45 protein-coding genes and 1 tRNA gene (2 of these 46 cut by a window edge) are annotated in these 57,671 nt (G+C 62.4%); 27 read left to right on the top strand and 19 right to left on the bottom strand.

Annotated features, from left to right (window positions below):
* Positions 1 to 400, bottom strand: partial view of a pyridoxamine 5'-phosphate oxidase family protein gene (locus tag ACU5AZ_RS11125; RefSeq protein ID WP_446822447.1) — the 5' portion only. 254 nt of this gene lie to the left of the window's left edge; only the first 400 of its 654 coding nucleotides appear in the window; the start codon lies at positions 398 to 400; its stop codon lies off the left edge, out of view.
* A 97-nt stretch (positions 401 to 497) separates the two neighbouring features.
* Between ACU5AZ_RS11125 and pdxR the strand changes: the two genes are divergently transcribed.
* Complete coding sequence (gene pdxR, locus ACU5AZ_RS11120) at positions 498 to 1,895, top strand: MocR-like pyridoxine biosynthesis transcription factor PdxR (protein ID WP_446822446.1); 1,398 nt, start codon at positions 498 to 500, stop codon at positions 1,893 to 1,895.
* Positions 1,896 to 1,902: 7 nt separating this feature from the next.
* Here pdxR and soxR read toward each other — a convergent pair whose 3' ends face one another.
* Positions 1,903 to 2,358: a redox-sensitive transcriptional activator SoxR gene (gene soxR / locus ACU5AZ_RS11115; protein ID WP_446822445.1), complete on the bottom strand. Its 456-nt coding sequence runs from the start codon at positions 2,356 to 2,358 to the stop codon at positions 1,903 to 1,905.
* Positions 2,359 to 2,435: 77 nt separating this feature from the next.
* On the opposite strand from soxR, the gene ACU5AZ_RS11110 reads away from it, so the two are divergent.
* The 3 genes from ACU5AZ_RS11110 (at position 2,436) to ACU5AZ_RS11100 (ending at position 4,711) form a co-directional block, all read left to right on the top strand.
* Positions 2,436 to 3,014, top strand: a complete 579-nt coding sequence (locus ACU5AZ_RS11110; protein WP_446822444.1) for an NADPH-dependent FMN reductase — start codon at positions 2,436 to 2,438, stop codon at positions 3,012 to 3,014.
* Between the two features lie 192 nt (positions 3,015 to 3,206).
* The gene (locus ACU5AZ_RS11105) at positions 3,207 to 3,983 is read left to right on the top strand and encodes a pyrroline-5-carboxylate reductase (protein WP_446822443.1); all 777 of its coding nucleotides are present in this window, start codon (positions 3,207 to 3,209) and stop codon (positions 3,981 to 3,983) included.
* An 89-nt stretch (positions 3,984 to 4,072) separates the two neighbouring features.
* Entirely contained in the window at positions 4,073 to 4,711 is a 639-nt protein-coding gene (locus tag ACU5AZ_RS11100; protein WP_446822442.1) for a LysE family translocator, read from the top strand.
* Here the strand turns inward: ACU5AZ_RS11100 and ispG are convergent, their stop codons facing one another.
* From ispG to ACU5AZ_RS11075, 5 genes are all read right to left on the bottom strand, one after another.
* Entirely contained in the window at positions 4,712 to 5,965 is a 1,254-nt protein-coding gene (gene ispG, locus ACU5AZ_RS11095; protein WP_446822441.1) for a flavodoxin-dependent (E)-4-hydroxy-3-methylbut-2-enyl-diphosphate synthase, read from the bottom strand.
* A gap of 73 nt (positions 5,966 to 6,038) precedes the next feature.
* Positions 6,039 to 7,214: an MFS transporter gene (locus ACU5AZ_RS11090; RefSeq protein ID WP_446822440.1), complete on the bottom strand. Its 1,176-nt coding sequence runs from the start codon at positions 7,212 to 7,214 to the stop codon at positions 6,039 to 6,041.
* 3 nt (positions 7,215 to 7,217) lie between these two features.
* Positions 7,218 to 8,012 carry a DeoR/GlpR family DNA-binding transcription regulator gene (locus tag ACU5AZ_RS11085; RefSeq protein WP_446822439.1) on the bottom strand — a complete coding sequence of 265 codons (795 nt, stop codon included), beginning with the start codon at positions 8,010 to 8,012 and terminating at the stop codon, positions 7,218 to 7,220.
* Positions 8,013 to 8,174: 162 nt separating this feature from the next.
* A complete protein-coding gene (gene pyc, locus ACU5AZ_RS11080; RefSeq protein WP_446822438.1) occupies positions 8,175 to 11,636 on the bottom strand; it encodes a pyruvate carboxylase in 3,462 nt (1,153 codons plus the stop codon).
* A gap of 124 nt (positions 11,637 to 11,760) precedes the next feature.
* Positions 11,761 to 12,501, bottom strand: coding sequence for a helix-turn-helix transcriptional regulator (locus ACU5AZ_RS11075; RefSeq protein WP_446822437.1), 741 nt, complete (start codon positions 12,499 to 12,501; stop codon positions 11,761 to 11,763).
* Between the two features lie 297 nt (positions 12,502 to 12,798).
* Here ACU5AZ_RS11075 and ACU5AZ_RS11070 point away from each other — a divergent pair, with 297 nt between their 5' ends.
* On the top strand, positions 12,799 to 14,571 hold the full coding sequence (locus ACU5AZ_RS11070; RefSeq protein ID WP_446822436.1) for a glucan ABC transporter ATP-binding protein/ permease: 1,773 nt from the start codon (positions 12,799 to 12,801) through the stop codon (positions 14,569 to 14,571).
* 123 nt (positions 14,572 to 14,694) lie between these two features.
* Here the strand turns inward: ACU5AZ_RS11070 and ACU5AZ_RS11065 are convergent, their stop codons facing one another.
* The 4 genes from ACU5AZ_RS11065 to ACU5AZ_RS11050 all read right to left on the bottom strand — a co-directional run bounded on the left by ACU5AZ_RS11065 (position 14,695) and on the right by ACU5AZ_RS11050 (position 25,901).
* Entirely contained in the window at positions 14,695 to 15,903 is a 1,209-nt protein-coding gene (locus tag ACU5AZ_RS11065) for an OpgC family protein (RefSeq protein ID WP_446822435.1), read from the bottom strand.
* A 79-nt stretch (positions 15,904 to 15,982) separates the two neighbouring features.
* Positions 15,983 to 24,484, bottom strand: coding sequence for a GH36-type glycosyl hydrolase domain-containing protein (locus ACU5AZ_RS11060; protein WP_446822434.1), 8,502 nt, complete (start codon positions 24,482 to 24,484; stop codon positions 15,983 to 15,985).
* Between the two features lie 311 nt (positions 24,485 to 24,795).
* Positions 24,796 to 25,494, bottom strand: a complete 699-nt coding sequence (locus ACU5AZ_RS11055; RefSeq protein WP_446822433.1) for a helix-turn-helix domain-containing protein — start codon at positions 25,492 to 25,494, stop codon at positions 24,796 to 24,798.
* Positions 25,495 to 25,607: 113 nt separating this feature from the next.
* Positions 25,608 to 25,901: a hypothetical protein gene (locus ACU5AZ_RS11050; RefSeq protein ID WP_446822432.1), complete on the bottom strand. Its 294-nt coding sequence runs from the start codon at positions 25,899 to 25,901 to the stop codon at positions 25,608 to 25,610.
* Positions 25,902 to 25,951: 50 nt separating this feature from the next.
* Here ACU5AZ_RS11050 and ACU5AZ_RS11045 point away from each other — a divergent pair, with 50 nt between their 5' ends.
* Entirely contained in the window at positions 25,952 to 27,619 is a 1,668-nt protein-coding gene (locus ACU5AZ_RS11045; RefSeq protein WP_446822431.1) for a GMC family oxidoreductase, read from the top strand.
* Between the two features lie 22 nt (positions 27,620 to 27,641).
* On the opposite strand, the gene ACU5AZ_RS11040 is transcribed toward ACU5AZ_RS11045, so the two are convergent.
* Complete coding sequence (locus ACU5AZ_RS11040; RefSeq protein ID WP_446822430.1) at positions 27,642 to 29,486, bottom strand: ABC transporter ATP-binding protein; 1,845 nt, start codon at positions 29,484 to 29,486, stop codon at positions 27,642 to 27,644.
* 45 nt (positions 29,487 to 29,531) lie between these two features.
* Positions 29,532 to 30,695 carry a M20 aminoacylase family protein gene (locus ACU5AZ_RS11035; RefSeq protein WP_446822429.1) on the bottom strand — a complete coding sequence of 388 codons (1,164 nt, stop codon included), beginning with the start codon at positions 30,693 to 30,695 and terminating at the stop codon, positions 29,532 to 29,534.
* Between the two features lie 309 nt (positions 30,696 to 31,004).
* Between ACU5AZ_RS11035 and ACU5AZ_RS11030 the strand changes: the two genes are divergently transcribed.
* The 3 genes from ACU5AZ_RS11030 to ACU5AZ_RS11020 all read left to right on the top strand — a co-directional run bounded on the left by ACU5AZ_RS11030 (position 31,005) and on the right by ACU5AZ_RS11020 (position 34,704).
* Entirely contained in the window at positions 31,005 to 32,711 is a 1,707-nt protein-coding gene (locus tag ACU5AZ_RS11030; RefSeq protein WP_446822428.1) for a peptide ABC transporter substrate-binding protein, read from the top strand.
* A 78-nt stretch (positions 32,712 to 32,789) separates the two neighbouring features.
* A complete protein-coding gene (locus ACU5AZ_RS11025; RefSeq protein ID WP_446822427.1) occupies positions 32,790 to 33,800 on the top strand; it encodes an ABC transporter permease in 1,011 nt (336 codons plus the stop codon).
* Positions 33,793 to 34,704, top strand: a complete 912-nt coding sequence (locus ACU5AZ_RS11020) for an ABC transporter permease (protein WP_446822426.1) — start codon at positions 33,793 to 33,795, stop codon at positions 34,702 to 34,704. The genes ACU5AZ_RS11025 and ACU5AZ_RS11020 overlap by 8 nt, the downstream gene beginning before the upstream one ends.
* A 90-nt stretch (positions 34,705 to 34,794) precedes the next feature.
* On the opposite strand, the gene ACU5AZ_RS11015 is transcribed toward ACU5AZ_RS11020, so the two are convergent.
* The 3 genes from ACU5AZ_RS11015 to ACU5AZ_RS11005 form a co-directional block, all read right to left on the bottom strand.
* Entirely contained in the window at positions 34,795 to 36,510 is a 1,716-nt protein-coding gene (locus tag ACU5AZ_RS11015) for a thiamine pyrophosphate-dependent enzyme (RefSeq protein ID WP_446822425.1), read from the bottom strand.
* Positions 36,511 to 36,519: 9 nt separating this feature from the next.
* Complete coding sequence (locus tag ACU5AZ_RS11010; RefSeq protein WP_446822424.1) at positions 36,520 to 38,169, bottom strand: FMN-binding glutamate synthase family protein; 1,650 nt, start codon at positions 38,167 to 38,169, stop codon at positions 36,520 to 36,522.
* Between the two features lie 224 nt (positions 38,170 to 38,393).
* Positions 38,394 to 40,016, bottom strand: a complete 1,623-nt coding sequence (locus tag ACU5AZ_RS11005; protein WP_446822423.1) for an ABC-F family ATP-binding cassette domain-containing protein — start codon at positions 40,014 to 40,016, stop codon at positions 38,394 to 38,396.
* A gap of 166 nt (positions 40,017 to 40,182) precedes the next feature.
* On the opposite strand from ACU5AZ_RS11005, the gene ACU5AZ_RS11000 reads away from it, so the two are divergent.
* On the top strand, positions 40,183 to 40,701 hold the full coding sequence (locus ACU5AZ_RS11000; protein ID WP_446822422.1) for a hypothetical protein: 519 nt from the start codon (positions 40,183 to 40,185) through the stop codon (positions 40,699 to 40,701).
* A gap of 21 nt (positions 40,702 to 40,722) precedes the next feature.
* Here ACU5AZ_RS11000 and ACU5AZ_RS10995 read toward each other — a convergent pair whose 3' ends face one another.
* Positions 40,723 to 42,270, bottom strand: coding sequence for a trimethylamine methyltransferase family protein (locus tag ACU5AZ_RS10995; RefSeq protein ID WP_446822421.1), 1,548 nt, complete (start codon positions 42,268 to 42,270; stop codon positions 40,723 to 40,725).
* Between the two features lie 90 nt (positions 42,271 to 42,360).
* On the opposite strand from ACU5AZ_RS10995, the gene ACU5AZ_RS10990 reads away from it, so the two are divergent.
* Together ACU5AZ_RS10990 and ACU5AZ_RS10985 are read left to right on the top strand one after the other, a co-directional pair.
* Positions 42,361 to 43,290 (top strand): LysR substrate-binding domain-containing protein, encoded by a 930-nt coding sequence (locus ACU5AZ_RS10990; protein WP_446822420.1) that lies wholly within the window; start codon positions 42,361 to 42,363, stop codon positions 43,288 to 43,290.
* Between the two features lie 191 nt (positions 43,291 to 43,481).
* On the top strand, positions 43,482 to 44,414 hold the full coding sequence (locus tag ACU5AZ_RS10985) for a GGDEF domain-containing protein (protein WP_446822419.1): 933 nt from the start codon (positions 43,482 to 43,484) through the stop codon (positions 44,412 to 44,414).
* A 16-nt stretch (positions 44,415 to 44,430) separates the two neighbouring features.
* Here the strand turns inward: ACU5AZ_RS10985 and ACU5AZ_RS10980 are convergent, their stop codons facing one another.
* On the bottom strand, positions 44,431 to 44,793 hold the full coding sequence (locus ACU5AZ_RS10980; RefSeq protein WP_446825987.1) for a hypothetical protein: 363 nt from the start codon (positions 44,791 to 44,793) through the stop codon (positions 44,431 to 44,433).
* Positions 44,794 to 45,044: 251 nt separating this feature from the next.
* Between ACU5AZ_RS10980 and ACU5AZ_RS10975 the strand changes: the two genes are divergently transcribed.
* Together ACU5AZ_RS10975 and ACU5AZ_RS10970 are read left to right on the top strand one after the other, a co-directional pair.
* Positions 45,045 to 46,271, top strand: coding sequence for a PAN domain-containing protein (locus ACU5AZ_RS10975; RefSeq protein ID WP_446822418.1), 1,227 nt, complete (start codon positions 45,045 to 45,047; stop codon positions 46,269 to 46,271).
* Positions 46,272 to 46,302: 31 nt separating this feature from the next.
* Positions 46,303 to 46,512: a hypothetical protein gene (locus ACU5AZ_RS10970; RefSeq protein ID WP_446822417.1), complete on the top strand. Its 210-nt coding sequence runs from the start codon at positions 46,303 to 46,305 to the stop codon at positions 46,510 to 46,512.
* Between the two features lie 112 nt (positions 46,513 to 46,624).
* Here ACU5AZ_RS10970 and ACU5AZ_RS10965 read toward each other — a convergent pair.
* Positions 46,625 to 46,714, bottom strand: a tRNA-Ser gene (locus ACU5AZ_RS10965).
* Between the two features lie 308 nt (positions 46,715 to 47,022).
* On the opposite strand from ACU5AZ_RS10965, the gene rplU reads away from it, so the two are divergent.
* The 13 genes from rplU to ACU5AZ_RS10900 all read left to right on the top strand — a co-directional run.
* The gene (gene rplU / locus ACU5AZ_RS10960; protein WP_446822416.1) at positions 47,023 to 47,340 is read left to right on the top strand and encodes a 50S ribosomal protein L21; all 318 of its coding nucleotides are present in this window, start codon (positions 47,023 to 47,025) and stop codon (positions 47,338 to 47,340) included.
* Positions 47,341 to 47,375: 35 nt separating this feature from the next.
* Complete coding sequence (gene rpmA, locus ACU5AZ_RS10955) at positions 47,376 to 47,648, top strand: 50S ribosomal protein L27 (protein WP_446822415.1); 273 nt, start codon at positions 47,376 to 47,378, stop codon at positions 47,646 to 47,648.
* A gap of 129 nt (positions 47,649 to 47,777) precedes the next feature.
* Positions 47,778 to 48,416, top strand: coding sequence for a GNAT family N-acetyltransferase (locus tag ACU5AZ_RS10950; RefSeq protein WP_446822414.1), 639 nt, complete (start codon positions 47,778 to 47,780; stop codon positions 48,414 to 48,416).
* Positions 48,413 to 48,988, top strand: a complete 576-nt coding sequence (locus tag ACU5AZ_RS10945; RefSeq protein WP_446822413.1) for a GNAT family N-acetyltransferase — start codon at positions 48,413 to 48,415, stop codon at positions 48,986 to 48,988. The genes ACU5AZ_RS10950 and ACU5AZ_RS10945 overlap by 4 nt, the downstream gene beginning before the upstream one ends.
* Before the next feature lie 164 nt (positions 48,989 to 49,152).
* Positions 49,153 to 50,223, top strand: coding sequence for a GTPase ObgE (obgE, locus tag ACU5AZ_RS10940; protein WP_446822412.1), 1,071 nt, complete (start codon positions 49,153 to 49,155; stop codon positions 50,221 to 50,223).
* Position 50,224: 1 nt separating this feature from the next.
* The gene (gene proB, locus ACU5AZ_RS10935; RefSeq protein WP_446822411.1) at positions 50,225 to 51,394 is read left to right on the top strand and encodes a glutamate 5-kinase; all 1,170 of its coding nucleotides are present in this window, start codon (positions 50,225 to 50,227) and stop codon (positions 51,392 to 51,394) included.
* The gene (locus ACU5AZ_RS10930) at positions 51,387 to 52,661 is read left to right on the top strand and encodes a glutamate-5-semialdehyde dehydrogenase (protein WP_446822410.1); all 1,275 of its coding nucleotides are present in this window, start codon (positions 51,387 to 51,389) and stop codon (positions 52,659 to 52,661) included. Before proB ends, ACU5AZ_RS10930 begins: the two co-directional genes overlap by 8 nt.
* 66 nt (positions 52,662 to 52,727) lie before the next feature.
* Entirely contained in the window at positions 52,728 to 53,324 is a 597-nt protein-coding gene (locus tag ACU5AZ_RS10925) for a nicotinate-nucleotide adenylyltransferase (RefSeq protein WP_446822409.1), read from the top strand.
* Between the two features lie 172 nt (positions 53,325 to 53,496).
* Entirely contained in the window at positions 53,497 to 53,910 is a 414-nt protein-coding gene (gene rsfS, locus ACU5AZ_RS10920) for a ribosome silencing factor (RefSeq protein WP_446825986.1), read from the top strand.
* 111 nt (positions 53,911 to 54,021) lie between these two features.
* The gene (gene rlmH / locus ACU5AZ_RS10915) at positions 54,022 to 54,504 is read left to right on the top strand and encodes a 23S rRNA (pseudouridine(1915)-N(3))-methyltransferase RlmH (RefSeq protein WP_446822408.1); all 483 of its coding nucleotides are present in this window, start codon (positions 54,022 to 54,024) and stop codon (positions 54,502 to 54,504) included.
* 110 nt (positions 54,505 to 54,614) lie between these two features.
* A complete protein-coding gene (locus tag ACU5AZ_RS10910) occupies positions 54,615 to 56,054 on the top strand; it encodes a murein hydrolase activator EnvC family protein (RefSeq protein WP_446822407.1) in 1,440 nt (479 codons plus the stop codon).
* Positions 56,044 to 57,381, top strand: a complete 1,338-nt coding sequence (locus ACU5AZ_RS10905) for a S41 family peptidase (RefSeq protein ID WP_446822406.1) — start codon at positions 56,044 to 56,046, stop codon at positions 57,379 to 57,381. Before ACU5AZ_RS10910 ends, ACU5AZ_RS10905 begins: the two co-directional genes overlap by 11 nt.
* Before the next feature lie 70 nt (positions 57,382 to 57,451).
* A protein-coding gene (locus tag ACU5AZ_RS10900; protein ID WP_446822405.1) for a divergent polysaccharide deacetylase family protein crosses the window boundary here: on the top strand, positions 57,452 to 57,671 show its beginning. It continues 986 nt past the right edge of the window; the window shows 220 of its 1,206 coding nt (coding positions 1–220); the start codon lies at positions 57,452 to 57,454; its stop codon lies off the right edge, out of view.

The raw sequence follows: 57,671 nt of genomic DNA, 5'->3' as shown, positions 1-57,671 counted from the left end.
GGAAATAGGCCTCGATCATGTTGCGGAACTTGATGAGCTTGACCTCGGGATCGTCGATCTTCGTCGCCTTGCCGTAAATCATCACCGAACGGAAATTGACCGAATGGTGCATTGCCGAGCGCGCCATCACCATGCCGTCGAGCATCGAGACCGTCAGGCACACATCCGCGCCCGCCGAAAGACGGCCCGCGCGGCTGGCGCTGGAGGAATGCCAGTAGACATGGTTTCCTTCGCGCCATTGCAGATTCGGCGTCACCGCCGGCCGGCCATCCAGTATGTAGCCGACGTGACAGAGCGGCATCGCATCGAGGATCCCGTTGACCGTTTCCCGGTCGAAATGTCCCCTCTCATGCATCCGCCGCAGCCGCGTCCGTTCCGTCTTGTCCATCACATCGCTCATAGGCCAACTCCTTTGCTGGCTCGGAGATAGGACAGTTTTGGTTTGTGAAAAATATCCAATAATGTAGAAATTGAACAAACCAATTTTGGATACTTCATTGTTATCGCTCAGTCTCGACCGCCACGCGGCCCAGCCGCTCTTTCAGCAGATATACGCGCAGCTGCGCGACCGCATCGTTGCCGGCGACCTGAAGCCCGAAAGCCGTCTGCCGCCGAGCCGGGCCCTGGCCGTCGAGCTGGGCGTCTCCCGATCGACCACCATCGCGGCCTATGAGCAGCTTTCGGCCGAGGGCTACATCACCGGTCGGCAGGGTTCCGGCTACTATCCGAGCCGGCTTGCGGAAGCAGACCTGCCAAAAGGTCCGGCGCAGAGGTCCGATCCGATCCATACCGGCAAGACAGGGCGCGCCCTCCCCCTTTACCCCGGCCTGCCCGACATGCGGCTTTTCCCCTTCCGGCAATGGAGCCGGGCGATTGCCCGCGTGGCACGAACCGAGCCGGAAGCCATGGTCATGAACGATGACCTGTTCGGCGACCGGCGCCTGAGGCGGGCGATCGCCGCCCATATCCACGACTGGCGCGGCGTTTCGGCTACCGAGGACCAGATCGTGGTGACCGCGGGTTCGGCCGATGCGCTCGAAATCTGCGTCCGCGCGCTGATGCGCAAGGAGGATTGCATCGCGCTGGAAGATCCGGGCTTCGAGCGTCTGCGCCATTTCACCGACAGCCTTGGCACGCGAACCATATGGCTGGACATGGACGCCGACGGTGCCCGGCTTCCGAACCCGTCCGGCGCGCAGCCGCGTCTTGCGGTCCTCACGCCATCCCATCAGTTTCCTCTGGGAGGCATCATGTCCGCCGGCCGAAGGGTGGAATTCCTCAATTGGACGGTCCGCAACGACAGCTTCATTGTCGAGGACGATTATGACAGCGAATTCCGCTATGCCGGCCGGCCGATCCCCGCGCTGGCAAGCGTCGACACCTCCGGCCATGTTCTTTATGTCGGCAGCTTCTCCAAGGTCTTCACCGCCGGCCTGAGGCTTGGCTATCTCGTCGTGCCTAAGAACCTGGTCGACACCTTCGCCCGCTGCGTTGCGCATTTCGGCGCCCGTGCCTCGATTTCTGCCCAGCGGCCACTGGCGCATTTCATCGAGGACGGCGAGTTCCTGCGCCACATCCGGCGGATGAGGCGCATCTATGCCGAGCGGCACCAGGCGCTGATCGAAGCGCTGTCGACACACCTGCCGCCGTCCTGCACTTTCGACAATCACCACGCCGGCATGCAGGTAACGGTCCTTTTGCCGAACGGATGCGACGACCGGGCGGTCTGCGAACAAGCGCGCCGGCAGGGCCTGTCGCTCCTGCCGCTGTCGCCGCATTATGCCGGCAGCCTGCCGCGGTCGGGTCTCGTGCTCGGATTTGCGGCCTATACGGCCGATGAAATCACGACGGCTGTCCGTCGCCTCAGCGGCTGCCTGTCCGAATTCGGCCTGTGACCTGCCATCAATCCTCTTCCAGGAGGCGCGGCCCGGATCCCTCCCGTCCGAGTGCATCGTAGGGGTTATGCAACGGACAGCGATCGACGGAGAGACAGCCGCAGCCGATGCAGCCGGACAGCCGGTCCCGAAGCCGGGTGAGACGCGCGATCCGGTCGTTCAGGTCCGCATGCCAGGCGGCCGACAGCTGTTCCCAGTCCTGGCGGTTCGGCGTCCGGCCATCCGGCAGCGTCGAAAAGGCTCCGGCGATTTCCTTGAGCGTGATGCCGGCGCGCTGCGCCACCTTGATGATCGCGATCCGGCGCAAGACGTCGCGGCCGTAGCGCCGATGGTTTCCGGCATTCCGCCAGCTTCGTATCAACCCCTCCGCCTCATAGAAGTGAACCGCCGAGACCGCCACGCCGCTGCGCGCCGCCACCTCTCCGACGGTCAGCTCGCGACGGATTTCGAATTTCTCGCCCATGCGAAATTTCCCTGTTGACCTCAAGTAATGTTGAGGTTGTAGCGTGCCCTCATTATCACAGCAACGGGAAAGAATGCATGCAGGAAGAGAGACTACGAATCGCGGTGATCTACGGCAGCACACGGGAAGGCCGGCTCTGCGACCGCATCGTCCGCTGGGCAGTGGGCGAGATCGAACGGCAGGACCGCTTCACGGTCGACATCATCGATCCGCTGGAGATGACGCTTCCGGCGCGTCACGGAGGCCATAGCGAGGGGCTCTTCGATCTCTGGCTCCGGCTCGATGAAGCCGATGCCTTCCTCATCGTGACGCCGGAATACAACCACTCCTTCACAGCGCCGCTGAAGCAACTGATCGACAGCGGGAAGGATCAATGGCGGGCTAAGCCGGTCGCCTTTGTCTCCTATGGCGGCATTTCCGGAGGCTTGCGCGCGGTCGAACAGCTCCGCCTTGTCTTCGCCGAACTGCATGCGGTGACGATCCGGGATGTCGTCAGCTTCGCAAATCCCTGGGGCCGCTTCAATCAGTCCGGACATCTGTCGGATGGTGCCGGCGAAGCAGGCAAGATGGCCCACCTTCTCGCGCATCTCGACTGGTGGGGATCGGTGCTGCGCGACGCCCGTGCCAAGGCACCCTACGAAGAGATCGCCGCCTGAAGGTTCCCCTACCCCCTATCCGAATTGCCGCCTGCCCCCGTCACATTCTAGCGAGGTGCAGACCCCGAGGCGGCAAGTCCGCTCCCGCCTTTCTCCCCTTGAAAGGCGGGAGCAATTTGCGACGGAGGTGGCATTTTCATACCGTTCTTCCTATGGTCGCCGACGAATGAAATACAAACGAACGGGCGGATAATGACCATCGGAGTTATTGGAACGGGCGCAATAGCGGCGGCCATCGTCGAAGGATTGAGCACGGACAAAAAGACCGCGCCGGAAATTCTCCTGTCACCCCGCAATGCCGAGATCGCGGCTTCACTCGCAGCCCGCTTTGCCAATGTCTCGGTTGCAGCCTCCAATCAGGCCGTGCTCGACGGATCCGACATGGTGCTGATTGCGGTGCGGCCGCAGGTCGCCGTGGACGTGCTCAAAGACCTGACATTCCGTGCCGATCATCATGTCATCAGCCTCATGGCGATCATCGGGCTTGATGAGGTGAAAGCCATGGTCTCGCCCGCCGAAAGGGTGACGCGCGTCATACCCTTGCCGTCGACTGCGCAGCGCATGGGCCCGACGCCCGTCTATCCGCCCGACGCCGATGTGGCCGCGCTGTTCAACACTCTTGGCGTCGCAATCGAGGTGAAAACGGCCGCCGAATTCGACGCGCTGACGGCCGCGACCGCCAGCATGGCCTCCGTCTTCACCTTCGCCGAAACCATTGCGCAGTGGCTGGCCGGCCAAGGCATTGCCTATTCAGAGGCGCGCCGCTTCGTCGCCACCATGATGCGCGGTCTCACCAATACGGCCATGCTGAACGCGGAAGCATGCTTCGCCGAACTGGCCGACGAACACACGACGGCGGGCGGGATCAACGAACAGGTCCTCAAGCACCTGAAAGGGAACGGCGCCTTCGACCAGCTCACGGAAGGACTGGACGCGGTGCTGAAACGCTTCAAGGACGCCGCCGGCTGACGCGGCGAAATTGCAGCGGTGACAAGAGTCGGCTTGCCTGCGCGTCGGGGTCGCAGCAACAATCGGCTACCCCTGCCGATGAGGACCCCATGGACCTGCCGACTATCCTGCCGCATCTCGCGGTCGCCTGGAGCGTTTACTTCCTTGCCGTCATCAGCCCCGGCCCGGCGACGCTCGCCATCGCCGGAACGGCCATGGCCAATGGCCGCAGCCGCGGCATGGCGCTCGCAACGGGCGTCATCACCGGTTCCTTCATCTGGGCGATACTGGCGGCACTCGGCCTATCGGCCCTGCTCACCCAATTCGCCTACGCGCTGACAGGATTGAAGATTGCCGGGGGATGCTACCTGTTGTGGCTCGGCTGGAAGAACCTTCGCTCGGCCGTCAAGGCGGACTACGGGTCCGTCGCAAGGATGAGCCATGAAGACCTGCCCCTGAAGGTCTTCTATCTGCGGGGTCTCGGCATCCACCTGACCAATCCGAAGGCCATCTTCGTCTGGATGTCGCTGGTCTCGCTCGGCCTACCGGCGCACGCACCGTCCGAGGTGGTCTATATCTTCATCGGTGGCGCGATGGTGATCGGCTTCATATCCTTCAACATGCTCGCCGTGCTGTTCTCCACGGAACCCATGGTCCGTGGCTATGCGAAGGCGCGCCGCGTCATCGAAGGGGCTATGGGACTGTTCTTCGGCCTGGCGGGATTGAAGCTTCTGACCAGCCGGATCTGACTATTCCGCCGCCTGCGACCCGGAGCCGAAGCGCTTCTCGATATAGTCGATCACCATCGCCTCGAAATCCTCGGCGATCTTCGGGCCGCGCAGCGTCATCGCCTTCTTGCCGTCGATGAACACCGGTGCCGCAGGACTTTCGCCGGTGCCGGGAAGCGAGATGCCGATATCGGCGTGCTTGGATTCGCCCGGCCCGTTGACGATGCAGCCCATCACCGCGACGTTCAGCGCCTCGACGCCCGGATATTTCTCGCGCCAGACCGGCATGTTCTTGCGGATGTCGCTCTGGATGCGCTGTGCCAGTTCCTGGAAGACGGTCGAGGTCGTACGACCGCAGCCGGGACAAGCCGCGACAACAGGCACGAACTGGCGGAAACCCATGACCTGCAGGATTTCCTGCGCCACCTGCACCTCGCGGGTACGGTCGCCATTCGGCTCCGGCGTCAGCGAGACGCGGATCGTATCGCCGATACCCTGCTGCAGGACGTAGCCCATGGCGGCCGACGAGGCGACGATGCCCTTCGATCCCATGCCCGCTTCGGTAAGCCCCAGATGCAGCGCATGGTCGGAGCGTTCGGCCAGCATGGAATAGACGGCGATCAGGTCCTGGACCTGCGACACCTTGGCGGAGAGAATGATGCGGTTGCGCGGCAGGCCGATCTCTTCCGCGAGCTCGGCCGACAGCAGCGCCGACTGGACGATGGATTCACGTGTAACATCGCGCGCCGACAGCGGAAAACCGTTCTTCTGGTTCTCGTCCATCAGCCGGGTCAGGAGCTCCTGGTCGAGCGAGCCCCAGTTGACGCCGATGCGCACCGGCTTGTCGTAGCGGATCGCCATCTCGACGATGTCGGCGAACTGCTTGTCCTTCTTGTCCTTGAAGCCGACGTTACCGGGATTGATGCGGTACTTCGCCAGCGCCTCGGCACAGGCCGGATGATCGGCGAGCAACTTGTGGCCGATATAGTGGAAGTCGCCGACGAGCGGCACGTCGAGGCCCAGCCGTTCCAGGCGCTCGCGGATCTTCGGCACGGCAGCGGCACTTTCGTCGCGGTCGACGGTGATGCGAACGATCTCCGAGCCGGCCTTGTAGAGCGCCGCCACCTGCGCGACGGTGCCATCCACGTCCGCCGTGTCGGTGTTCGTCATCGACTGCACGACGACCGGTGCGCCGCCGCCGACGATCACGCCGCCGACATCGACGGCGACCGAGGCACGGCGCGGTTTCGGATCAAAGTCGCGGATCGAGGACATGGTTCGGGCTTCCCGGAAAGCTGGAGACTATGCCATTCAGGTGGATCATGCCCCCGTCATTGTCAACACCCGTTCACGCTGCGTCGGCATGGCTCGCCAGCCTAGAGAGCCCCAGAACCACCATGATCAGGATGCTCAGGCCCGCATAGAGCGGCGCAAAGCCGGTATGCTCTGCGATGAAGCCGATGATCGACGGCGCGAACAGCAGGCCGGAATAGCCGAGGAAGGTGGCAACCGAGATGCCGACGCCCGGCGGCAGGCCGGGCAGGTTGCCGGCGGCCGAAAAGGCGATCGGCACCATGTTGGATATGCCGATGCCGCAGACGGTGAAGCCGAGGATCGCAACGGTCGCGTTCGGCGCAAATCCCGCGATCAGCAGGCCCGTCATCGCGGCAAGCGCGCAGATCCGCAATGTCATGACGGCACCGAAACGGTCCCGCACGAAATCGCCGGCAAAGCGCATGGCAGCCATGGTGAGCGAGAAGCCGGCAAAGGCGAAGCCGGAATGGGTGAGCGTCGTCCCGAGTTCGTTGCGCAGGTAAAGCGCGCCCCAGTCGAGCACCGAGCCTTCGGGAATCATCGAGAACAGCGCCATGATGCCGATCAGCCAGGGAAGCGGCGTCAGCGGCAGGCTGACCTTCAGCTTCTCGTCCTCGGGATGCGGCGCATCGGTCTCGATCTCCGCCCATGCCACGAGAAGCAGCATCGTCGCCAAGGCGGTCAGGACGAGCGTATGCCCGACGACACCGAGGTGAACGATGAGATAGCCACCCGTCGCGGCGCCGATCAGGCCGCCGAGGCTCCAGAAGCCGTGGCAGGACGACATGATCGCCCGCCCCATGCTTTTCTCGACGACGACGGCATTGGCGTTCATCGCCACGTCCATCGCCCCTATCATGCCGCCGAAATAGAAGAGCGCGGCTGCGGCCAGCCACCAGTTCGGGGCGAATGTCAGCATCAGCATGCCCGGCAGCAGCAGGAGCGCTGTGACGCGCGAGACCAGGCGCGAACCGCGATGGGCAATCGCAGCGCCCGCAAACGGCATCAGCACCAGCGAGCCGATGCCGAAGGCCATGATCATCAGGCCCATCTCACCGCTAGTCAGACCCAGACGATCGATGAATTCCGGAATTTTCGGCGCCCAGTTGCCGATCATGTAGCCGTTGATGAGGAACAGCAGGCTGACGGCAATACGCTGCTTGGGCATGAAGGGCGCGCGAACCGGCACGCCGGGGGACATCTGGTTCATGGATCAGACCTTTTCAGGCAGAAAGGTGGGAGACGGCTGCAGCACCTTGATGCCGAGCCCGTGGCAATGGGTCAGGAATTGTGGATCGGCATCGCCTTCGAAAGCCGCGATGCCGCATGCCGCCAGCGGAGCGACGGCGAAGGGGGCCGCGGTGCCGAGCTTTTCGGATGTCACTGCTGCCATGACGGACCGGCTTTGCTCGACGGCATGGCGCTTGAGGATCGAATCTTCGTAGCCGAAGCTGGTGACGCCGGCGTCCCGGTCTATGCCACAAGCACCGAGGATACAAAGATCGGGCCGCAGGCGCTTGACCTCGCTCACCGCCTCCGCCCCCACGGCTGCACCGGTTTCCCGATCGATGGCGCCGCCGATCATGATGACGTTGACACCCTGGTGCTCCATCAGCGTCGCTGCGATGATCGGCGCGTTGGTGGCGGCCGTGATCTTCAGTGTCGGCGGCAAAGCCTTCGCGATGGCGAGATTGGTGCTGCCGACGTCGAAGAAGACGAACATGCCGTCCACGATTTCGCGAACCGCGACCGCGGCCAGCGCCGCCTTGCGCTCCGGATCGAGCCGGGTGCGCACCGAAAGACCGCCGGGAAACGGCGCCGGCGGCAGCGCGCCGCCATAGACGCGTTCGCAAAGACCGGCGGCCGCCATGTCCCTCAGGTCGCGGCGGATCGTGTCTTCGGACACCCCGAATTCTTCGGCGAGGTCGGCGGCGATCACCTTGCCGGATGCGGCAAGCCGCTCCTGGATCAGCGCGTGGCGTTGCTTGAGAAAGAGATCGGGCTTCATGGGTTTTCGGCTCAAATCGGCAAGAACATGCATAAACGTGCATAATGCATCACAGCGTTGCGGGCAAGATGCTATTTCTGCAACCGCCCCTCGGACGAATGCCCCTGAACGAAAAAGGGCGACCCAAAGGCCGCCCTTGCTGTTCCTCAATGTCTCGAAGCGTCAGCTTGCGTAGACGATCAACAGATCCTTCGCGTCGATCTGGTCGCCCGCCTTTACCAGGACCTCGGCAATGACGCCGTCCTTTTCCGCGTGAAGCGCGGTTTCCATCTTCATCGCCTCGATGGAGAGAAGAACGTCGCCCTGCTTGACCTCCTGGCCGGTCGCAACGGCAACCGTGGAAATCACGCCCGGCATCGGTGCGCCGACATGGGCGGCATTGCCAACATCAACCTTGCGGCGAACAGCGCCGCCGGCCGCGCCGTGCGCCCGGTCCGGAACCTTGATGCGGCGCGGCTGGCCGTTCAGTTCGAAGAAGACGGTGACCATCCCCTTCTCGTCCGTATGGCCGATCGCCTGGTTGAGCACGACCAGCGTCTTGCCCTTTTCGATATCGATCAGGACCTCGTCGCCGACCGGCAGGCCGTAGAAATAGTTCGGCGTCGGCAGCGTGGAGACGGGACCATAGGTCTCGTGCGCCAAGGCATAGTCGGTGAAGACCTTCGGGTACATGAGATACGAGGCGAACTCGAAGTCGTTGACCTCGCGTTCGATCTTCTCCTCGATCGTCTTGCGCTCGGCGGCAAGGTCGGCGTCGGGCAGCAGTGAGCCCGGGCGCACGACATAGGGCTCGTCGCCCTTCAGCACCTTCTTCTGAAGGGCTTCCGGCCAGCCTCCGGGCGGCTGCCCGAGGTCGCCCTTGAGCATGGAAACCACCGATTCCGGGAAGGACACGTCCTTCGCCGGGTTTTCCACGTCGGCAACCGCCAGATCCTGGCTGACCATCATCAGGGCCATGTCGCCGACAACCTTGGAGGACGGCGTCACCTTGACGATGTCGCCGAACATGCGGTTGGCGTCGGCATAGGCCTGCGCGACCTCATGCCAGCGGGTCTCGAGACCGAGCGAACGGGCCTGCTCCTTGAGGTTGGTGAACTGGCCGCCGGGCATTTCGTGCAGATAGACTTCCGATGCCGGTCCCTTGAGATCGCTTTCGAAGGCCGCGTACTGGTTGCGCACGGCTTCCCAGTAGAAGGAGATGCGGCGGATCCATTCCGGATTGAGGCCCGGATCGCGCTCCGTCCCCTTCAGCGCCTCGACGACCGAGCCGAGGCAAGGCTGCGAGGTGTTGCCGGAGAAGGCATCCATGGCGCTGTCGACCGCGTCCACACCCGCATCGACGGCGGCGAGCACCGTCGCGGCAGAAATGCCGGACGTATCATGCGTGTGGAAATGGATCGGCAGGCTGGTTGCTTCTCTCAGCGCCTTGAACAGGATCGTCGCGGCGGCCGGCTTCAGGAGACCCGCCATATCCTTGACCGCGATGATATGCGCGCCGGCCTTTTCCAGCTCGCTAGCAAGGGCGGTATAATATTTCAGGTCGTATTTCGGGCGAGCCGAGTTCAGGAGGTCCCCGGTATAGCAGATCGCCGCCTCGCAGAGCTTGTTCTCCTCGGCGACCGCATCCATCGACACCCGCATGTTTTCGACCCAGTTGAGGCAATCGAAGACGCGGAAGAGATCGATGCCGCCCTTCGCCGCCTGGCGGACGAAGTATTTGACGACATTGTCCGGGTAGTTCTTGTAGCCCACACCGTTGGCGCCGCGCAGCAGCATCTGCAGAAGCAGGTTCGGCGCAGCCTCGCGGACCATCGAAAGCCGTTCCCACGGATCTTCCGTCAGGAAGCGCATGGAGACGTCGAACGTCGCGCCACCCCAGCATTCCAGCGACAGAAGCTGCGGCAGGGCGCGGGCATAAGTGCCGGCGATCGTCGCGATGTCATGCGTGCGCATGCGGGTGGCGAGCAGCGACTGATGCCCGTCACGCATGGTCGTATCCGTCATCAGGACGCGCTTTTCGTTGCGCATCCAGTCGGCAAAGCCCTTCGGCCCAAGCGTGTCGAGCAGTTGCTTGGTGCCGTCCGGAATGGCGCCGTTGATATAGGGAATGACTGGCTTTGCAGCATCCGGGTTCGGCTCGGCGCGACCCTTCGTTTCCGGATGGCCGTTTACGGTTACGTCGGCGAGATAGGTCAGGATCTTGGTGGCGCGGTCCTGGCGCTTGACCTGCTGGAACAGTTCCGGCGTCGTGTCGATGAAGCGCGTCGTGTATTTGTTGGCGCGGAAATCCGGATGGCTGATGATTGCTTCGAGGAAGGTCAGGTTCGTCGCCACGCCGCGGATACGGAACTCGCGAAGCGCACGGTCCATACGCTGGGTGGCTTCCAGCGGCGTCGGCGCCCACGCGGTCACCTTTTCGAGAAGCGGATCGTAGAACCGGGTGATGACCGCGCCCGAATAGGCCGTGCCGCCATCAAGACGAATGCCGAAGCCGGTCGCGCCGCGATAGGCGGTGATGCGACCGTAATCCGGAATGAAGTTCTGCTCCGGATCTTCCGTGGTGATGCGGCACTGCAGCGCGTGGCCGTTCAGCCAGATGTTTTCCTGCGCCGGCACGCCCGATTCCGGCGTGCCGATCTCGGCCCCGTCGAGGATGTGGATCTGCGCCTTGACGATATCGATGCCGGTGACGACTTCGGTCACCGTATGCTCGACCTGGATGCGCGGATTGACTTCGATGAAATAGAACTTGCCGGTATCGGCATCCATCAGGAACTCGACGGTGCCGGCGCCGATATAGTTCGTCGCCTCGCCGATGCGGATCGCATAGCTGGCGAGTTCCTGGCGCTGCTCTTCATTGAGATACGGCGCAGGCGCCCGCTCCACGACCTTCTGGTTGCGCCGCTGGATGGAGCAGTCGCGCTCGAACAGGTGGACGACATTGCCATGCATGTCGCCGAGGATCTGGCTTTCCACGTGGCGCGCCCGCTCGACGAGCTTTTCGAGATAGACCTCGTCCTTGCCGAAGGCGGCCTTCGCCTCGCGCTTGGCTTCCATCACCTCGCGGGCGAGGTCTTCCTTCTTGCGAATGGCGCGCATGCCGCGCCCGCCGCCGCCCCAGGAGGCCTTCAGCATCACCGGATAGCCGATTTCCTCGGCCATCCTCTCCACTTCGGCCATGTCGTCCGGCAGCGGCTCCGTGGCCGGCACGACCGGAACCCCGACGCTGATCGCCAGGTTGCGGGCGGCAACCTTGTTGCCGAGCTGGCGCATGGTCTCGGCCTTCGGGCCGATGAAGGTGATGCCGGCGGCATCGCAGGCGTCCACGAATTCCGGGCTTTCCGAGAGCAGGCCGTATCCGGGGTGGATGGCGTCGGCACCGGACTGCTTGGCGACGCGGATCACCTCCTCGATCGACAGATAGCTCTCGATCGGGCCCAGATCACGCTCGAGATGCGGGCCGCGGCCGACCTGGTAGCTTTCGTCCGCCTTGAAGCGATGCAGCGCCAGCTTGTCTTCTTCCGCCCAGATGGCGACCGTTTTTATGTCCAGTTCATTGGCCGCGCGAAAAACGCGGATGGCGATTTCAGATCGGTTGGCAACAAGAATCTTCTGAATGGACAAGACAGTCTCCTCAATTCGCCACGTGCACTTATGCTGCACTGCGAAGAAGAGTCTTAACGGCTTGTCGCAATAAGTTCAATTTCCTTGGCGACAGTGGAAGAAAATTTCGTATCGCAGCCTGCGATCAGCCGATCAGCCCCATGCGAAGCGCCGTCGCGACGACATGCTGGCGGTTCTTCGCCCTCAGCTTGTCCTGGATTCCGTTCATGTACCAGTCGACCGTATGACTGGAGATTTCAAGGATCTGGCCCATTTCGTTGGAGGTCAGACCATCTGCGAGATAGTTGAGGACCTCGAGCTCCCGCTTGGTCAGCTGCGTGTCGACATTGGCCAGAAGCTCCAGCTCGCCCGACTTGTTGGTGATATCCATCAGCCGCCAGAAGGCGCGATCGGCAAAGGCGGAGAAGAGCGACAGCTCCATCGGCCTGAGCTCGATCAACACGCCGCTGACGGACATATTGCCGAGCAACCCGGTCCGGCCGTGCACGGGGAACACGTAGCCATCCTCGAGCCTGAACTTCTTGGCCTCCGCCATCATGCGCTCCATACGCTTGCGATGCGGGTCGGTACGAAAGATGGAGAGAGCGTGGCGCCAGCGGAACGGCCGATGTGCGACCTGCAGATAACGGATCGTCGGATCGCTCAGGATGAATTTCTTGGCGGTGTAGACCTCCGGCCAGCCCTCCGGCCAGCGCCCGCAAAGAACAAGGCTGCTTATGTCCTCGACGGGCTTGGGCTGCCGCAAAACACCGTAATATTCGAAGCCGAAGAGCGTGATGACGCGTTCCAGCTGCTGGACGACACGCTCATAGCTGTCGTAGTCATCCGCACGCTCCAGAAACTCGAGTAGGGCGTCAATCTTCACATCGCCCCCCGATCAACGAGACCGCGTCGCGCTTGTACAGGGGAGGGGCAAAGATCACACATAATCGGCATGATACATTCGCTCCCGGATGAAAAAGTGATTTGCGGCTATTCCGCAGGCGTTATGACGGAACATTTATATGGTTTCTTGCTTTTTATCCGGATATTTCACGTCAGAACGAAAATTGCCTTTTTTCGGATGCAAACGGCCAACCGTTGTCTCACAATATCTCCACGGCCTTCGGCAAGGACTACGAATCCGTGAAGACGTGAACAAATTTAAACAAGAGATTGTATCGTGTCACTAGCCCACGTTTATTTTCAGGCGCTTCGCTACCTCGCAACTTACCGTTTGCGTGTATGGATCATCGTCGTCGCCAACATCGTCCTGGCTGTCATCACCATCGCCGAACCCATCCTTTTCGGCAAGATCATTGATGCGATCTCGGACAAGACGGATGTGACCCCGATCCTCATTGCCTGGGCGGGTTTCGGCATCTTCAACACGATCGCCTACGTTCTCGTCGCGCGCGAGGCCGACAGGCTGGCTCACGAGCGCCGGGCGCACCTGCTGACGGAAGCCTTCGAGCGGATCATTTCCATGCCGCTGTCCTGGCATCATCAGCGCGGCACCTCCAATGCGCTGCACACACTGCTGCGCGCCTGCGAGACACTGTTCGGCCTCTGGCTGGAGTTCATGCGCACGCATCTGGCCACCGCCGTCTCGCTCACCCTCCTCGTCCCGACCGCATTGGCGATGGACGTGCGCATGACCGCCGTCCTCATCGTCCTCAGCGTCCTCTATCTCCTGATCGGCCGAGCCGTGATCGCGCGCACCAAGGAAGGCCAGCAGGCGGTCGAAGGGCACTATCATTCCGTGTTCGCACATGTGAGCGACAGCATTTCCAACGTCTCGGTCCTGCATTCCTACAACCGCATCGAGGCCGAGACGCGGGCACTGAAGAACTATACGCGCAACCTTCTCGATGCGCAGATCCCGGTGCTCGACTGGTGGGCAATCGCCAGCGCCCTGAACCGCATGGCCTCCACCATCTCGATGATGATCATCCTGATCATCGGCACAATCCTCGTCCAGCGCGGCGAACTGAAGGTCGGCGAGATAATTGCCTTCACCGGCTTCGCCAACCTCCTGATCGGCAAGCTGGACCAGATGCGCGGCTACGCAACGCAGATCTTCGAATCCCGCGCCAAGCTCGAGGACTTTTTCGAGCTGGAGAAGGAAGCGGCCATCCGGCAGAGCGATCCGCCGGACGCGATCGACCTCGGCAAGGTCAAGGGCGATGTCGAGTTCCGCAACGTCTCCTTTGATTTCGCCAACACGACGCAGGGCGTGCGCAACATGTCTTTCGCCGTCAAGGCGGGCCAGACCGTCGCCATCGTCGGCCCGACCGGCGCCGGCAAGACGACGCTCATGAACCTCCTGCAGCGGGTCTACGATCCGCAGGACGGCAAGATCCTCATCGACGGCATGGATATCTCGACCGCCACCCGAAAGTCGCTGCGCGCCAACATCGCCGCCGTGTTCCAGGATGCCGGCCTGCTCAACCGCTCGATCCGCGATAACATCCAGATCGGCAAGGAAGCCGCCACGCCGGAGGAAATCGCGCAGGCCGCAGAAGCTGCAGCCGCCGTCGAGTTCATCGAAGGCCGGCAGGATGGTTACGAGACGCATGCCGGCGAGCGCGGCAACCGCCTGTCCGGCGGCGAGCGCCAGCGCATCGCCATTGCCCGCGCCATCCTGAAGAACGCTCCGATCCTCGTGCTCGACGAAGCGACCAGCGCGCTCGACGTCGAAACGGAAGGCCGCGTCAAGGCGGCGATCGACAGGCTGCGGAAGGACCGCACGACCTTCATCATCGCCCACCGCCTGTCGACCGTGCGCGAGGCCGACCTCGTCCTCTTCATCGATCATGGACAGATCGTCGAAATGGGCGGCTACCAGGAACTGGCGGAGAAGAGCGGACGGTTCGCCTCCCTGCTGAAAGCGAGCGGCATTACGGAAACGCCCGCCCTGGAAGCGCGCGGCCCTGACGGGACTGAGGCGGCCTGAACGAGCGCGGCCGTTCCCTTCAGTTTGGAGACCATCACGAAAGCCAATGAAAAAGGGGGCGTCACGCCCCCTTCTGCTTGAGCACCCGGATCCTGTCCGGGCAGATGCGTTTCATTCCGTTGCTTATTTCAACGCCTGTATCGGCGTCGCCGGCAGCATCGGCTTGGTCCGCTGCGGCTTCTTCACGCCCTGCTTCTTCTTCTGGTCGCGATCGTCCAGCCAGTAGGCGATGCCGAACTGGATGACGATCCCGAGCAGCACAAGCGAGATCCCCATGGCCGCACTGTCGCCCATGCCGGCCATCAGCACCTGGGCAATCATCGCCAGGATGGTGCCCGACACGAAGATACCGAGGGAATGACGGCCGAGCACCGAAAGCGGATTGTTGACCGGACGGCGGGCGGCGGCCGAAAGGAACGGCACCTTGACGACCAGGTAGGCCAGCGCCAGCACATGCAGAAGGCGCGGCAGCGACAGATAGGTCTTCTCGAAGCCACCCAGCACCTTCGGCAGCAGGCCGAGCGCGATGTCCAGGTTCCACCAGGACAGGGTCACCCAGAAGGCCGACAGGATCACATAGCCCGCTGCGGCAAGGAACAAGACCGGGTTCCAGTAGATCGTGCCACCACGCTGCACATGGCGCATCGACACGATTCCGATCACGAACAGCAGCTGCCAGGAGAGCGGGTTGAAGAACCAGACGCCGTCCATCAGCATGTTGGCTGGCGCGATCTCATAGAGACCCGCAATGAACCACAGGGCGATGGAAAGCATGACGAGCAACCGCGGGCTCTTCGATTCGAGCCACAGGATCGCCGGCACCATGAGAAGCAGGGCGGCATAGAGCGGCAGGATATTGTTGTAGCCGAACTGGTGGCCGAGCAGGAAGATGGCAAGCATGCCCTTCGCCGGTTCGGCAAGTGCAGGCGCGATGGCGATCTTCTCCAGCATGTCCGGCTGATGGAACCACCAGGCGCCCAGGGCGAAGACGGCAAGGGTGGTAAACGTGCAGGCAATGTGCGCGCCGTAGAGGACAAGGGCACGACGAACGGCCTTGATCGACATCGAAAGGCGGTTGCCGACACCGTATTTGCGGCCGTAGGCGAGGCCGATAGCAATCCCGGAAATCAGCACGAACGCTTCGGAGGCGTCGGAGAAGCCGAAGTTCTTCGACGTCCAGTGCTCGAACATCTGTCCGGGCACGTGATTGATGAAGATCGTGATCAGCGCCAGAGCCCTGATCACGTCAAGCCGGGTATCTCGTTGGGCGGGCTTCGCCGCCGGAGCGCCTGCCCCGCCGGGCAGCGCTCTCGTGTTAGCGTATGACAGCATCAATTCACCCTGCGGAGAGACCTTATGCCGCTCCGTTCCAAACTTTTTCGTTTCTATGGCCTAAAGGTCGGCAAGACGCTCAGGATGCTTTGCCGACCAAAATCGCATTCGCGGAAGACTCAACGGCCTTCCCATTCACGCGGACACTATAGCCTTCATCGTCAGGCCGTTTTTGGACCTCAATACGGCAACTCTCGGACCCGCCGGAAAGTTCCGCCTCAAAACCATCCCAATGCGCCGGAAGCATGGGAGCGACCAGCACATCACCGCCGCGGCGGCTGATGCCGAGCACGGACTCCATGATGGCGCGATGCAGCCAGCCGGCCGAGCCGGTGTACCAGCTCCAGCCGCCGCGACCGCTCTTTTCGCGCTCGCCATAGATGTCCGCGGCAACCACATAGGGCTCGCAGCGATAGGTTTCGGCATCCTCGGGCGTCAGCGAATGATTGACCGGGTTGAGGATCGAAAGGCAGCGCCAAGCGTCCTCCGGACGACCGAGCTTGGCAAGCGCCATCAACACCCAGATTGCCGCGTGGGTGTACTGGCCGCCATTCTCACGCACGCCGGGCGGATAGGCCTTGATATAGCCGGGATCCGCCTTCGACGTTGCAAACGGCGGATCGAAGAGACGGATCAGGCCGGCCTGCTCGTCGACGAGCTTGTCGACGACCGCGTCCATCGCCATGCCGGCCCGCTTCGGGTCGGCCAGTTCGGAGAGCACGCTCCAGGACTGCGAAATGGAATCGATCCGGCATTCCTCGCTTGCGGCCGAGCCGAGAGGCTGGCCGTTATCGTAGAAGCCGCGGCGATAGTAGCTGCCGTCCCATCCGGCGCTTTCGAGCGCCTTCAGGAGGTCGTCCAACCGGTTTTGCCAACCGGTCGCGCGCGCCTCGTCGCCCCGCTGCTGCGCATGCGGGATGAAGGACTTCAGCGCATTGGCGAGGAACCAGCCGAGCCATACGCTTTCGCCCTTGCCCTTCTCGCCGACGCGGTTCATCGCGTCGTTCCAGTCGCCGCCGAGCATCAGCGGCAGGCCCTGCGGGCCCGTGCGAGACAGGGCAAGGTCGAGGCCGATCGCGACGTGCTCGTAGAGCGACGCCGTTTCCTGAGCCACATCCGGCTTGAAGAAGGCATCATGCTGTCCGGGGAACAGCACCGGGCCGTGAATGAAGGGCACCTCCTCGTCGAGCAGGGTCAGGTCGCCGGTCACGTCGCTGTAATGGGCGGCGGCATAGGCGAGCCAGACGACGTCGTCGGCGATATGGGTGCGCACACCGGCGCCGCTTTCCGGCAACCACCAATGCTGCACATCACCTTCCTGGAACTGCCGGGAGGCGGCACGCAGGATCTGGTTGCGGGCAAGCGACGGATCATAGCCGAGCATCGCCAGACTGTCCTGCAGCTGGTCGCGGAAGCCGAAGGCTCCGCTCGCCTGGTAAAAGCCCGCCCGTGCCGTGATCCGGCACGACAGCGCCTGGTAGGGCAGCCAGTAGTTGACCAGGTTGTTGATCGACGTGTCGGGCGTCTTGATCCGCACCCTGCCGGTCAGCTCGGCCCAGTAATCCTGGTTTTCCTTGAGCACCGCGGCAAACGAGATCTTGCGCATACGGCGGATGATGTCGCGGGCGGCCTGCTCGCTTTCCCCGTCACCGATCAGGAAGCAGACTTCCCGCGTCTCGTAGGGCGCAATCGTGATCGTCGTGCAGAGCGCCGCGCAGGGATCGCCGATCGTGCCGACATTGCCGGACAGGTCGGACATCGAGGCGACTGCTTCCGGCAACAGGACGGAACCGTGCCGGCCGAGGAACTCCGACGACGAGGCCGTGACACTCGCGTCCTTCTCGCTCATGAGGAAGAAGGCGGTGCGCTGCGAATAGTCGACGCTGTAGGGGTTGCGCGCAAACAGCGCTCCCGTCTTTTCGTCCTGTGACGTCAGGATATAGGGAACGGTCTTTTCCCGGCGATTGCCGAGCACCCATTCCGCATAGCCATAGACCTTGACGTGACGCGTCTCCATGCCGCTGTTGCGGATGCGGATGCGCGTCAGCTTCGCCGGCATGTCGCGGCTGGCCGTCTGCGTCATCTCGATATCGAGACCGTCCTGCTGTGACTTGAACTGCGAGGAACCGAGCCCGTGCCGCGCCTCGAAATGGACGTCGGGACGCAACGACAGCGCCGGGACCGGTGCCAGCACCTGTCCGCTGTCGACGTCGGCGATGTAGAAGGCTTCACCGCTGCGGTTGATCACCGGATCGTTCGACCATGACGTCAGCTGGTAGTCGCGCGAATTGCAGCTCCAGGTGAAGCCGTTGCCCTCGGCGCTGACATGAAAGCCGAAATTCTCGTTGGCGATCACATTGACCCACGGATGCGGCGTCGACTGGCCGCTCGATAGCCGGACGACATATTCCTTGCCGTCCTTCGAGAAGCCGCCGAAACCGTTCCAGAAGTCGAGGTCGGACCCGTCCGCCGGATGGTCCGCAGAAGGCGCGGGCAGCGCCAGCGGCTTGGCCGGCAGCTTTGCGGTCGTGCCGGCATTGGCCGACTGGTGCAGGCCGATAGCGCGCACGATCTGGTCCGTGAGCTTGCCGTTGCGGGCATGGAACACCGCACGCGAAGCCGACAGCAGCGCCCGCCAGGTCTCCTCGCTCATCAGGTCGCGGCGAACCGAGAACACATGCGGACGCCCGCCTTCGGACTGGGTCCGGCGGCGCAGGTTCTCGCAGAGAATGTCGATTTCCTGCTGCATGTCCTGCGCATAGGAGGTGGCGCGCTCGTTGACGATGACGAGATCGGCAATCACACCACGCAGCCGCAGATAGCTCTGGGCCGTCAGCGCTTCGCGGACGATATCGAGGTCGAGATCGTCATTGATGCGGACCGCATAGATCGGGAAATCGCCGGAGATCGACAGCGGCCAAAGGGCCGATTGCGCCTGCAGGCCGCTGCGCACCGTCCCGGCATCGGCCCTGAGGTCGGTATCCGGATAGACAAGGCAGCGTCCCAGCTGGCTGAAGGCCGAAGCCTGCGCCGAGGTGACGCCGATATGGCGCATCTGCACCTGCGCACGCGTCCAGGCATGCGCCATTTCATGGGCGAAGGATTCGGGATGGCGGTAGCGCTCGATCGCCTTGTCGGCCTCTTCGCGCACCGGTGCCGCAATGGTCCAGAAGATCACCGCAACCTTCTTGCCCGCCGGCACGCGCACGACGCGCCGGAGCGACAGGATCGGATCGAGGGTGAAGCCGTCGGTGCTCGAAAGCGTCGCGCCGGGCAGAAACGCGGCGGCATCGGCCAGCATGCGGCCCCGGCCGATGAAGCGGCGGCGGTCGGTTTCGAATTCGGTCGGCCGGGCAGAACCGGCGTCATCGCTGACGAGGTGGGCGACGAACATGTCCGGCTCGTTCTCGTTGCGCTTGTTGCGCCAGGCACGAATGACGTCGCCCCTGCGGCCGATTTCCGTCTGCACGAACATCTTGGAAAACAGCGGATGCGCAGCATCGGAATCATCGGAGGAAATCACCGGCTCCATATAGGAGGTGACCTCGATGAAGCGGTCCTGCATGCCGTTGTTGGTGATGCTGACGCGCCGGCCCTCGGCATCGTGTTCCGTCGCGACGATGCATTCGACAGAAGTATAGATACCGTTGACCGTCTTCTGGAATTCCGCCTTGTCGTCGCCGAAGATGGCGACGGCCTTCTCGCCTTCCGCCGCGCGCGGCGCCGGCGTCGCAGACCAGCATTGGCCATTTTCCGCATCCCGCAGGAAGATGTAGGTGCCCCAGGGCTGATCGGTCTCGTCGGCCTTCCAGCGCGAGACGGACTGGCCGTTCCAGCGCGAATAGCCGTGACCATCGGCCGTCAGCATGACGCAGTAATGGCCGTTCGACAGGAAGGCGGCCTCGCGCCGGCGGTTGGCCGGATCGTCGATGATGCGCATTTCCGGATGCGGCAGTTCGGCCTTCACCGTTCCGACCGACTCGGCCTTCTGGCCACCGTTCACCTGCTGGATCTCGCGCGGCGCCTTTTCCTGCAGCAGGAGTTCCGCCGCTTCGATCACCGGATCGGAATGGAAGAGCGAACGCAGGCGACCGTTGAAGGCGACGTTGGCGACTGCGGCGATCGACATGCCGTGGTGGTGGGCCATGTAGTTGCGAACCACCGCGCTGGTCGCCCCTTCGGGCAGCCGGGTCGGCGTGAAGTCGACGGCATCATGGAAGCCGTAGATGCCGAGCGCGCCGAGGCCGCGCAGCCGTTCCAGGTTTTCGAGCGCCTCTTCCGGGTCGTACTGGCTGGCGAGCAGCGAGGCGTAGGGGGCGATGACCGCGTTCTGCCCGAGGCCGCGCTTGAGGCCCAGCGTCGGCACGCCGAAATTGGAATACTGGTAGGTCAGTTCATGGTCGCGTGCGTTGAACGCCGCTTCCGAGATACCCCAGCAGGGAATGCCGAGCCGCTTGGCATAGGCGATCTGTTCCTTGACCACCAGATTGTTGGTCTGGTTGAGGATACCGCCCTGCCGCTCCTGCATGACCAGCGGCGGCATCAGATACTCGAACATCGAGCCCGACCAGGAAACGAGCGCGCCGCGTGCGCCGACCGGAACGACGGTCCGGCCGAGACGGAACCAGTGCTCGTTCGGAAGGTCACCCTTGGCGATGGCAAACAGGCTGGTCAGCCGCGCTTCGGACGCCAGAAGGTCGTAGCAAGCATCATCAAGCTCGTTGGTGTCGATACGATAGCCGATCGACAGCAGGCGGCGTTCCGGACGGAACAGGAAGCCGAAATCCATCGAGAAGGCGATGTCGCGCGCCCGATCGCGCACCTTGGCAAGGCGCTCGCGCAACGGCTCGATGTTCGACAGGTCGAACAAGGTGTCATTGATGTGCGCCTGGCAGACGGCGACGAGCGAGCGCGCCCACTTCGTCACTTCGCTGCTCTTCGGAGAGCCGATCTCGTGATCGAGATTGACGGCGAGCTTTTCAATGTCGCCGGACAGCACGGTGAGGTTCGACATGCGCAGCGACGTGAAGGCCTGTTCGCGGCGGATCGCCGAGAGCGCGGCGCCGAAGCCGGCGATGCGCTCCTCAAGGCGGCGGCGCATCGGACGCAGCGGCTTGCGGTCGTCCGGCAGGTCGGCCAGCACTTCCTTGAGGATGCGGGCGACATCGCCGACACCGTCGAGATTGCCTTGGAGATAGGCCGCCGGCGCTTCCGCCCAGTCGCGGCAGGCCGACGACACGGCGATCAGGTGGCCGGCAAGGTTGCCGCTGTCGACGGCGGACACATAACGCGGCTTCATCGGTTTCAGGGTATCGGTGTGATACCAGTTCAGCAGGTGGCCGCGGTACTTCTCCATCCGATCGACAGTGGCAACGGTCTGTTCCAGCCGCTCGATCGTCTGCTCGAAGCTGATCCAGCCGAACTCGCGGGCCGAGATGACGGAGAGAAGATAGACGCCGATATTCGTCGGCGACGTCCGGTTGGCAACGGTCGGCTCCGGGATTTCCTGATAATTGTCCGGCGGCAGGAAATTGTGCTCTGCGGTCACGAAGGTCTCGAAGTAGCGCCAGGTCCTGCGGGCGATCGCGCGCAGGCTTTCCGACACCGGCTCCGCGACGATCAGGCGGTCTTCGGTTTCCGCCGACTGGCTGACGTACCAGGCGATCAGCGGCGAGAGGATCCAGAGCGTGGCGAACGGCACGCCGACATAAAAGCCCGGATCGGCCGAAATCACCGCGAGGAAATAGATGAACAGCCCGATCAGCGGCGCATGGCGCATGTTGCTGTAATAAGAGAGGATGCTTCCCTGCGAGCTTGCCTGCACGCTTGCCGCCGTGCGCCATTCCAGCATGTGCTTGTGGCTGACGAACATGCGGAACAGCGAGCGGACGATCGCATCGCCCATCATGCAGGCGGTATCGGCAATGAAGACAATCCTGAGCGCGACCTGGGCATTGGCCGAACGGATGTCGGCCCAGACGGTCGAGAAATGCGCCTTGGCGATGATATCCGTGCTGCGCGGGATGACGCCCGAGAGGAGCGAAAGCGTCGGGGCGACGAACAGCGAGAAGATCATGAAGATCTGCCAGGCAAGCGCGCCCGTCGCATCCATGATGAACCAGCCGCTGAGCGACGAAAGCAGCCAGGCGATCGGCGTCAGCGAACGCCGCAGATTGTCGGCCATCTTCCAGCGACCGAGCGCCGGAATGCCCTTCTTCGGATTGAAGATGAAAGGCAGAAGCTGCCAGTCGCCGCGGGCCCAGCGATGCTGGCGCGACATTTCCACTTCGTAGCGGATCGGGAAATCCTCGACGAGCTCGACGTCGGTCACCAGTGCGCAACGCGCGAACGAGCCTTCGAGAAGGTCGTGGCTGAGGACGGTGTTTTCATCGATGCGGCCCTTCAGCGCCGCCTCGAAGGCGTCGACATGATAGAGCCCCTTGCCCGTGAACGTGCCTTCGCCGGCAATGTCCTGGTAGACGTCCGAGACGGTAAAGACGTAAGGGTCGAGACCGCGGTTGATGGAGAAGATGCGCTGGAAGACCGAGGCGTCCTTGCCGGTCGTCAGCGACGGCGTGACGCGCGGCTGCAGGATGCCGTAGCCGCTGACCACGCGGTTCGAGGCGGGATCGAGCACCGGCCGGTTGATCGGATGGTGCATCTTGCCGACGAGCTTGGTCACCGCGTCGCGGGTGATGCGGGTATCGGCGTCGAGCGTCATCACATACTGGATATCGGCCGGCAGCTGTTCCGGCGTCGCCAGGTAGCTGGTGTCGCGGTCGCCGCGCAGCAGGAGATTGAGCTCGTGCAGCTTGCCGCGCTTGCGCTCCCAGCCCATCCACGCGCCTTCCGACGGATTGTAGAGCCGGCGGCGATGCAAGAGATAGAAGCGGCGCTTGCCGTCATGGGCGTAGCGGCTGCTCAGACGGTCGACTTCCTGACGGGCATAGGCGAGGATTTCCTGGTCCGCCTCGGATTCCGCCCGCTGGCTGTCCGGCCAGTCGCTCAAGAGCGAGAAATAGATCTCGCCGCGCGGATTGGCGAGATAGTGAACCTCAAGATTGCGGATCAGCTCGTCGACGCCGTCGCGGTTGGAGATCAGGCAAGGGACGGCGACCAGCGTGCGCGCCTCGGCCGGGATGCCCGACTTGAACTCATAGCCGGCAAGGCGCGCCGGCCGGATCATGAACGACATGACGGTATTGAAAAGGCCGGTGACGCCTTCCGAGGCCGGCAGTGCGAACAGGATGAGCAGCAGGGCGACATCCACGGTCGGAATTTGCTGCCACAGCAGCAGCTTGCCGACGAGCGCCATCGCGATCAGCGTCATCGAGATGACCGGCAGGGCGATGGAGATCCAGCTCAGCCGGCGGCCGAGCGCAATCAGGCGATCGAGGACGCTCGGCTGGTAGCCGATATTCTTCTCGAAGGTCGCGCGCATCGAGCCGACGAGAAACTCGCCGACATTTTCCGCCTCGCTGCCATCGACGAGCGCTTCGCCGCAATGGCCGGAAATGGAGATGGCACGGCGCGCGACTTCCTCTTCGGAAAGTTCCGAGCGGCGGGCGAGACGCTCGACGCGATCGCGGTAGACGTCGCGGGTACCGAAGTCGAGGTCGGCGAAATCGGTGCCTTCGCGCAGGATCTTGTCGACGACGGAGACATCCTCGAACCAGACGGGCCACTCGGCATCGTCGATCTCACGCAGGCTCTTGATGATGTTGCCCATAGTGACGTTGCCGGAGGCAAGCCGGTTGTGCTCGGCGAGGATCATCTCCTCGCTGTCGGTCCCGGCTTTCTTCAGGCAATCGTCGAGCCAGGAAACGGCGAAACCGGAGGTCTGCGAGCCGTCACGCAGCCGGTAAAGGAACTGCGTCGCGAAGGTGCAATCGGCCGCGATCGGCGCGGCATTGGCAAGCAGATCGGCGCATTTGGCGGGATCGGCCAGACGGATGAGCTGGTCGGCAAGGTCGTTCGCCTTGCCGCGCATGCGCCGTGCCCGTTCGACCCGGATGGAAATCCGCCGCAGGTTCTCGATCAGGACGAATCGCAGAAGCGACGGCAGGGCCCAGAGCTCGCCGATCTCCATCGTGACATTCGTCTGGTAGCCATCGACCAGCGCCTTGAGGCTGGCCTGCGAGATCGTGCTGTGCGTGTGGGCGACGTAAAGCCAGGCGAGCGCCAGCGCCCGCGGCATCTTCATGCCACCGACTTCGATCTCGGCAAGTTGGCGATAGAACTTGCGCGGAAGATCCCGGCGCACCTGCAGGATCGCTTCCTCGACGATGTAATGATTGTCCAGCAGCCATTCCGCCGCCGGCGTGATGGTCTCGCCTTCCTCCACATCCGCGGCCGTGGTGCGATAGACCCGCAGGATTTCCTTCTCGTTGTCGCGGCTGCGGGAGTGGAAATCGAAGGGGACGAGCAGCGGCAGCGCGCTCACGCCTTCGCGCGATGCCCGCTCGCCGTATTCTCGCAATTCATCAGCGTTGAAGAACTCCGCGCGGATCGAACCATTATGGTCCACCACGCTGGCTTCGGCTTCGGGATTGGTCGCGGGGGGCTGAGGTGTAGATGTCATGATGTCAACGATGGGATTCTTGTATTTCCGGGAAATTGATTGCCGCACCTGTCCTGTACGGCAAAGTCGAAGTCACATTCTCGGAACGGCTCATCTCTGATCCCCGGCAAACGGATGGCGCGAGGACGGCGGCAAATTGAACGCTAAACGTTTCAAGATCGGGTTGGTTCCGAGGCTCTAGATCCCTTCAGGAAAAGCCGGCCGGCGAAAACGCCGGACCAAGGATGATCGCAAGAATTGAGCATGTGGCAGTGCAATAGAATAATGGCCGCATTTAGACTTGAGCGCTGAGCGTTCATCACGACCGGCGGTCATATTGCACCATTTCTATCCGCATAGGAGATGATGGAAAGAAACCGGATCGGCAACGTCACAAGAACCTCGGGCCCATGCGGCGCGTCGGCATCAAAAAACAGACTGTCGCCCGGCAAAAGCGTGTAGAGCTTGTCGCCGTGCCGGTATTTGACTTCGCCCTCCAGCATGTAGATGAACTCGATGCCCTCATGCTGGAACGCCGGAAAAACATCGGAATCCGCAGTCAGCGTGATCAGGTAGGGCTCCACCTGGACGCCGCCGGCGGAGTGATCGATATGGCCGAGCAGATTGTACTGGTGACCGGAACGGGTGCCGCGCCGCTCGATCTCCAGGCCGGACCCGGCCCTGACGAACACCGCATTGCGGACTTCTTCAAACCGGCGGAAAAACGCCGTCACCGGCACGCCAAGCGCGCGCGCCAGCGACTGCAGTGTCGTCAGCGACGGTGAGGTGTTGCCGTTCTCGATCTTGGAAAGCATGCCAAGAGAAATGCCGGTCGCCGAGGCAAGGTCCGCGCCGGTGATGCCGAGCTTCTTGCGGAAGGCACGAACCTCGTGACCAATGGCGATCTCGAGATTGTTGACCTTGGGATCACGATGGCTATGGGGATCCTGGCTGAGGGAGGTCTTGCTGGCCGCATATTCCACGGCGGGAATGCCCTCGACTACGTCACTGCTCGCCACGGATTTCGCCATTCCACCCCTCATTCACTGCTGCTGCACTAGCACAGTAATGTGACAGCCATTGAAATTCTATCCTCGAGGTAAAAAAATTCCACTCAAGAAAAAGCCGCTGCTTACATTGAAAATCAGGAAATGAACCCGGCCGTCAGCGCGCAGACGAAGAGGATCGAGCCGGCAAGCGTGAGGAGAGGCAAGTCCGGCCATCGCAGCAAAGTGGCCTTGCGGCGGGCCCCACACTCCAGTCGCGAAAGACAGATGTCATTGTTCTGCATGTGCGAAATCCGAATTCCCGAAGACATGATGACCATATTGATCTCCATCATAGGTTCCTGTCGGCAGACGGCATAGATATGGTTTTTTCCATGCGAGGCGGCAGGGAAAACGGAAGACGGCAAAATGGTCGCTTTGAAAAAATCCATTCCGCCCGCTAAGGATGATGGGAGCATTACGGGGAGGAGACCCGAAACCCATGCCAGAAACAGTATTCGACTACGTCATCGTCGGGGCTGGTACCGCCGGCTGCCTGCTTGCCAACCGGCTGAGCGCCGATCCGGAGAAGCGTGTTCTGCTGATCGAAGCCGGCGGCAGGGACAATTACCACTGGATTCACATTCCGGTCGGCTATCTCTACTGCATCGGCAACCCGCGCACCGACTGGCTGTTCAAGACCGAGGCGGAGAAGGGCCTGAACGGCCGCAGCCTGCTTTACCCGCGCGGGCGAACGCTCGGTGGCTGCTCGTCGATCAACGGCATGATCTACATGCGCGGCCAGGCCCGCGATTATGACAGCTGGGCAGACGCCAGCGGCGACGACGCCTGGAGCTGGAACAAAGCCCTGCCGGACTTCATGGCCCACGAGGACCATTACCGTCTCGACGACGGACAGGACCCGCCATCGGCCGGCAACAAGCATTTCTCCGACGTGCACGGACATGGCGGCGAACTGCGCGTCGAAAAGCAAAGGCTGCGCTGGGATGTGCTGGACGCATTCCAGGACGCCATGGTGCAGGCGGGCGTTCCCCGCACCGATGATTTCAACAGCGGCGACAATGAAGGAGTCGGCTATTTCGACGTGACCCAGAAGGGCGGCTGGCGCTGGAATTCCTCGAAGGCCTTCCTGCGGCCTGCGGCCGGCCGGCCAAACCTAGAGATCTGGACGGACACTCAGGCGGAAAAGCTCGTCCTGGAGCCTGGCGCTGGCGCCGACGGCGCATTGCGCTGCACCGGCGTCGTCGTGCATCGCGGCGGCGAGCGGCGGACGGTCCGCGCGCGCGGCGAAGTGGTGCTCTCTTCCGGCGCGATCGGCACGCCGCATATCCTGCAGCTTTCCGGCATCGGACCGGCCGACCATCTTCGCGACAACGGCATCGACCCGGTGCATGAACTGCCGGGCGTCGGCGGCAACCTGCAGGATCACCTGCAGATCCGCGCCGTCTTCAAGGTGAACGGGGTCAAGACACTCAACACACTGGCGAGCACGATGTTCGGCAAGGCGATGATCGGTCTCGAATACATGCTGAAGCGCAGCGGTCCGATGAGCATGGCGCCATCGCAGCTCGGCGCTTTCGCCAGGTCCGATCCCGACCAGCCGCACGCCAACATCGAATACCACGTGCAGCCGCTGAGCCTGAACGCCTTCGGCGAACCGCTGCACGCCTTTCCGGCCTTTACCGCGAGCGTCTGCAATCTCAATCCGACGAGCCGCGGAGCCGTGCGCCTCAAGGGCCCCGACTTCCGTGCCGCGCCGGCAATCGCGCCGAACTATCTGAGTACCGAGGGAGACCGGAAGATCGCCGCCGACAGCCTGCGTCATGTCCGCAAGGTAGCAAGCCAGCCGGCATTGGCGAAATACCAGCCGGAAGAATGGAAACCGGGCGTCCAGTACCAGTCCGACGAGGAACTCGCACGCCTCGCCGGCGACATCGCGACGACGATCTTCCACCCGGTCGGCACCGCCAGGATGGGCAAGGCCGATGATCCTCTGGCCGTCACCGACAGCCATTTGAGAGTGAGGGGCATCAGGGGACTGAGGATTGCCGACGCCAGCGTCATGCCGACGATCACGAGCGGCAACACCAATGCGCCGACCTTGATGATCGCCGAAAAGGCCGCCCGCTGGATCGCCGGCGGCCTCTGAGCCTGACAGTGGGCGAGGCCGCTCACATCATCACGAGGTGGCCCTCGGAGATCGTCTTGTACTGCCGGCGCGGCGGTTCGAAGCCCAGTGGCCGCACCGGGCTCTTGATTTCGTCGGCCGACAGGTTGCGCTTGATGCCGCGACGCGACGGATCGGGTACGGGAACCGCAGCCATCAGCTTCTTCGTGTAGGGATGCTGCGGATCGCTGAACACCGCCTCGCGCGGACCGATCTCGACGATCTCGCCGAGATACATGACGGCGACGCGGTGGCTGACGCGCTCGACCACCGCCATGTCATGCGAGATGAACAGATAGGCGAGGTTGAGGCTCTGCTGCAGTTCCAGAAGCAGATTGACCACCTGCGCCTTGATCGACACGTCGAGCGCCGAGACGGATTCGTCCGCGACGATGATCTTCGGATCGAGCATCAGGGAGCGGGCGATGCAGATACGCTGGCGCTGGCCGCCCGAGAACTCGTGCGGATAGCGCTTCATCATGTCGGCGTTGAGACCGACCTTCTCCAGGAGGTCAGCGGCCTTTTCGCGGGCCTGCGAACGACTACCCAGTCCGTGCTCGAGGAACGGTTCGGCGACCGCGGAGCCGACGCTCATGCGCGGATTGAGGCTGGCGAACGGATCCTGGAAGACCATCTGGATGCTGCGCCGCATCTTTCTCAACTCGGAATTCGACAGCTTCATCACGTCATAGCCGTCGACGATGATCGAACCGCTGGTCGGGTTGACGAGGCGGGTGATCGATCGGCCGGTAGTCGATTTGCCGCAACCGGATTCGCCGACGAGCGACAGGGTTTCGCCCTCGTAGAGATTGAACGAGACGTTCTCGACGGCATGGACCGCACCGCTCTTGCGTCCGAACAGGCCGGAGACGATGTCGAAACGGGTCGTCATGTTCTTGACTTCGAGAATGGGCCTGCGGCTCTTGTCGATCGTGCTGTCGACCTCGACCGGCTCGCTGCTCTCGCCGGTGTTGATGTCAACGATCGGGAACTTCAGCGGCCACTTCTTGCCCTCCATCGAGCCGAGCTTGGGCACGGCCGACAGGAGCGCCCGCGTGTAGGCATGCTGGCCACGGTGGAAGATGTCCTCGGTCGGCCCTTCCTCGACGACGTCGCCGCGGAACATGACGACCGTGCGGTCGGCGATTTCGGCGACCACGCCCATGTCGTGGGTGATGAAGAGGACCGACATGCCCTCCTCTTCCTGCAGCTCCTTGATGAGATCGAGAATCTGCCCCTGGATCGTCACGTCGAGCGCGGTCGTCGGCTCGTCGGCGATCAGCAGCTTCGGCTTCGAGGCGAGCGCCATGGCGATCATCACGCGCTGGCGCATGCCGCCGGAAAACTGGTGCGGATATTCGTCGAAGCGGTTGGCGGCATTCGGAATGCGCACCTTTTCAAGCAGCCGGATCGTTTCGGCCCTCGCGCTCGCCGATGAAATGTCCCGGTGGCAGGTCATCGCCTCCGCGATCTGCTTGCCGATCGGAAAGATCGGATTGAGGCTGGTCATCGGCTCCTGGAAGATCATCGAGATGTCGTTGCCGCGGACCTTGCGCATCTCTTCTTCAGGAAGCGCAAGCAGGTCGCGGCCGCCGAGCATCACCTGCCCGGTAATCCGGCTGGTATTCTTCGGCAGGAGCCGCATGATCGACAGCGATGTCACGCTCTTGCCGGAGCCGGATTCACCGACGATCGCCACGGTCTCGCGCGGGTTGATGTCGAAGGAGATCGAATTGACGACAGTCCGCCATTGATCGTCCACGCGGAACGCGGTCGTCAGGTCCCTGACGGAGAGAACCGGGCCGGCCAGCCCCCCCGATTGCATTTGCGATGTTTCGGCGCCGAGCATGATTTCCCCTTATAGTATCGACCTTTTCGGCCTTTTGATTGAGCGTCAGGCAGCAAGAGCCGTTTCGGCGAGCGTCACCCAGTAGCTGATGCCGTACGGGATCGCTTCGTCGTTGAAATCGTAGGATGAATGATGAAGGATCGGCGTGTCGCCATTGCCGATGAAGACAAAGGCGCCCGGCCGGCTTTCCAGCATGTAGGAGAAGTCCTCGGCGCCCATCAACGGCGCGACCTCGTCCTCGACTGCGGCAGCTCCGGCAACGTTGCGGGCGACGGAGACGACGAAATCGGTTTCGCGGTCATGGTTGACGGTGACGGGATAGCCACGGCGATAATCCACCTTAGCGCTGCCGCCGTAGATGGCGGCGGTCGCGCTCGCCACTTCCTCGATCCGGGTCGCTGCGAATTCGCGGACTTCCGGCGATAGCGTCCGGACCGTCCCCGAAAGTTTCACCTCGTTCGGAATGACGTTGTAGGCGTCGCCGCCGCGCAGCATGGTGACGGAAATGACCAGCGATTCCAGCGGGTCCGTCTGGCGCGACACCAGTGACTGCAGGGCGATGATGACATGAGCGGCAATGGCGACCGGATCGATCGTCTTGTGCGGCGTCGAGGCATGGCCGCCCCTGCCGATAACGGTGATGTCGAAGGTATCGGCCGCCGCCATGATCGAACCCTTTCGGGTGGTGAACTGACCAACCGGCAGGCCGGGCATGTTGTGCATGCCGTAGACTTCGCTGATAGCAAACTTCTCCATCATGCCGTCCTTGACCATGGCGAGGCCACCACCACCGCCCTCTTCGGCAGGCTGGAAGATGACGGCAACGGAACCCTTGAAATTGCGCGTCTCGGCGAGGTACTGGGCGGCACCGAGCAGCATTGCCGTATGCCCGTCATGCCCGCAGGCATGCATCTTACCGGGCGTGTTCGACGCCCACGGCACGCCGCTGGTCTCGCTGATCGGCAATGCATCCATGTCGGCGCGCAGGCCGACGGTCGGGCCCTCTCCGTGGCGGCCCTTGATCAGGCCGACGACACCGGTGCGGCCGATACCAGTCTCCACCACATCGCAGCCAAACTCCTTGAGCTTCTCAGCAACGAAGGCCGACGTCTTGACCACGTCGTAAAGCAATTCGGGGTTCTGGTGGATGTGGCGACGCCAGCCGGAAACCTCTTCCAGCATGTCCGTGGCGCGATTGATCAAAGGCATTTTCAGTTCCCGTTCGTTATAAAAATGGATGTTTGAGCGGGATATTGCACAGCCGTAAACAGGTTTTGCAAGGTGCAATTTTCTTTCTTGAATGGAAAATAGGAGCGTGCTTAGATGCCAGCGATTTTAGTGGGGCTGTTGGCACAACCCTGTCAAACGCTTGAGGAGACTCACAAATATCTTTCTGCCGCCCGTTGGGAAAAACCCATAATTATCAACGATTAAAATAGGGCGCGCCAAGACATTCCAGGTCTGAAAATCATCAAGACCTGGCTGCTCTCATGACAAAAACACAAGGGGAATAGTGTTATGAAGAAACTGAAGGCTCTCATGGCCGGTACGGCTCTGGCAGTGTCCGTTCTCGGCGGCGTCGCGCATGCGGCACGCGGCACGGACGGCGATCTGAAGATCATTTTCTGGCAGGCCGTTTCGACCATGAACCCGTATCTTTCGGGAGGAACGAAGGAAGTCTACGCGGCGTCCATGGTCATCGAACCGCTGGCCCGCTACGACGAGAAGGGCAATCTCGTTCCGATGATCGCCGCGGAAATTCCGACCGTGGAAAACGGCGGCGTGTCGTCCGACCTCAAGAGCATGACCTGGAAGCTGAAGCCCGACCTGAAATGGTCGGATGGCTCGCCGGTCACGGCTGACGATGCCGTCTTCACCTGGAAATATTGCACGGCGCCGGACGGCGGCTGCGCCCAGGGCGCCTATTTCGAAGGCGTGAGCAATGTCGAGGCCGTCGATCCGCAGACGGTCAAGATCACCTTCTCCGAAGCCAAGCCCTACCCCTACAGCGCCTTCGTCGGCGCCCAGTCGCCAATCATCCAGGCGGCACAGTTCAAGGACTGCATGGGTATCAAGGCACCGGAATGCACGGACGCCAACTTCCATCCGATCGGCACCGGCCCGTTCGTCGTCAAGGATTTCAAGCCGAACGACGTCGTGACCTTCGAAGCCAATCCGAACTATCGCGACGCTGAAAAGCCGGCCTTCGCGACCGCCACGCTGAAAGGCGGCGGCGACGCTGCTTCGGCTGCCCGTTCCGTTCTGGAAACCGGCGAGTTCGATTACGCCTGGAACATGCAGGTCGAGCCGGAAATCCTCGACCAGATGATGCAGGCCGGCAAGGGCCATCTCGAAACTGCCTTCGGCACACAGGTCGAGCGTATTGACATCAACCACTACAACCCGGATCCCGCGCTCGGCGACAAGCGTTCGACCAAGGAAGCCGGTCCGCATCCGTCTCTGGCCGATCCCGCCGTCGACCGGGCACTTTCGCTCGCCATCGACCGCGAAGTGCTGGTTGAAGCCGGCTACGGCGCTGCCGGCAAGCCGACCTGCAACATTCTCCCGGCTCCGGAAATCTATGCTTCGACCGATGTCGACTGGTGCCTCAAGCAGGACATCGAAGGCGCCAAGAAGCTTCTCGACGACGCCGGCTGGAAGCCCGGCCCGGATGGCGTGCGCGTCAAGGACGGCGTTCGCCTCTCCTACCTCTTCCAGACCTCGACCAACTCCGTCCGTCAGGGCAGCCAGGCCCTGATCAAGGATTGGTGGAACCAGATCGGCGTCGAAACCGAACTGCGCAACATCTCCGCCAACGTCTTCTTCGGCGGCGACCCGGCATCTCCGGACACCTTCCAGAAGTTCTATGCCGACGTGCAGATGTACACCAACAACTTCGACGGAACCGATCCTGAGAAGTACATGGCGAGCTGGATGTGCGACAAGATCCCGGGCCCGGCCAACGGCTGGCAGGGCGAAAACATCGTTCGCTACTGCAATCCGGAATATGATGCGTTGGTGAAGGAACTCGGCAAGACCGCAAAGCTCGAAGAGCGCGCGACGATTGCCAAGAAGCTCAACGACATGCTGACGAACGAGTTCGCGCAGATCCCGCTGATCCACCGCGGTCAGGTCTCCGCGGTGAGCAACACGCTCGAAGGCGTGCGCATGAGTGGCTGGGATTCCGAGCTTTGGAACGTGGCCGATTGGTCCCGCAAGAAGTAATCCGCTTTGCCGGACCCGGGCAGATCGCCCGGGTCCGGCCCTTGCATGAAGCGGTAATGCGGACCGGAGCAAATTCCCATGTTTAATTACACGCTGCGTCGATTGTTCTTCGCAATTCCGACGCTGCTCGTCATAAGTTTGATCATCTTCGCCCTGCTCGATCTGGCGCCTGCCGATCCCCTGAGCGACCTTCCCCTGACCATTCCGCCGGAAGTTCGCGAGCAGATCAGGAACGCGCTCGGCCTCGATCAGCCCTTCCTCATCCGATACCTGAAATGGCTGCACCAGTTCTTCGTCAATGAGCCGCTCAACATCCTGCAGCAGACGACAGGCATCGTGATCGGTGATCCGCATCGGCTGCGGATCCTGTCCTGGGCGACCAGAAGCCCGGTTGTCGACCTGATCGTGCAGCGCATGCCGCAGACCCTCTGGGTGGTCGGCCTGTCCTATGTTTTCGGCATCATGCTGGCGATTCCGATCGGCGTCATCTCCGCCTACAAGCAGTATTCGATCTTCGACCAGATCGGCACGTTCGTCTCGATGGTCGGCTATTCGGTGCCGACCTTCTTCACCGGCGTTCTCTTCATCGTCATCTTCAGTTCCACCCTGCAATGGTTCCCGTCCGTCTACGACACGACGCTTTCCGTGACGGACTGGTCATCCTTCGTCGCGCAGGTGAAGCAGATGGTGCTGCCGGTGACGGTGCTGACCCTCTACAACACGTCGCAGATCAGCCGCTTCGTCCGCGCCTCGATGCTGGAAAACCTGCACCAGGACTATGTGCGCACGGCACGCGCCAAGGGCGTGAAGGAAAAGACGGTGCTTCTGGTGCATGTGCTGCGCAACAGCCTGATTCCGGTCGTGACCGTCATCGCCCTCGGCGTCCCGACGATCTTTTCCGGCGCCATCATCACCGAGCAGATCTTCCGCGTGAACGGTCTCGGCCAGCTGCTGATCACCGCGATCCAGGGTGCCGACCTGCCGCTGGTGCAGACGCTCACCTTCATCTTCGCCGTCCTGATCGTGCTCTTCAACCTGATCGCGGACGTGCTCTACGGCATTCTTGACCCGAGGATCCGCTATGACTGACATCGCCCAGCCAGCCCTGCCGGAAAAGCGCCGGAGCGCGCTCGGCGACCTCTGGCACCGCTTCCGCCGCCACAAGGGCGGAGCGGTCGGCCTGTTCACCTTCCTCTTCATCCTGGCGGTCGTCTATCTCGGACCGTTGGTCCACACCGTCGATCCGAACAAGCTGGACATCCGCGCCAAGAACCAGAGCCCCTCGCTTCTCCATCCCTTTGGAACGGACAATCTCGGCCACGACATGCTGGCGCAGGTCATGGCCGGCGGGAAAGTGTCGCTCGCGGTCGGCATAACCGCCATGCTGCTTGCGATCGTCATCGGCACCTTTGTCGGTGTCCTTGCCGGTTACATCAAATGGCTGGACGGTCCACTGATGCGGTTGACCGACCTGTTTCTGGCCCTGCCGCTCTTGCCGCTACTGCTCGTCGTCATCATGCTCTTTCGCGATACGCTGCGCTCGGCCTTCGGCCCGACCACCGGCATCTTCATCCTGATCGTCTTCGTGATCGGGATCACCAGCTGGATGCATACGGCCAGAATTGTGCGCGGCGACGTGCTGGCGGTCAAAAACCAGGAGTTCATCCTGGCGGCCAAGAGTGGCGGCACACGGGAATACAACATCATCCTGCGCCACCTGCTGCCGAACGTGATGAGCTCCATCATGGTCTCGGCGACGCTCGGCATCGCCTCGGCGATCATCACGGAATCGGCGCTGAGCTTCCTCGGGCTCGGATTTCCCTCCGACTATCCGACCTGGGGCCGGCTTCTGTTCGACGGTTCGCCCTTCCTGCAGATAACCCCGGCCCGCGTCTTCTGGCCGGGCCTGGCGATCTCGCTGACGGTGCTCAGCATCAACTATGTCGGCGATGCGCTGCGCGACGCACTGGATCCGCGTTCGTCCCGTCACTGATCGCGGCAGGCTTTCAATTGGAAAGGGCGGCGTCCGGCAAGGACGCCGCCCTTTCGCATCTGTGGGAAGAGTCGGCGCACCATGCCGCAGCTATCGCAGGAAATTGTCGCGCAGCAGCGATATGACCTCGTCGGTGCGCCCGTTGAGAACGGCCTTGGCACCGAAGAGCGCGGTCGAGGCGACCTGTCCGAACTCAACCTTCGGCGGCATGATGAGCTCCATCCGGTTCACCTTGACGTCGAGAAGTGCCGGACCGTCATGGGCAAGGAAGCGCTCCATCGCCGGCCTGAGATCGGAGGCGCGATCCACCCGGTGGCCCCAGAAGCCGCAAACCTCCGCCAGCCGGGCAAAATCAGGGTTCTTCAGTTCCGTGAAGGCATCGAGCATGCCCTCCACCCGCTGCTCCATTTCCACGAAGCCGAGCGAACCGTTGTTGTAGACCAGAAGCTTGACCGGGAGTTTCTCCTGCACGAGCGTCAGCAGATCGCCCATCAGCATCGTCATGCCGCCGTCACCGCAAAGCGCCACCACCTGCCGCCCGGGATAGGCCGCGGCAATTCCCATCGCCTGCGGATAGGCGTTCGCCATCGTGCCGTGCAGAAGGCTCGTTAGGAACCGGCGCCGGCCATTGGCCGTCAGGTGCCTCAGGCTCCAGAGCATCGGACTACCGCCATCGGCGGTGAAGGCCGCGTCCTCGTCCGCAAGCTCATCGAGCATCTGCGTCACGAATTGCGGATGGATGAGGCTGTCGTCCTTTTCCTCCGCGGATGCGGTGTAGGCATCCCGATCCTCCTTCCATTGCTTGAGAGCTGCATCGAGATGCTTGCCGCCCGGCCGCTGCTCTATCATCGGCAGCAAGGCGTCGATGGTCGCACCGACATCGCCGACCAGTCCGAGGTCGACCGGCGTGCGCTTGCCGATATTGTCCGTCGAGATATCGACCTGAGCGATCGTCGCCTTCTCCGGATAAAATTGCGAATAGGCGAAATCCGTGCCGAGACACAGGAGCAGGTCGCAGCTGCCGATCGCGTCCATGCCGGCGCGGTTGCCGAGAATGCCGGTCATACCGACATTGTGTGGATTGTTCGGCTCGATGAACTCCTTCGAACGCGTCGTGTGAACGACCGGCGCGCCGATCTTTTCGGCAAGCGCCATCACCTGGTCATGCGCGTGGCGGGCGCCAATGCCCGCATAGATCGTCACCTTCTCATGCTCGCCGATCAGCCGGGCCAGCGCGCCGAGTTCGTCGTCGCTCGGCCGGATGACGGGCCGTGGCCGGTTGACGGCCCAAGGCGTCTCGTCGGCGACCTTTTCCTTGAACATATCGCCATTGACGATGATCACCGCCACGCCCTTTTTCGTCAGGGCCGCCTGCGCCGCCATGGCAGTGATCCGCCGGGCCTGGTCGGGATGGGAGATCGGCTTGCAGAAGACGGAGGCCTGTTCGTAAATCCGCTGCTGGTCGACCTCCTGCGGAAAGCCGAACCCGACCTCCTGCCGGTCGATGTTGGAGGCGATCAGGACCACCGGTGCGCCGTTACGGTGGCTTTCGAAGATGCCGTTGACGAAATGCAGGCTGCCCGGACCGGTCGTCCCGGCGCAGACCGCGAGTTCAGCCGTCATGTAGGCCTCGCCGCCGGCGGCAAGCGCGCCGGTCTCCTCATGGCGCACATGCACCCATCGAAGATCGGAAGAATGAATGGCATCGACGAAGTGATTGATCGTGTCGCCGACAATCCCGTAGCAGCGCTCGGCTCCTGCCTTCAGAAGCGTGTCGACGATGACCTCGGATACGGTTTTTGACATGGGATACTCCTAGACGACGGCCTGCTGGCTGCCTTTTTTGGCGCGGACGCTCTCCAGATCGGTCCGCGGTTTGAAACTTTCCGGCGTCGCGGCCTGCCACCAGTCCGCATAGACCGTGTCCTCCGGTGCATCGAGCAGCACGCCTTCCGGCAGGAAGGGATAGATCAGGTCCATGGTCTCGGCCTTCTCCGGCCCGACCCGGTGCATGACATGATGCGGAGACAGTTCGCGCGGATGTTCGAGGCCTGCGGCCGCGATCATGTCGGCCAGCGAATCGAGCGTCTTGGCGTGAAAGCGCGCGGCGCGCTCGGCCTGTACCTCCGGCACCAGCGCCCGCATGCGCGACGGATCCTGCGTCGTCACGCCGGTGGGACAGGTCCCGAGATGACAGCGCTGCGCCTGGATGCAGCCGACGGAGAACATGAAGGCGCGGGCCGCGTTGCACCAGTCTGCGCCGATCGCCATGTTGTAGGCGAGCCCCATGCCGGAATAGACCTTGCCGGAGGCGGCGAGCTTGATCTTCGGCTTCAGCCCGGCCCCGACCAGCGCATTGCGCATCAGGATCAGCCCTTCCTTCAGCGGCATGCCAACCCAGTCGGAAAGCTCCAGCGGAGCAGCGCCCGTGCCGCCCTCCGCGCCGTCGACGACGATAAATTCCGGTGTGATGCCGGTCTTCAGGATAGCCTTGACGATGGCGAAGACCTCATGCGGCTGGCCGACGCAGAGTTTCAGGCCCACCGGCTTGCCGCCCGAAAGCTCGCGCATGCGGGCGGCAAACTCGAGCATCTCGATCGGGGTGGAAAAGGCCGTATGACCGCGCGGCGACAGCGCATCCTGATGAACCGGGATCTGCCGGATGCGGGCGATCTCCTCGGTCACCTTGGCAGCCGGCAGCAGGCCTCCATGGCCGGGCTTCGCACCTTGGCTGAGCTTGATTTCCGTCATCCGGACGTTGTCGCGCTGCGCACCGTCGCGAAACTTCCCGGCGTCGAAATGCCCGTCCTTGTCGCGCGCGCCGAAATAGGCCGAGCCCAGTTCCCAGACGAGGTCGCCGCCATGCTTCAAGTGATAGTCGCTGACACCACCCTCGCCGGTGTCGTGATAGAAGCCGCCCTTCTTCGCCGCCATGTTGAGCGCCTCGACCGCATTGGCGGACAAGGCGCCGAAGCTCATGGCCGAGATGTTCAGGATCGAAGCGTCGTAGGGTTTGCTCGTCTGGTCGTTGCCGACATGAACCCGCGGCGAGCGATCCGGGTTTTCGGCCGGCGCGATCGAGTGGGAGAGCCAGTGATAGGTGCTGGCGTCGGTGTCGCGCTCGGTGCCGAAGGGATGCGTGTCGGTGACCCCGCGTGCCCGGGCATGGACGAGATTGCGCGCCTCGAAGGAAAATGGCGTTCCGTTGAGATCGTCCTCGACGATATAGGCGCGCAGAAAGGGGCGAAGATCATAGAAGAACCAGCGCAGGCGCCCGGCAACGGGATAGTTTCTGGTAATGGTCCAGCGTGTCTGGAAGAAATCGTAGAACCCGAGAACCACGAGCCCGACAGCCGGCACCAGAAGCAGGAACCACCAGACATTCCGCGCCATCAGGAAAAGACTGAGGATGGAGATGATGAAAGCGGTGATGGGAATGATGGTGCGGCGTATGAACCCTACCATATGAGTTTGTCCTCCTTCGGTTGCGACCGTTAGGGAGAACACTTGGGACTCCGATCACCCATGTCCAGCGGGTGCGCGGCATTTAGACTGCTGCCGGGGAACGACAAAGGGTCGCAAGGCGATGCGTCTCGAAAGCCAAAGCCACCCGCAGCCGATCAATCCCGTCAGGGCCTGGATTCCGTCAGAGAAGACCAATCTGGCCGGCTCGATGCCGGCCGGGGCGCTCAGGAATGCAGCCCCGGCGCTTCCTGGCCGGTGCGCTCGACATATTCCGTATATCCGCCGCCATACTGATGGATGCCATCCGGCGTCAGCTCCAGCACGCGGTTGGAAAGAGCGGCGAGGAAGTGACGGTCGTGGGACACGAACAGCATGGTTCCCTCGAAGGTGGATAGCGCCTTGATCAGCATTTCCTTGGTGTCGAGGTCGAGGTGGTTGGTCGGTTCGTCGAGCACGAGGAAGTTCGGCGGGTCGAACAGCATAGCCGCCATCACCAGCCGCGCCTTCTCGCCGCCCGACAGCACCCGGCAGCGCTTTTCGACATCGTCGCCGGAAAAGCCGAAACAGCCGGAAAGCGCCCTGAGCGGCGCCTGCCCGGCCTTCGGAAAGCGTTCCTCCAACCATTGCAGGATGGTCAGGTCGCCGTCGAGCAGGTCCATCGAATGCTGCGCGAAATAGCCGAGCTTGACGCTGGCGCCGAGCGTCACGACACCCTTGTCCGGCTCGGCCGTGCCGGTAACGAGCTTCAGGAGCGTCGACTTGCCGGCGCCGTTGACCCCCATGATGCACCAGCGCTCGCGGCGGCGGACCATGAAATCGAGCCCGTCATAGATCGTCCGGCTGCCATAGGCCTTGTGAACGCCCTTGAGGTTGACCACGTCCTCGCCCGAGCGCGGCGCCGGCAGGAAATCGAACGCCACCGTTTGGCGCCGGCGCGGCGGCTCGACGCGGTCGATCTTTTCCAGCTTCTTGACCCGGCTCTGCACCTGGGCTGCATGCGAGGCGCGCGCCTTGAAGCGCTCGATGAACTTGATTTCCTTGGCCAGCATCGCCTGCTGGCGCTCGAACTGGGCCTGCTGCTGCTTCTCGTTTTGCGCCCGCTGCCCCTCGTAGAATTCGTAATCACCGGAATAGCTGGTCAGCGAGCCCGCATCGATCTCGATGATCTTTGTGACGATGCGGTTCATGAACTCGCGGTCGTGCGAGGTCATCATCAGCGCGCCGTCATAGTTCTTCAGGAACGCCTCCAGCCAGATCAGGCTTTCGATGTCGAGATGGTTCGACGGTTCGTCGAGCAGCATGACGTCGGGGCGCATCAGCAGGATGCGGGCCAGCGCCACGCGCATCTTCCAGCCGCCGGAAAGCTTGCCGACGTCACCATCCATCATTTCCTGGCTGAAGCTCAGGCCCGCCAGCACTTCGCGAGCCCGTCCTTCCAGCGCATAACCGTCGAGCTCCTCGTAGCGCGCCTGCACCTCGCCGTAACGTTCGATGATGGTGTCCATCTCGTCCATGCGGTCGGGATCGGACATCGCCGCCTCAAGATCGCGCAACTCGGCCGCGACCTCGCTCACCGGTCCCGCCCCTTCCATGACCTCGGCAACCGCCGAACGGCCGGCCATCTCGCCGACATCCTGATTGAAGTAGCCGATGGTGATGCCCTTTTCGGCGGAAACCTGGCCTTCGTCGGGCAGCTCCTCACCGGTGATCATCCGGAACAGCGTCGTCTTACCGGCGCCGTTCGGTCCGACAAGGCCGATCTTCTCGCCACGATTCAGGGCGGCCGACGCTTCGATGTAGAGAATGCGATGGCTGTTGGACTTGCTGATGTTTTCGATGCGGATCATGGAAGCGGTGACCTTGAGGAAAATCGCGCCCCCTATGGCACGGCCCGCCGGCAAAGTCACCTGCCGAGCGCCGATCAGAGGGGCGCCGTCCTTTAGGGCGCCGAGTTTGCGGTGGCGGTTCGACGGCGACGCCGCTATGAGGAGGCCGCAAGCATCAGGAGAGCGGATGTCCCCGAAGCCGAAACGCGGCCGCGCCGACTACAAGAAGCGGCTCAAGAAGGAATTCCCGGAGATCCACGAGGATCTGCGCGCCGGAAAATATGCAAGCGTTACAGACGCCGCCATTGCCGCAGGCATCAAGAAGCGGCGCGACCGGCTGGACGATCTGAAGGCCGCCTGGACAAAAGCGAGCCGCGGGGAACAGGACGACTTCCTGACATGGCTCGGTGGCATAACCATGCCGCAGCCGCAGTCGCCGGAAAAAGTGGCCGTTCCATCCTCGCCGAGCTTCGTCGGTCCACGCGCCTCCGCGATCGCCGCAGGCCGCTACCTGCTGCCGCATGCGGCAGCGCGGGTCGAGGACATCATGATCCGCAGAAAGATGAAGCCTGCCGACATCATGGCGGAAATGGGCTTCGACAGGCGCGACACCACGCTCGCCCGGGCGCTGATCCACGGCTCGAGCCTGCGGCTTGCCGTCATTGCCGCACTGGAAACATGGCTTGCCGAGAACGACAAACCCTAGCGCGCGGGCAAGGAACGCCCGTCAGTACCAAGCGTCCGGCAGAGCCGTCTTCTTGCGGGTGACGAAATCCAGGAGCGCCTCGTCGACGGCCTCGTCGAGCGGCGGCGCCTCGTATTCGGCGAGCATCTTCTTCCATTGCCGGTTGGCGCGCGTCGCCATGTCCGTCGATCCGCCTTCCTGGCTCCATTTTTCGAATGGCTCATTGTCCGAAAGGCCGGAATCCCAGAATGCAGTCTGGTAGTTGCGCATCGTATGGGCGGAGCCAAGGAAATGACTTCCCGGCCCGACTTCCGTGAAGGCGTCCATGGCCAGCGTATTGTCATCGACCACGACGCCGGCGAGATAGGAGTGCAGCGCGCCGCAGAAATCGGCGTCCATGACGAACTTCTCGTAGGACATCGAGAGAAGCCCGTCGAGGAAGCCGGCCGAATGCAGGATGAAATTGGCGCCGCAATGGACCGCCGACAGCATCGACATCACGCCCTCCTGCATCGCCTGCGCATCGGGCAGCTTCGAATTGGAAAAGTTGCCGGCGCAACGCATCGGCAGGCCGAGGCGCCGGCAGAGCTGACCGATCACCATCGAGCCGATCGCCGGCTCCGGCGTGCCGAAGGTCGGAGATCCGGACCTGAGCGACATGGAGGAGAGGAAATTGCCGAAGATCACCGGCGCGCCCTTGCGCTCGAGCTGCGTGAGCGCGCAGCCGGCCATCGTCTCCGCATAGGATTGCGCGATCGCGCCGGCATTGGTGACCGGCCCCATCGCGCCGCCGAGGATGAAGGGAACGATGACGGCGGCCTGGTTCGCCCGCGCATAGGCCCTGAGCGATTTCGTCATGGTGCCGTCCCAGACGAGCGGCGAATTGACGTTCACATTGCCGAGGATCACGCAATTGCTGTCGACGAAATCGGCCCCGAAGAGAATGCGCGCCATCGCGATCGAATCCTCGGCGCGGTCTTCCGCCGTGATCGACCCCATGAACGGACGGTCCGAATAGCGCATGTGGCTGTAGACCATGTCGAGGTGGCGCTTGTTGACCGGCAGATCCACCGGCTCGCAGATCGTGCCGCCGGAATGATGCAGCCAGGGGCTCGATTGCGCCAGCTTGATGAAGTTGCGGAAATCCTCGATCGTGCCGTATCGCCGCCCCTTGTCGAGATCCATGACGAAGGGCGACCCATAGGCCGGCGAGAAGACGACATTGCTGCCGCCGATCCTGACCGACTTTTCCGGATTGCGCGCATGCTGGGTGAACTCGATCGGCGCGCTCGCAAGAATCTCCTTCAGCATGCCGGGTTCGAAACGGACGAGAACGCCCTCGACTTTGGCGCCAGCTTCGCGCCAGAGATCGAGCGTCGCCGGGTCGTCTCGAAATTCGATACCGACCTCGCTCAAGATGCGGTCGGCGGTCTCCTCGATACGAAGAAGGCTTTCCTCGCCGAGAATGTCATAGGTCGGAATATTGCGGACGATATAGGGAACACCCTTGATCTTCGCGGAACTGTCCCGCCGCACGCCGCGCCCCGCTGGTCGCGGCCGTCTTTCGATGGTGATGTCTGCGGCGTCCATTGGCGATCTCCCATAAATTTGAATTAGAGTATCGCGGCACGGATGACCTGTAATCTTGGAAATTTCTTTTCCTTCCTATAAGATATAATTATGGAAAATCTTCGTGACCTGCTGCCTTCCGCGTCCCGCCTCATCCTCTTCGAGGCCGCCGCCCGGCATCAGAATTTCAGCCGTGCGGCCAAGGAACTGGGCGTCAGCCAGGCCGCCGTCTCGCAGGCCGTCCGGGCACTGGAGGACGATCTCGGCGTCCAGCTTTTTCTGCGGGTTCACCGCGCCGTCGAGCTGACCGATCCGGGCGAACGCCTGTTCATCGACGTATCCACCGGCATGGGCCGCATCCAGAAGACGGTTGAGGACATCCGACAGAAGAGCCGCGATGCGAGCGTGACGATCGCCGCATCGAGCGCCTTTGCCTCGATGTGGATGCTGCCGCGCCTGGAACGCTTCCGCGAGGACCTGCCGAACATCGACCTGCGCATCCAGACGAGCGTGCGCGACCTTGATCTCGTCAACGAACCCGTTCCGCTCGCCGTACGCGGCGGTCGCCCCGAGGACTGGCCGCAATATCATGCCGCTCCGATCGCCTCGGAAGTGATCAACGCGGTGGCAAGCCCCGCCTTCGTGGAGAAGAACGGCATCGACGACAGCCTGGAAACGCTTGCCCGCCAAAGGCTGATCTGGCTGGACGAGCCGGTGCGCACGGCGCTCGACTGGCCGCAATGGTTTGCCGCCGGCGGTTTGACCCTGCCCCGGCAGGCCCGCAGGCTGGTCATCAATGACTATGTGCTCGTCATCCAGGCGGTGCTGGCCGGCCAGGGGGTGGCGCTCGGCTGGCGCCATCTGATCGAACCGCAGATGGAAGCCGGCCTGTTGCAGCCGGTGACCACGCATGTGGTCCATACCGGCGCCGCCTTTTACGTGGTCTGGCCCCGCACCCGTGAACTCAGCCAGCGCGCCCGCGCGGTGCGCGACTGGCTGATCGCCGATGGCGAGCGCAACCGGGAAGCGCCATCTCCTTGAAGTCGAAGACCAAAACGCTTGCAGCAGATCCGGCCCGGGCCGGATTGCGAATTGTCAGTTTTTTCCGGTTGCCAGGACAGACGGAAACGCAACAGCAACGTTTTGTCCTTAGGCTCTGATCCATCAGCGCTATAAAGCGTAGGGGGAAACAGGTGTCGAAAACGTTGCAAACAACGGCGCGGCTGCACAGGATGCGTCCGGACAGGCAGACCGCCAATGCGACCCCTTCGGCCCAGTTCGACCATCTGCAGGCGCTGTTCGACAAGTCGTTCAAGGCGGCCCGCATCGGCATCTGGGAATGCAGCCTGCCGGACGAGGTCCTCACCTGGACCGACACGGTCTACGAACTGTTCGACCTGGAGCCGCAATGCGCGCTCAGCCGCGATGACATCGTCGCGCTCTACACGGAAGAATCCCGTAGGAAGCTCTCGGAAGTCCGCAGCGCCACGATCGCCAGCGGAGAGAGCTTTACCCTCGATGCCGAGATCATCACCGCGACCGGCAATCGCCGCTGGATCAGGATCACCGCGATCGTCGAGCGGGTCGACGGCAGTCCTGTCCGCCTGTTCGGCATGAAGCAGGACATTACCGCCGAAAAGGCGATGATCGACCACATTCGCCATCTGGCGGAAGTCGATACCGTCACCGGGCTCGCCTCGCGCGCGAAATTCGAGGCCGTGTTCGAAGACGTCTATGCCGCCGCGGCCGAGGTTCCGCATGCGCTGCTGCTGATCGACCTCGACGGTTTCAAGGCGGTCAACGACCGCCTCGGCCATCAGGCGGGAGACGCGTGCCTGAAGGAAGCCGGAAACCGCCTATCCGCGGCCCTGCCGGACGCGACGCTGGTCAGCCGGCTTGGCGGCGACGAATTCGCCGTCCTGCATCCATGCCGCTCTCCCGACTGTCTCGAACAGCTCGGCGGGCGCATCGTCGAGAGCATGCAGTGGCATCTCGGCATCGGCAATCTGACGATCACCAGCTCGGTCGGCGGCGCGCCGGTCAATGGCGAGATCGAGCCGAAGGACGTCTTCTCACGCGCCGACCGCGCCCTCTATGCCGCCAAGGCCGAGGGCAAGAACTCCTTCAGGCTCTTCGAGACCGGCCAGCACGATCGCAGACGCTGAAGCGGCCGCGCCAGCCTCAGGCTTCGGCCGTCTCCCGCACGTCATCGAGGAGAAAATGCACGACCACATAGGAGGTCGTGTAATGCTTCCCGCTGTCAGAGACGCTTTCGACACTGCCGCCGTCGGACGGATGCCAGTTGCTGTAATGCGGGTTGTTGGTGATCAGCGTGATCGCCCTGCCCGAAAGCCGTCCGCCAAGGCGGTAGCGCGCCTCGGCAAGCGGCCAGATCTTCTCGAAGTCCTGCTGGCTGATGCGGACCTTCAAGGCCTTGCGCGTGATCGCCTTGCCCGGCGAACCATCCTCCTGCGCCACCGCCGGAATATGAAGCTCGACCTCTTCCGCGTCATCCAGCAGAAAGGCGTATTCGTCTGGCCACATCCGTCTCACGTATCACTCCTCCCAAAGCTGTCCGTCTTTTGACAGGGCGATTGTAACGGGAATGTTGCAGGAGGCAATGCGGATAAGAGGCGAATTTGAGGGCGGAGCTGCGGCGAATGTGGCGGTGGTTGTATGCGCATGGAGGGGTGCCAAGGAGCATCCCGGCACAACCAAGCCCCGGTGAGGTCGTGTATGAAGCTTGCTCATTCTCATCCAATATAGTTTGATGAGACCGGGTAAGGGTTTCGTTCATGCGTAATAGATTTCAAGCTGTCGTCGCCATCGTTCTTTTGTATTTCATTGCAGTTGGCAGCGCGTCTGCAGCTGAGAAAATCTTCGGGCCCTTCATTATTAACGACGACTATCCCGATCTGATTATTCTCAACGGTGAAATCGACGTCAGCTCCGCGCTGAACTTTAGGCGCGCCCTTGATGCTGCTCCAAACGCTACGGTGGTCGCTCTTAATAGTCCAGGCGGGAATGTGCAGATGGGACTTCTGATTGCAGACGATATCCATCAAAAGAAGCTGACGACCTACATCCCCAAAGGAAGCGGTTGCTATTCAGCCTGTGCTTACATCTTCCTTGCCGGCGCAGCACGGGAAGTCGAAGGTGAGCTCGGCGTCCACCAGATTTCGTCGCAATCATCGGATCTCGTCGGCGCCCAACTTACCATTTCAGATATTATCGACGTGCTTGGTCGCTTCGATACACCGCCTGAAGTGATGAGCGTCATGTTCAAGACGCCACCAGACGACATGCATGTGTTCACCGCCGAAGAGATCGTGCGCTATCGACTAAACAAAGCAAGCGCCTCAAATAATGGCGTCGTCCAGCGTGACCCAGCTGAATCGGCCGGCGGCCTGGTAATGGGCGCCCCTAAAGTTCACTCATCGACATCAGAAGCCTCACTTCCTCCCGCCCAAACATCAGGCCGACCTGATCGCCTTGCGATCTACACCGGCCTCGACCTTTTTGGCGACGACATAAGGTCAGCGAGGGTTGCAGACGCTGCTGAATGTGCCGGGCAGTGCGGGGCACTGAGAGGGCAGTGCAAGGCCTTTACCTTCAACATCAATCCAACCATCAAACGCGGTCCAAACTGCTTCCTTAAGTCTGGCTACGGCAGGGTCGATGGCAATAGAGTTGCCTTTTCCGGCATGCTTCTAAGCGGATCCGAGCCCGACCCGGCTACTTTTACCGTAGGTACCATTGATCCTCAGGACGCTCTCTTTGACGATGTCGACCTGCCAGGCGGCGACCTTTCCAACCGTCCCCTCGAAAAGGCAACAACGCCTCTTCAATGCAGACTTGCTTGCATCGACAACTCGAGTTGCATCGCGTTTACATATGTTCGCAGGAAAAGCGAGTGCTGGCTCAAGGGATCAGTCGGCAATCCAAAATCCCGACAGGGTATGATCAGTGGCGTGAAAACGCCTCGGAGTTTTTCACCAGCCACGATTATCGATCTCAATTGAAGGCAACAGACGATCAGCATCGGGAATGAAGATGGCAACCTATAAGCAGGTTCAGGATTGGATTATGGCGACATACGGCTTCAGAGCCAAAACCTGCTGGATTGCCCATGTGAAAGCAGAGAACGGAAAAACCAAACGCGTGGCAGCAAATAGAATCAATATGCAGGCTCGCAAGCACCCCTGTCCGGCCGACAAGCGAATAGCTGTCGAGACTGCGCTGCGGCATTTTGAGGTTATCTAAATCACGCAGTGCCGGGAATGTGGCCATCGAGGCCAAGGCTCGGCGCAAACAATTGAAATGTTGGGTTCCTATCGTGAAATTCGCGACGCAAAGTCATGCTATTCGCAAATAATGGCGGAGAGGGGGGGATTCGAACCCCCGATACGGTTGCCCGTATGCCGCATTTCGAGTGCGGTGCATTCGACCACTCTGCCACCTCTCCGCATAACTGGTCGGCGCTTGATTTGCGCGGGGTGTCTCATAGCGATGAAAATTCTGGCTGGCAAGGGCGAAAATCAAATGTTTCCGGGGATGTCGCCTTGACAGATTTTGGCTTCTCACGTATCAGCCACTCCGACTGGAAAAGCCCGTAAAAGGCCCACCAATTCTTTGCATGGTTGCAAAGCTTCACCGGCAGACCGGGTTCGAGACCTCAACCTCTTGAAAACGCTGCTTAACATCGACTGACAAAAAGACGGCCGCCCGGGCGATTTCCCGGAGAGAGCCGGAACGAACATGAAAGGATAAAAAATGTTCGCAGTCATCAAAACCGGCGGCAAGCAGTACCGCGTGGCAGCAAACGACGTGCTGACCATCGAAAAGCTTGAAGCAGACGCCGGTGCTACTGTTGAATTCACCGAAGTACTCGTTGTCGGCGCCGGCGCCGATGCCAAGTTCGGCGCTCCCTTCGTAGAAGGCGCTGCCGTCAAGGCTGAAGTTGTCGAGCACAACCGCGGCAAGAAGGTCATCGCCTTCAAGAAGCGCCGCCGCCAGAACTCCAAGCGTTCGCGCGGCCACCGCCAGCACCACACGGTCGTCCGTATCACGGACATCGTGGCCGGCAAGTAAGACAACGGATTACGAAGGTTTAAAGGAGAACTCCAATGGCACACAAAAAAGCTGGCGGTTCCTCGCGCAACGGTCGCGATTCTGAATCCAAGCGCCTTGGCGTGAAGAAGTTCGGCGGCGAAGCCGTCGCAGCAGGCAACATCCTCGTCCGTCAGCGCGGCACGAAGTGGCATCCGGGCGCCAATGTCGGCCTCGGCAAGGACCACACGATTTTCGCGCTTACCGAGGGTAACGTGTCCTTCCGCACGAAGGCCAACGGCCGCGTATACGTGTCCGTAATGCCGAAAACGGCAGAAGCAGCAGAGTAAGCCGGTCACTCTCTAAACAGCCGGCGTCGCATCGACCCGGCTGACTGTAAGGTTCAGGCCAAGATCAAAAGGGGAGATGGGGCGCCACCCAACTCCCCTTTATCTTTTGCTCCGAAGGAGGACTGAACCATGCAGGAAGAATTGTTGAGGGAGAGCCAATCGCGGTCTCCCGAAAGCCGGTTAAGGCCGGACAGGTTAAGAAGCGATTGCCCCGTCTTGTTATCGGAGCGCCTGGTTTTGCGCGCCCCGCACGAAGACGACATTGACGCCCTTGCCCATCTCGCCAACAACGCCGCAGTTGCGACCATGGTGTCGCGCATGCCTCATCCCTACACGGTCAACGATGCCCATGACTTCGTCCGACGTGCGAAGGAAAATGGCGTGATTGGCAAATGCGTCTATGCCATTACGAACGCCGCCAATGGAGAATTCCTCGGCTGCTGCGGCATAGAGCCGGACACGGAAGATGCCGGCATCGTCGAGATCGGCTACTGGATCGGCGAGCAGCACTGGAACAAGGGCTACGCCACCGAGGCGGCGCATGCGCTGATCGACATGGCCTTCCGCACCCGCGATATCGACGCGATCGATGCGCGCTGCCGGGTTGTCAACGTCGCTTCGCGCCGGGTCATCCAGAAGTGCGGCTTCCAGTTCCAGGGCTCCGGCATGATACCGTGCCTCGCCGTCGGCGGCATGATGCCCGTCGAATGGTTCAGGCTCGACCGCAAGACCTGGCTGTCGCTGAAGAGCTGGAGGGACGGACGATGAACGCGATCGCAAGAGAACTGCACATTGCGCGCATCTCCTTTGCCCGCCAGCCCGAGATCCGCACGCAGAACCTGATCCTGCGGCAGGTGACGGCAACGGATGTCGAGGCGATTGCGCTTGGCCTGGACGACCATGCCGTGGCGCGCATGCTGCCGCCGGTTCCGCAGCCCTATTACCGCGAGGATGCGGAGGAATGGCTGGGACGCTGGCAGTCCGGTGAAGCCGAAGGCTGGTGCTTTGCCATCACCCGTGACGGCGGCCCTCTGATCGGGGTGATCTCGATCGAGAACCGCGACGGCGAATGGCATCTCGGCTACTGGCTTGCCAGGCCCCATTGGGGCCAGGGGCTGATGAGCGAGGCGGCAAGCGCCGTCGCCGAACGTTTCTTCGGCGCGATGCTGGCCGCAACGCTGCATTCCGGCGCGGTCGCCGACAACGCCGCGTCGCTGGCCATCCAGGACAAGATCGGCTTCGCGGTCACCGGCTGCAGGGAGATCTGGTGCGCCGCTCGCAGCGAAACGGTCACCGTGATCACCACGGAACTGACCTTCGGCAGCTACATGCCGATCTGACATCACGATCGGGCGCCCCTGACCTCAAGCGGCGCCCGATCCTTCATCTGCCGGCGGGGCCCTTGCGGCCCCTCCGGTGACAATTATCTTTGACCTTGAAACCGTCCGGCTATATCGGTAGCCGCGAAAATAAGGGCCTCGGCCAGCGAAAGAACGGCATTGCCATGAAATTTCTCGATGAAGCGAAAATCTATATCAAGTCCGGCGACGGCGGCGCGGGGTCCGTCTCCTTCCGGCGCGAAAAATTCATCGAGTTCGGCGGTCCGGACGGCGGCGACGGCGGCCGCGGCGGCGATGTCTGGGTTGAAGCGGTCAACGGCCTCAACACGCTGATCGATTTCCGTTTCCAGCAGCATTTCAAGGCGAAGGTCGGTATGCACGGCATGGGCCGCAACCGCACAGGCGCCAATGGGGACTCGATCACCCTGAAGGTGCCCGTGGGCACGCAGATCCTGGAAGAGGACGGCGAAACGCTGATCATCGACATCACCGAGGAAGGCCAGCGCTACCGGCTGGCCGCCGGCGGCAACGGCGGTTTCGGCAATGCCTACTTCAAATCCTCGGTCAACCAAGCACCGGACTGGGCCAATCCCGGCCTTCCGGGCGTCGAGAAGACGGTCTGGCTGCGCCTCAAGCTGATCGCCGACGCGGGGCTGGTGGGCCTGCCGAATGCCGGGAAGTCAACCTTCCTCGCCTCCGTCACCCGCGCCCGGCCGAAGATCGCCAACTACCCCTTCACCACGCTGCATCCCAATCTCGGCGTCGCCACCATCGACGATCGCGAGTTCGTGCTGGCCGACATTCCCGGCCTGATCGAAGGCGCCCATGAAGGCGTCGGCATCGGCGACCGCTTCCTCGGCCACGTGGAGCGAACCCGTGTTCTCCTGCATCTGGTCTCGGCCATGGAGGAAGACGTCGCCAAGGCCTACAAGACCGTGAAGCACGAGCTGGAGGCCTATGGCCACGGCATTCACGATAAACCGGAAATCGTCGCCCTGTCGCAGATCGACATTCTCGACAAGGAGACGCTGAAGCAGAAGACCAAGGCGCTTGCCAAGGCCTGCGGCAAGACGCCCTTCCAGCTCTCCGCCGTCACCGGCCTCGGCATGACCGAGGCGCTCAGGGCGGTGCGCGACGTGATCGTCTCCAGCGGCTCCGAGGAAGACCTCGCGATCCCGCGCCAAAAGCGCGACAAGGGCCGCCATTCCGACATCGAGACGCAGGACGAAGAATAGCATGCAGCAGCGCCAGCCGCTTTCCGCTTACAAGCGCATCGTCGTCAAGATCGGCTCGGCCCTGCTCGTCGACCGAAAATCCGGACTTAAGAAAGCCTGGCTCGACAGCGTCTGCGCCGACATTGCAGCGCTGAAGGCTGCGGGTACCGACGTGCTGGTCGTCTCTTCGGGCGCAATCGCGCTCGGTCGGTCGGTGCTGCAGCTTCCCTCCGGCACACTGAAGCTCGAGGAGAGCCAGGCGGCGGCCGCCGTCGGCCAGATCGCGCTGGCACGCGCATGGTCGGAAGCCCTGTCGCGGGACGAGATCATCGCCGGCCAGATCCTGCTGACGCTCGGCGATACCGAGGAGCGCCGCCGGTATCTCAACGGCCGCGCCACAATCAGCCAGCTGATGAAATTCGGCGCCGTGCCGATCATCAACGAGAACGACACGGTGGCCACGACCGAGATCCGTTACGGCGACAATGATCGTCTCGCCGCCCGCGTCGCCACCATGACCGGCGCCGACCTGCTGGTTCTCCTGTCCGACATCGACGGGCTCTACACGGCGCCGCCGCATCTCGACCCGGATGCGAAATTCCTGGAGGCGATTGCCGAAATCACCCCGGAAATCGAGGCCATGGCCGGCGGCGCGGCATCGGAACTGTCGCGCGGCGGCATGCGCACCAAGATCGATGCCGGCAAGATCGCCACGTCGGCAGGCTGCGCCATGATCATCGCCTCCGGCAAGATGGACCATCCGCTCTCGGCAATCGACAAGGGCGCGCGCTCCTCATGGTTTGCGCCGTCCGGAACGCCGGTCACCGCCCGCAAGACCTGGATTGCCGGCAAGCTGCAGCCGGCCGGCGAATTGCATGTCGATGCCGGCGCGGAACGAGCCCTTTCCGCCGGCAAGAGCCTGCTGCCCGCGGGCGTGACACTGGTGAACGGCCAGTTTGAGCGCGGCGACACGATTGCGATATTCGGCCCGTCGGGTCGAGAAATCGCCCGCGGACTTGCCGGCTATGATGCCAGCGAAGCGCGCCAGATCACCGGCCGCAAGTCCAATGAGATTGAAGCGATACTCGGATATGCCGGCCGTTCGGCCATGGTGCACCGGGACGATCTTGTGATGACGACGACAGCGTCGGCACGCAGGAGCGACAGGGAGAAGGACGCAAGCCATGTCTGACGGCATGATCAGCATCGATGCATTGATGAGCGAGATCGGCCGCAATGCGAAAGTGGCATCGCGCAAGATCGCCATCGCCTCGACAGAACGCAAGAACGAGGCGCTGCTGGCCATGGCCGATGCGCTGGCGTCCGCGAGCAAGGACATTCTTGCCGCCAACGCGATCGATCTGCAGAACGCCGCAAGGAACGACCTCGCCGAATCCTTCATCGATCGCCTGACCCTGACAGAAGAGCGGATTGCCGGCATGGCCGAGGGCATCCGCCAGATTGCCGATCTGAAGGATCCGGTGGGCGAAGTGATCGCCGCCTGGGACCGTCCGAACGGCCTCCAGATCGAGCGCGTCCGTACCCCGCTGGGCGTCATCGGCGTGATCTACGAGAGCCGGCCGAATGTGACGGCGGATGCCGGCGCGCTGTGCCTCAAGGCCGGCAATGCCGTTATCCTGCGTGGCGGATCGGATTCGCTCAATTCATCGCGCGCGATCCACGCTTGCCTGGTGGCCGGCCTCAAGGCGGCAGGATTGCCGGAACATGCCATCCAGCTCGTGCCCGTCAGCGACCGCGCGGCCGTTGGCGCGATGCTGACCGGCCTTGACGGCGCGATCGACGTCATCGTTCCCCGCGGCGGCAAGAGCCTTGTCACCCGTGTCCAGAGCGAGGCACGCGTTCCCGTCTTCGCCCATCTGGAAGGCATCTGCCACATCTATGTCGATGCTTCCGCCGACCTGGAAATGGCCAAGAAGATCGTCGTCAACGCCAAGATGCGGCGCACCGGTGTCTGCGGTGCCGCCGAAACGCTGCTGGTCGACGGTGCGGCAATCGGCACGCACCTGATGCCGCTCCTGGAAGCACTGACCGAAGCCGGCTGCGAAATTCGCGCCTCCGCGACCGTGCTGAAGGTCTTCCCGGCCTTCAAGCCGGCAACGGAAGAGGACTGGTCGACCGAATATCTCGACGCGATCATTTCGGTCGCCCTTGTCGATGGCGTTTCCGGAGCGATCAACCACATCAATAAGTATTCGTCGCACCACACCGAAGCGATCATCGCCGAGGACCCGGCAGCCGTCGAACGCTTCTTCAACGAGATCGATTCGGCGATCCTGCTGCACAATGCGTCCACCCAGTTTGCCGATGGCGGCGAGTTCGGCATGGGCGCGGAGATCGGCATTGCAACGGGCAAGATGCACGCCCGCGGCCCTGTCGGGGTCGAACAGCTGACCTCGTTCAAGTATCGTGTCCGCGGCAGCGGCCAGACCCGGCCGTAAGCCGGCTCCAACCGAGGGGAAACTGCCGACGTGGGGACGGAAGCGATAGAACGACGGCACCTGATCATGCCGCACGTGGAACCGGGCATGGCGGTCGGCCTGTTCGGCGGGTCGTTCAATCCGCCGCACGAGGGGCACCTGCTGGTCGCCGAGATCGCGCTGCGTCGCCTTCGCCTGGATCAGGTCTGGTGGCTGGTGACGCCGGGAAATCCACTGAAGAACCATTCCGGCCTCGCACCTCTTGCCGAACGGCTGGAGCAGAGCGAGAAGCTTGCGCACGATCCACGGATCAAGATCACTGCCTTCGAGAAGTCGCTCGGCCAGAGTTACACGGCCAGGACGCTCGCCTTCGTCAAGGCGCGCAACCCCGACGTCCGCTTCGTCTGGATCATGGGGGCGGACAATCTGAAGTCCTTCCATCGCTGGCAGCATTGGCAGGGCATCGCCGAAACCTTTCCCATCGCCGTCATCGACCGGCCGGGTTCGACCCTCTCCTACCTGTCCTCCAAGATGGCAAAGACCTTTGCCCGCGCCAGGATCGACGAGGAGGATGCCGGCACGCTCTCGGCCCGCAAGGCACCGGCATGGACCTTCATTCACGGCCCCCGCTCCGCGCTGAGCTCGACGGCCATACGAAACGGCAGCCAGGCCTCAGCCGAATGAGAGCCCCGACATCGCCCCACGCGACTGGTAAAGCTGCAACAGCATTTTACAAGATATTAACTGCCGGACGGCCCGCGTCTTGAAACATTAACCATTCGGTGCCTATCTTGTTAACGGTTCGGCAAAACATTAGCCGAGTCGAAAGTGCTGTTTTTGATCGAAAGGAACAACCCTGACAACAGTACACGCAAAGGGAAGGACGCCAGTCCATCTCCCGCAGAGCCAGGAACGTGGCGCCGATGCCGCGGCCCGTGCTCTTGAAACTGTCCTCGCCAGCCTCGAGGACTCCAAAGCAGAAGATATCGTCACCATCGACATTGCTGGAAAATCCGCGCTGGGCGACTACATGGTCGTGGTCTCCGGGCGATCCAACCGGCATGTCACCGCGATCGCCGATCGCCTGATTTCCGATCTCAAGGATGACGGCTTTTCTGGCGCCCGCGTCGAAGGTCTGGAAACAGGAGACTGGGTCCTGATCGACACCGGTGACGTCATCATTCACGTGTTCCGCCCGGAAGTACGCGAGTTCTACAGCCTCGAGAAGATGTGGGCCGCGCCGGACATTCAGGACGAAACACTGCATTGATGCAGCACTCAGGCATGATCTGATCGCCTGAGTTGAAAATTGTGGCAACGCATGCCGGACGGCCTCGAAGGGCCGGCAGGGATGCTCGCCGCAAAAAATGGCGGGAGAAGCATGCGAATTGGCCTTTTTGCGGTAGGGCGGCTGAAAGCCGGGCCCGAGAAGGATTTGTCGGCGCGCTACCTCGACCGCTTCTCCAAGGCCGGCCCCGCGATCGGGCTGGAATTCACCCGTGTGACCGAAGTCCAGGAAAGCCGGTCCTCCGACGCCGCGACGCGCAAGCGCGAAGAAGCCGCAATGCTGGAAAAGGCGCTGCCGGCTGGCTCGGCACTCATTCTCCTCGACGAGCGCGGCAAGACGATCGGCAGCGAAGATTTCGCGAAACTTCTCGAGACGCTGAAGGACAACGGCCGCCGCGACCTGATGGTCGCCATTGGCGGTGCCGACGGGCTCGATCCCGATCTGCACCAGAAGGCGGATTACGTGCTCAACCTCGGACGCATGACATGGCCGCACCAGCTCGTGCGCATCCTGATCGCAGAACAGCTGTACCGCGCGGTCACCATTCTCTCCGGACATCCCTATCACCGGGCATGACCGCCTGACCCGTCGCGCACTCCCGCTCCTGACTTTTTTCCGCTAAGGAGGGAGCCGGCCCGCCTCGGGCCATAGTTTCGCGCAATCTTGCCGGCTTACGCTGGGAGGGAATGAAGATCGCAGCCAACAAGAGACATGCCTGGCTTCTGGCGCCGCCACTGCTGGCAGGCGGCCTGTTGCTGTTCGTGTTTTTCGGCGTGCCGGGCTTTGCGGATCCGGTCTACTCCCAGGAACCACCGACCGACTCCATTCCTGCCGGTGGCGCCGGCGCCGATACAGCCTCCCCCGAAGATACCGCCAAGGCGCTGGAAGAAAAGCGGGAGCAGACACGCGCGGAGATGCAGGCGCTTGCCGACAGCATGAAGCTCTCCGACCAGCGTGCCAAGGAGCTCGCGGACAGCATTGCGGAACTGGAAAAAACCAGCGCCTCCATCAAGCAGGCCCTGATCGAATCCGCCGAAAAGCGCCGGCAACTCGAAGACAAGGTCATCGAAAGCGAAAAGAAGCTGTCATCCCTCGGTCTGGAGCAGGACAAGATCCGCGAGTCGCTGCACGAACGCCGCGGCGTTCTGGCCGAAGTTCTGGCCGCATTGCAGCGCATGGGACGCAATCCGCCGCCGGCACTGCTCGTCAGCCCCGAGGATGCACTCGCCTCGGTGCGCAGCGCCATCCTGCTCGGCGCCGTCGTTCCGGGCATCCGCCAGGAAACCGACAAGCTCGTTTCGGCGCTGAAGCAACTGACCTCCGTCGAGACCGCGATGCGCAACGAGAAGGCCAATTACGCCTCCATCATCCAGCAGAACCTGGAAGAGGAAAAGCGCATGGACCTGCTTCTCGCCGAAAACGACCGCGTCAACAACGAAAACACCGCCAAGCTGGAAGCGGAGCGCAAGAAGTCCGAGGAACTCGCCGCCAAGGCGACCAACCTGCAGGATTTGATCGCTTCACTGGAAAGTGAAATCGGCACGCTGCGGGACGCGAAGGAGGCGGCAAGGGCCGCGGAAGTCGAAAGGCTGAAGAACAGCCAGGGCCAGACGGACGACGCAAAGGGCCTGGCCGACGGTGGACTGCCCGATAAAAACCGCATTGCGCCCGCATATCCGTTCAAAGACTTGAAGAATAAACTGCAATTCCCGGTCGCTGGCGATGTGGTGCGCAAATACGGGGATTCGGACGGGACAGGCCATCCTGCAAGGGGTATGACGATCGCGACGAATGCGGGAATGCTCGTGATAGCGCCCGCGGACGCTCAGGTGGTCTATGCCGGCAAGTTCCGCAGCTACGGACAGATGATCATTCTCGACATGGGTGATGGCTACCATATGATCCTATCGGGCATGGACTCGCTGAAGACCAGTCAGGGCAAGTTTGTCTTTGCCGGCGAACCGCTGGCGGTCATGGGCGCGACACGAGTTGCAAGCGCCGCCGCATTGGCGCTGGAAACAAGCCAGCCAACACTTTACATTGAATTCAGACATGACGGGGAGCCGGTTGATTCTGCCCCCTGGTGGACCGGGAAAAGCACTGGAAAGGCACGCAATGATACGTAAGGTCTCTCTCGTTGTCGCAGGGGCTCTCATGGGAGCAACGGCGATGGGTGTTCTCTATTCGGCCGGCATCCCCGCCCAGGCAGCAGGGATTTCGACCTATAAGGAGCTTGCCATCTTCGGTGACGTCTTCGAGCGGATTCGCGCCCAGTACGTGACGCCGCCGGACGAACAGAAGCTGATCGAAGCCGCCATTTCGGGCATGCTGACGTCTCTGGATCCGCATTCGAGCTACATGAACGCCCAGGACGCGGCCGACATGCAGACCCAGACGCGTGGCGAATTTGGCGGTCTCGGCATCGAAGTCACGATGGAGAATGACCTCGTAAAGGTCATCACGCCGATCGACGACACGCCGGCCGCCAAGGCAGGCGTTCTCTCCGGCGACCTCATATCCGCCATCGACGGCGCCGATGTTCGCGGCCTGACGCTGGCACAGGCGGTCGACAAGATGCGCGGCGAGGTCGGTTCGCCGATCAAGCTGACCATCCTGCGCAAGGGCGCCGACAAGCCGATCGATATCGAGGTCAAACGCGCTATCATCGCCGTCCAGGCCGTCAAGTGGCGGGTCGAGAAGGCGGATGACGGCGACGTCGGCTACATGCGGATCATCTCCTTCACCGAGAAGACCTTCCCGGATCTCGAAAAGGCCTTCGACAAGATCAAGGAGCAGGTGCCGGAAGACAAGCTGAAGGGCTACGTGCTCGATCTGCGGCTCAATCCGGGTGGTCTCCTCGACCAGGCGATCAACGTGTCCGACGCCTTCCTGGAACGCGGCGAGATCGTTTCGACCCGCGGTCGCAATCCGGAGGAAACCCGCCGCTTCAACGCCGGTCCGGGTGATCTCGCCGACAACAAGCCGGTCATCGTGCTCGTCAACGGCGGTTCGGCTTCCGCTTCGGAAATCGTCGCCGGCGCCCTGCAGGATCTGCATCGCGCCACCGTTGTCGGCACCCGGTCCTTCGGCAAGGGCTCCGTTCAGACGATCATCCCGCTCGGCGATGCCGGCGCGCTTCGCCTGACCACCGCGCTCTACTACACGCCGTCCGGCAAATCGATCCAGGGTACCGGCATCACGCCGGACATCACGGTCGAACAGCCGTTGCCCGACGACCTGAAGGGCAAGATTCGCACCGAAGGCGAATCCAGCCTGCGCGGCCACATCCAGGGCCAGAGCGAGACCGATGCCGGTTCCGGCTCGATCGCCTACGTGCCGCCGGATGAGAAGGACGACATCCAGCTCAACTATGCGCTGGACCTGTTGCGCGGCAAGAAGACGGATCCGGCCTTCCCGGCCAATCCGGAAAAGGCCGAGCTTCTGAAGAAGTAATGCGAAGGGCGCGGTTCTCATTCGGGAACCGCGCCCTGCCGCTTCCGTAGCCTTCAACCGGGACAGCCGCGTGAAGACGGACCTCCATTCCCCCCTCGGACAGGATCGACCGCCGCGCCGCAAGCGCCTCGGCTGGATGACGCGCACGCATGTTGCGACGGCCATCATCGTCGTGCCGATCCTCGGCCTGTCTGCCTATTCCGCAACTACATCCCGCTTTGTCGGCACAGTTTCGCCCGGCGACATTCCGGCCACCGAGGTCGCCGCCGGCACAGTGCCTCCCTCTGCCG

The organism is Rhizobium sp. PAMB 3182 (genome assembly GCF_052908355.1).
Note: the sequence above shows the minus strand (reverse complement) of the source record. Positions and strands in the feature narration are given on the sequence as shown.

Excerpts from the sequence above, each read along its gene's own strand:
- ACU5AZ_RS11015 (WP_446822425.1), bottom strand. The coding sequence starts at position 36,510 with ATGTCAAAAACCGTATCCGAGGTCATCGTCGACACGCTTCTGAAGGCA.
- ACU5AZ_RS10990 (WP_446822420.1), top strand. The coding sequence starts at position 42,361 with ATGGAAAATCTTCGTGACCTGCTGCCTTCCGCGTCCCGCCTCATCCTC.
- ACU5AZ_RS11065 (WP_446822435.1), bottom strand. The coding sequence starts at position 15,903 with ATGCTGTCATACGCTAACACGAGAGCGCTGCCCGGCGGGGCAGGCGCT.
- ACU5AZ_RS11045 (WP_446822431.1), top strand. The coding sequence starts at position 25,952 with ATGCCAGAAACAGTATTCGACTACGTCATCGTCGGGGCTGGTACCGCC.
- ACU5AZ_RS10995 (WP_446822421.1), bottom strand. The coding sequence starts at position 42,270 with ATGGACGCCGCAGACATCACCATCGAAAGACGGCCGCGACCAGCGGGG.
- ACU5AZ_RS10945 (WP_446822413.1), top strand. The coding sequence starts at position 48,413 with ATGAACGCGATCGCAAGAGAACTGCACATTGCGCGCATCTCCTTTGCC.
- ACU5AZ_RS10925 (WP_446822409.1), top strand. The coding sequence starts at position 52,728 with ATGCCGCACGTGGAACCGGGCATGGCGGTCGGCCTGTTCGGCGGGTCG.
- ACU5AZ_RS11020 (WP_446822426.1), top strand. The coding sequence starts at position 33,793 with ATGACTGACATCGCCCAGCCAGCCCTGCCGGAAAAGCGCCGGAGCGCG.
- ACU5AZ_RS10985 (WP_446822419.1), top strand. The coding sequence starts at position 43,482 with ATGCGTCCGGACAGGCAGACCGCCAATGCGACCCCTTCGGCCCAGTTC.
- ispG (WP_446822441.1), bottom strand. The coding sequence starts at position 5,965 with ATGTCCTCGATCCGCGACTTTGATCCGAAACCGCGCCGTGCCTCGGTC.
- ACU5AZ_RS10905 (WP_446822406.1), top strand. The coding sequence starts at position 56,044 with ATGATACGTAAGGTCTCTCTCGTTGTCGCAGGGGCTCTCATGGGAGCA.
- ACU5AZ_RS10970 (WP_446822417.1), top strand. The coding sequence starts at position 46,303 with ATGGCAACCTATAAGCAGGTTCAGGATTGGATTATGGCGACATACGGC.
- ACU5AZ_RS11010 (WP_446822424.1), bottom strand. The coding sequence starts at position 38,169 with ATGGTAGGGTTCATACGCCGCACCATCATTCCCATCACCGCTTTCATC.
- ACU5AZ_RS11030 (WP_446822428.1), top strand. The coding sequence starts at position 31,005 with ATGAAGAAACTGAAGGCTCTCATGGCCGGTACGGCTCTGGCAGTGTCC.
- ACU5AZ_RS11100 (WP_446822442.1), top strand. The coding sequence starts at position 4,073 with ATGGACCTGCCGACTATCCTGCCGCATCTCGCGGTCGCCTGGAGCGTT.
- ACU5AZ_RS11110 (WP_446822444.1), top strand. The coding sequence starts at position 2,436 with ATGCAGGAAGAGAGACTACGAATCGCGGTGATCTACGGCAGCACACGG.
- ACU5AZ_RS11005 (WP_446822423.1), bottom strand. The coding sequence starts at position 40,016 with ATGATCCGCATCGAAAACATCAGCAAGTCCAACAGCCATCGCATTCTC.
- ACU5AZ_RS11025 (WP_446822427.1), top strand. The coding sequence starts at position 32,790 with ATGTTTAATTACACGCTGCGTCGATTGTTCTTCGCAATTCCGACGCTG.
- ACU5AZ_RS11105 (WP_446822443.1), top strand. The coding sequence starts at position 3,207 with ATGACCATCGGAGTTATTGGAACGGGCGCAATAGCGGCGGCCATCGTC.
- ACU5AZ_RS10950 (WP_446822414.1), top strand. The coding sequence starts at position 47,778 with ATGCAGGAAGAATTGTTGAGGGAGAGCCAATCGCGGTCTCCCGAAAGC.
- rpmA (WP_446822415.1), top strand. The coding sequence starts at position 47,376 with ATGGCACACAAAAAAGCTGGCGGTTCCTCGCGCAACGGTCGCGATTCT.
- proB (WP_446822411.1), top strand. The coding sequence starts at position 50,225 with ATGCAGCAGCGCCAGCCGCTTTCCGCTTACAAGCGCATCGTCGTCAAG.
- ACU5AZ_RS11035 (WP_446822429.1), bottom strand. The coding sequence starts at position 30,695 with ATGCCTTTGATCAATCGCGCCACGGACATGCTGGAAGAGGTTTCCGGC.
- rplU (WP_446822416.1), top strand. The coding sequence starts at position 47,023 with ATGTTCGCAGTCATCAAAACCGGCGGCAAGCAGTACCGCGTGGCAGCA.
- ACU5AZ_RS10910 (WP_446822407.1), top strand. The coding sequence starts at position 54,615 with ATGAAGATCGCAGCCAACAAGAGACATGCCTGGCTTCTGGCGCCGCCA.
- ACU5AZ_RS11050 (WP_446822432.1), bottom strand. The coding sequence starts at position 25,901 with ATGGATTTTTTCAAAGCGACCATTTTGCCGTCTTCCGTTTTCCCTGCC.
- obgE (WP_446822412.1), top strand. The coding sequence starts at position 49,153 with ATGAAATTTCTCGATGAAGCGAAAATCTATATCAAGTCCGGCGACGGC.
- rlmH (WP_446822408.1), top strand. The coding sequence starts at position 54,022 with ATGCGAATTGGCCTTTTTGCGGTAGGGCGGCTGAAAGCCGGGCCCGAG.
- ACU5AZ_RS10975 (WP_446822418.1), top strand. The coding sequence starts at position 45,045 with ATGCGTAATAGATTTCAAGCTGTCGTCGCCATCGTTCTTTTGTATTTC.
- ACU5AZ_RS11055 (WP_446822433.1), bottom strand. The coding sequence starts at position 25,494 with ATGGCGAAATCCGTGGCGAGCAGTGACGTAGTCGAGGGCATTCCCGCC.
- ACU5AZ_RS11040 (WP_446822430.1), bottom strand. The coding sequence starts at position 29,486 with ATGCTCGGCGCCGAAACATCGCAAATGCAATCGGGGGGGCTGGCCGGC.
- ACU5AZ_RS11085 (WP_446822439.1), bottom strand. The coding sequence starts at position 8,012 with ATGAAGCCCGATCTCTTTCTCAAGCAACGCCACGCGCTGATCCAGGAG.
- ACU5AZ_RS11090 (WP_446822440.1), bottom strand. The coding sequence starts at position 7,214 with ATGAACCAGATGTCCCCCGGCGTGCCGGTTCGCGCGCCCTTCATGCCC.
- soxR (WP_446822445.1), bottom strand. The coding sequence starts at position 2,358 with ATGGGCGAGAAATTCGAAATCCGTCGCGAGCTGACCGTCGGAGAGGTG.
- ACU5AZ_RS10980 (WP_446825987.1), bottom strand. The coding sequence starts at position 44,793 with ATGTGGCCAGACGAATACGCCTTTCTGCTGGATGACGCGGAAGAGGTC.
- ACU5AZ_RS11060 (WP_446822434.1), bottom strand. The coding sequence starts at position 24,484 with ATGACATCTACACCTCAGCCCCCCGCGACCAATCCCGAAGCCGAAGCC.
- ACU5AZ_RS10930 (WP_446822410.1), top strand. The coding sequence starts at position 51,387 with ATGTCTGACGGCATGATCAGCATCGATGCATTGATGAGCGAGATCGGC.
- ACU5AZ_RS11000 (WP_446822422.1), top strand. The coding sequence starts at position 40,183 with ATGTCCCCGAAGCCGAAACGCGGCCGCGCCGACTACAAGAAGCGGCTC.